The 50,243-nt window shown below is 73.4% G+C and carries 52 protein-coding genes and 1 pseudogene; 24 read left to right on the top strand and 29 right to left on the bottom strand.

Annotated features, from left to right (window positions below; genetic code table 11):
• The first annotated feature begins 209 nt into the window (after positions 1 to 209).
• Together IEZ31_RS17405 and IEZ31_RS17400 are read left to right on the top strand one after the other, a co-directional pair.
• Positions 210 to 1,454 carry an EAL and HDOD domain-containing protein gene (locus IEZ31_RS17405; RefSeq protein WP_190250917.1) on the top strand — a complete coding sequence of 415 codons (1,245 nt, stop codon included), beginning with the start codon at positions 210 to 212 and terminating at the stop codon, positions 1,452 to 1,454.
• 83 nt (positions 1,455 to 1,537) lie between these two features.
• Positions 1,538 to 2,551 (top strand): phosphatase PAP2 family protein, encoded by a 1,014-nt coding sequence (locus tag IEZ31_RS17400; protein ID WP_190250916.1) that lies wholly within the window; start codon positions 1,538 to 1,540, stop codon positions 2,549 to 2,551.
• Here IEZ31_RS17400 and IEZ31_RS17395 read toward each other — a convergent pair.
• From IEZ31_RS17395 to IEZ31_RS17365, 7 genes are read right to left on the bottom strand one after another with little or no spacing between them, the layout of a single operon-like run.
• On the bottom strand, positions 2,544 to 2,744 hold the full coding sequence (locus IEZ31_RS17395) for a virginiamycin B lyase family protein (RefSeq protein ID WP_229835317.1): 201 nt from the start codon (positions 2,742 to 2,744) through the stop codon (positions 2,544 to 2,546). The two genes, IEZ31_RS17400 and IEZ31_RS17395, sit on opposite strands and share 8 nt — an antisense overlap.
• A gap of 30 nt (positions 2,745 to 2,774) precedes the next feature.
• A complete protein-coding gene (locus IEZ31_RS17390; RefSeq protein WP_190250915.1) occupies positions 2,775 to 3,623 on the bottom strand; it encodes a hypothetical protein in 849 nt (282 codons plus the stop codon).
• A gap of 8 nt (positions 3,624 to 3,631) precedes the next feature.
• Positions 3,632 to 3,985, bottom strand: a complete 354-nt coding sequence (locus tag IEZ31_RS17385; RefSeq protein WP_190250914.1) for a DUF1304 domain-containing protein — start codon at positions 3,983 to 3,985, stop codon at positions 3,632 to 3,634.
• Between the two features lie 42 nt (positions 3,986 to 4,027).
• Complete coding sequence (locus IEZ31_RS17380; RefSeq protein ID WP_229835316.1) at positions 4,028 to 4,363, bottom strand: hypothetical protein; 336 nt, start codon at positions 4,361 to 4,363, stop codon at positions 4,028 to 4,030.
• An 11-nt stretch (positions 4,364 to 4,374) separates the two neighbouring features.
• Entirely contained in the window at positions 4,375 to 5,121 is a 747-nt protein-coding gene (locus IEZ31_RS17375) for an alpha/beta fold hydrolase (RefSeq protein WP_190250913.1), read from the bottom strand.
• Positions 5,122 to 5,127: 6 nt separating this feature from the next.
• Positions 5,128 to 5,568 (bottom strand): SRPBCC family protein, encoded by a 441-nt coding sequence (locus tag IEZ31_RS17370; RefSeq protein WP_190250912.1) that lies wholly within the window; start codon positions 5,566 to 5,568, stop codon positions 5,128 to 5,130.
• On the bottom strand, positions 5,565 to 5,903 hold the full coding sequence (locus IEZ31_RS17365) for an ArsR/SmtB family transcription factor (RefSeq protein ID WP_190251034.1): 339 nt from the start codon (positions 5,901 to 5,903) through the stop codon (positions 5,565 to 5,567). The genes IEZ31_RS17370 and IEZ31_RS17365 overlap by 4 nt, the downstream gene beginning before the upstream one ends.
• Before the next feature lie 101 nt (positions 5,904 to 6,004).
• Here IEZ31_RS17365 and IEZ31_RS17360 point away from each other — a divergent pair, with 101 nt between their 5' ends.
• On the top strand, positions 6,005 to 6,436 hold the full coding sequence (locus tag IEZ31_RS17360; RefSeq protein WP_190250911.1) for a helix-turn-helix domain-containing protein: 432 nt from the start codon (positions 6,005 to 6,007) through the stop codon (positions 6,434 to 6,436).
• Complete coding sequence (locus IEZ31_RS17355) at positions 6,429 to 6,824, top strand: DUF4180 domain-containing protein (RefSeq protein ID WP_190250910.1); 396 nt, start codon at positions 6,429 to 6,431, stop codon at positions 6,822 to 6,824. The genes IEZ31_RS17360 and IEZ31_RS17355 overlap by 8 nt, the downstream gene beginning before the upstream one ends.
• Here the strand turns inward: IEZ31_RS17355 and IEZ31_RS17350 are convergent.
• Positions 6,781 to 7,332, bottom strand: a complete 552-nt coding sequence (locus IEZ31_RS17350; protein ID WP_190250909.1) for a P-loop nucleotide/nucleoside kinase family protein — start codon at positions 7,330 to 7,332, stop codon at positions 6,781 to 6,783. The two genes, IEZ31_RS17355 and IEZ31_RS17350, sit on opposite strands and share 44 nt — an antisense overlap.
• A gap of 99 nt (positions 7,333 to 7,431) precedes the next feature.
• Here IEZ31_RS17350 and IEZ31_RS17345 point away from each other — a divergent pair, with 99 nt between their 5' ends.
• Positions 7,432 to 8,646, top strand: a complete 1,215-nt coding sequence (locus IEZ31_RS17345; RefSeq protein ID WP_229835314.1) for a PQQ-dependent sugar dehydrogenase — start codon at positions 7,432 to 7,434, stop codon at positions 8,644 to 8,646.
• 113 nt (positions 8,647 to 8,759) lie between these two features.
• Here the strand turns inward: IEZ31_RS17345 and IEZ31_RS17340 are convergent, their stop codons facing one another.
• Both IEZ31_RS17340 and IEZ31_RS17335 read right to left on the bottom strand, forming a co-directional pair.
• Positions 8,760 to 8,921, bottom strand: a complete 162-nt coding sequence (locus tag IEZ31_RS17340; protein WP_190250907.1) for a hypothetical protein — start codon at positions 8,919 to 8,921, stop codon at positions 8,760 to 8,762.
• Positions 8,922 to 8,985: 64 nt separating this feature from the next.
• The gene (locus IEZ31_RS17335; RefSeq protein WP_190250906.1) at positions 8,986 to 9,615 is read right to left on the bottom strand and encodes a ribonuclease FAU-1 family protein; all 630 of its coding nucleotides are present in this window, start codon (positions 9,613 to 9,615) and stop codon (positions 8,986 to 8,988) included.
• A 17-nt stretch (positions 9,616 to 9,632) separates the two neighbouring features.
• Here IEZ31_RS17335 and IEZ31_RS17330 point away from each other — a divergent pair, with 17 nt between their 5' ends.
• A complete protein-coding gene (locus IEZ31_RS17330) occupies positions 9,633 to 10,577 on the top strand; it encodes a hypothetical protein (RefSeq protein ID WP_190250905.1) in 945 nt (314 codons plus the stop codon).
• Here the strand turns inward: IEZ31_RS17330 and IEZ31_RS17325 are convergent.
• Both IEZ31_RS17325 and IEZ31_RS17320 read right to left on the bottom strand, forming a co-directional pair.
• Positions 10,507 to 11,100 (bottom strand): GNAT family N-acetyltransferase, encoded by a 594-nt coding sequence (locus tag IEZ31_RS17325; protein ID WP_190250904.1) that lies wholly within the window; start codon positions 11,098 to 11,100, stop codon positions 10,507 to 10,509. The two genes, IEZ31_RS17330 and IEZ31_RS17325, sit on opposite strands and share 71 nt — an antisense overlap.
• 10 nt (positions 11,101 to 11,110) lie before the next feature.
• Positions 11,111 to 12,193: an amidohydrolase family protein gene (locus tag IEZ31_RS17320; RefSeq protein WP_190250903.1), complete on the bottom strand. Its 1,083-nt coding sequence runs from the start codon at positions 12,191 to 12,193 to the stop codon at positions 11,111 to 11,113.
• A gap of 64 nt (positions 12,194 to 12,257) precedes the next feature.
• Here IEZ31_RS17320 and IEZ31_RS17315 point away from each other — a divergent pair, with 64 nt between their 5' ends.
• A complete protein-coding gene (locus tag IEZ31_RS17315; protein WP_190250902.1) occupies positions 12,258 to 13,466 on the top strand; it encodes an ROK family transcriptional regulator in 1,209 nt (402 codons plus the stop codon).
• Positions 13,467 to 13,632: 166 nt separating this feature from the next.
• Positions 13,633 to 14,067, top strand: a complete 435-nt coding sequence (locus IEZ31_RS17310; RefSeq protein ID WP_190250901.1) for a hypothetical protein — start codon at positions 13,633 to 13,635, stop codon at positions 14,065 to 14,067.
• On the opposite strand, the gene IEZ31_RS17305 is transcribed toward IEZ31_RS17310, so the two are convergent.
• Positions 14,068 to 15,135 carry a hypothetical protein gene (locus IEZ31_RS17305; protein WP_190250900.1) on the bottom strand — a complete coding sequence of 356 codons (1,068 nt, stop codon included), beginning with the start codon at positions 15,133 to 15,135 and terminating at the stop codon, positions 14,068 to 14,070. It lies immediately after the preceding gene.
• Positions 15,136 to 15,255: 120 nt separating this feature from the next.
• On the opposite strand from IEZ31_RS17305, the gene IEZ31_RS17300 reads away from it, so the two are divergent.
• Entirely contained in the window at positions 15,256 to 18,006 is a 2,751-nt protein-coding gene (locus IEZ31_RS17300; protein ID WP_229835312.1) for a cellulose binding domain-containing protein, read from the top strand.
• A gap of 96 nt (positions 18,007 to 18,102) precedes the next feature.
• Here the strand turns inward: IEZ31_RS17300 and IEZ31_RS17295 are convergent, their stop codons facing one another.
• Genes IEZ31_RS17295 through IEZ31_RS17280 form a run of 4 tightly spaced genes read right to left on the bottom strand, consistent with a single transcriptional unit; the run spans position 18,103 to position 22,142 of the window.
• On the bottom strand, positions 18,103 to 20,382 hold the full coding sequence (locus IEZ31_RS17295) for an FtsX-like permease family protein (protein ID WP_190250898.1): 2,280 nt from the start codon (positions 20,380 to 20,382) through the stop codon (positions 18,103 to 18,105).
• Complete coding sequence (locus tag IEZ31_RS17290; protein WP_229835310.1) at positions 20,379 to 21,056, bottom strand: ABC transporter ATP-binding protein; 678 nt, start codon at positions 21,054 to 21,056, stop codon at positions 20,379 to 20,381. Before IEZ31_RS17290 ends, IEZ31_RS17295 begins: the two co-directional genes overlap by 4 nt.
• Entirely contained in the window at positions 21,053 to 21,577 is a 525-nt protein-coding gene (locus IEZ31_RS17285) for a PadR family transcriptional regulator (protein ID WP_190250897.1), read from the bottom strand. Before IEZ31_RS17285 ends, IEZ31_RS17290 begins: the two co-directional genes overlap by 4 nt.
• A 43-nt stretch (positions 21,578 to 21,620) precedes the next feature.
• Positions 21,621 to 22,142 (bottom strand): SRPBCC family protein, encoded by a 522-nt coding sequence (locus tag IEZ31_RS17280; RefSeq protein WP_190250896.1) that lies wholly within the window; start codon positions 22,140 to 22,142, stop codon positions 21,621 to 21,623.
• 237 nt (positions 22,143 to 22,379) lie between these two features.
• Between IEZ31_RS17280 and IEZ31_RS17275 the strand changes: the two genes are divergently transcribed.
• Complete coding sequence (locus IEZ31_RS17275; RefSeq protein ID WP_308429398.1) at positions 22,380 to 24,233, top strand: glycoside hydrolase family 9 protein; 1,854 nt, start codon at positions 22,380 to 22,382, stop codon at positions 24,231 to 24,233.
• Here the strand turns inward: IEZ31_RS17275 and IEZ31_RS17270 are convergent, their stop codons facing one another.
• On the bottom strand, positions 24,234 to 25,175 hold the full coding sequence (locus IEZ31_RS17270; RefSeq protein WP_190250895.1) for a small ribosomal subunit Rsm22 family protein: 942 nt from the start codon (positions 25,173 to 25,175) through the stop codon (positions 24,234 to 24,236).
• The gene (locus tag IEZ31_RS17265) at positions 25,168 to 26,088 is read right to left on the bottom strand and encodes a DUF389 domain-containing protein (protein ID WP_190250894.1); all 921 of its coding nucleotides are present in this window, start codon (positions 26,086 to 26,088) and stop codon (positions 25,168 to 25,170) included. The genes IEZ31_RS17270 and IEZ31_RS17265 overlap by 8 nt, the downstream gene beginning before the upstream one ends.
• Before the next feature lie 76 nt (positions 26,089 to 26,164).
• On the opposite strand from IEZ31_RS17265, the gene IEZ31_RS17260 reads away from it, so the two are divergent.
• The 4 genes from IEZ31_RS17260 to ctaD all read left to right on the top strand — a co-directional run bounded on the left by IEZ31_RS17260 (position 26,165) and on the right by ctaD (position 31,397).
• Entirely contained in the window at positions 26,165 to 27,586 is a 1,422-nt protein-coding gene (locus tag IEZ31_RS17260; RefSeq protein ID WP_190250893.1) for a WGR domain-containing protein, read from the top strand.
• A gap of 442 nt (positions 27,587 to 28,028) precedes the next feature.
• Positions 28,029 to 28,829 carry an SDR family NAD(P)-dependent oxidoreductase gene (locus IEZ31_RS17255; RefSeq protein ID WP_190250892.1) on the top strand — a complete coding sequence of 267 codons (801 nt, stop codon included), beginning with the start codon at positions 28,029 to 28,031 and terminating at the stop codon, positions 28,827 to 28,829.
• 16 nt (positions 28,830 to 28,845) lie between these two features.
• Positions 28,846 to 29,544 (top strand): hypothetical protein, encoded by a 699-nt coding sequence (locus tag IEZ31_RS17250; protein ID WP_190250891.1) that lies wholly within the window; start codon positions 28,846 to 28,848, stop codon positions 29,542 to 29,544.
• Between the two features lie 86 nt (positions 29,545 to 29,630).
• Positions 29,631 to 31,397, top strand: coding sequence for an aa3-type cytochrome oxidase subunit I (gene ctaD / locus IEZ31_RS17245; protein ID WP_229835308.1), 1,767 nt, complete (start codon positions 29,631 to 29,633; stop codon positions 31,395 to 31,397).
• Between the two features lie 3 nt (positions 31,398 to 31,400).
• Here ctaD and IEZ31_RS17240 read toward each other — a convergent pair whose 3' ends face one another.
• A complete protein-coding gene (locus IEZ31_RS17240; RefSeq protein ID WP_190250890.1) occupies positions 31,401 to 32,309 on the bottom strand; it encodes an alpha/beta hydrolase in 909 nt (302 codons plus the stop codon).
• A 29-nt stretch (positions 32,310 to 32,338) separates the two neighbouring features.
• Between IEZ31_RS17240 and IEZ31_RS17235 the strand changes: the two genes are divergently transcribed.
• The 5 genes from IEZ31_RS17235 to IEZ31_RS17215 all read left to right on the top strand — a co-directional run bounded on the left by IEZ31_RS17235 (position 32,339) and on the right by IEZ31_RS17215 (position 35,003).
• Positions 32,339 to 33,109, top strand: coding sequence for a PIG-L deacetylase family protein (locus tag IEZ31_RS17235; protein ID WP_190250889.1), 771 nt, complete (start codon positions 32,339 to 32,341; stop codon positions 33,107 to 33,109).
• Complete coding sequence (locus IEZ31_RS17230) at positions 33,099 to 33,635, top strand: DUF6886 family protein (protein ID WP_190250888.1); 537 nt, start codon at positions 33,099 to 33,101, stop codon at positions 33,633 to 33,635. Before IEZ31_RS17235 ends, IEZ31_RS17230 begins: the two co-directional genes overlap by 11 nt.
• Positions 33,636 to 33,706: 71 nt before the next feature.
• Positions 33,707 to 33,985 (top strand): GlsB/YeaQ/YmgE family stress response membrane protein, encoded by a 279-nt coding sequence (locus IEZ31_RS17225; RefSeq protein WP_190250887.1) that lies wholly within the window; start codon positions 33,707 to 33,709, stop codon positions 33,983 to 33,985.
• 101 nt (positions 33,986 to 34,086) lie between these two features.
• On the top strand, positions 34,087 to 34,524 hold the full coding sequence (locus IEZ31_RS17220) for a hypothetical protein (RefSeq protein WP_190250886.1): 438 nt from the start codon (positions 34,087 to 34,089) through the stop codon (positions 34,522 to 34,524).
• Between the two features lie 20 nt (positions 34,525 to 34,544).
• On the top strand, positions 34,545 to 35,003 hold the full coding sequence (locus IEZ31_RS17215) for an SRPBCC family protein (protein WP_190250885.1): 459 nt from the start codon (positions 34,545 to 34,547) through the stop codon (positions 35,001 to 35,003).
• Between the two features lie 2 nt (positions 35,004 to 35,005).
• On the opposite strand, the gene IEZ31_RS17210 is transcribed toward IEZ31_RS17215, so the two are convergent.
• Genes IEZ31_RS17210 through IEZ31_RS17200 form a run of 3 tightly spaced genes read right to left on the bottom strand, consistent with a single transcriptional unit; the run spans position 35,006 to position 37,325 of the window.
• Complete coding sequence (locus IEZ31_RS17210) at positions 35,006 to 35,494, bottom strand: DUF742 domain-containing protein (protein ID WP_229835306.1); 489 nt, start codon at positions 35,492 to 35,494, stop codon at positions 35,006 to 35,008.
• A gap of 18 nt (positions 35,495 to 35,512) precedes the next feature.
• Positions 35,513 to 35,992: a roadblock/LC7 domain-containing protein gene (locus IEZ31_RS17205; protein ID WP_190250884.1), complete on the bottom strand. Its 480-nt coding sequence runs from the start codon at positions 35,990 to 35,992 to the stop codon at positions 35,513 to 35,515.
• A 37-nt stretch (positions 35,993 to 36,029) separates the two neighbouring features.
• Complete coding sequence (locus IEZ31_RS17200) at positions 36,030 to 37,325, bottom strand: sensor histidine kinase (protein WP_190250883.1); 1,296 nt, start codon at positions 37,323 to 37,325, stop codon at positions 36,030 to 36,032.
• Between the two features lie 229 nt (positions 37,326 to 37,554).
• On the opposite strand from IEZ31_RS17200, the gene IEZ31_RS17195 reads away from it, so the two are divergent.
• Complete coding sequence (locus IEZ31_RS17195; RefSeq protein ID WP_190250882.1) at positions 37,555 to 40,521, top strand: AfsR/SARP family transcriptional regulator; 2,967 nt, start codon at positions 37,555 to 37,557, stop codon at positions 40,519 to 40,521.
• Here the strand turns inward: IEZ31_RS17195 and IEZ31_RS17190 are convergent.
• Positions 40,467 to 41,213: a Calx-beta domain-containing protein gene (locus IEZ31_RS17190; protein WP_190250881.1), complete on the bottom strand. Its 747-nt coding sequence runs from the start codon at positions 41,211 to 41,213 to the stop codon at positions 40,467 to 40,469. The genes IEZ31_RS17195 and IEZ31_RS17190 overlap by 55 nt on opposite strands.
• Before the next feature lie 139 nt (positions 41,214 to 41,352).
• On the opposite strand from IEZ31_RS17190, the gene IEZ31_RS17185 reads away from it, so the two are divergent.
• Together IEZ31_RS17185 and IEZ31_RS17180 are read left to right on the top strand one after the other, a co-directional pair.
• Positions 41,353 to 41,838: a hypothetical protein gene (locus IEZ31_RS17185; protein WP_190250880.1), complete on the top strand. Its 486-nt coding sequence runs from the start codon at positions 41,353 to 41,355 to the stop codon at positions 41,836 to 41,838.
• Between the two features lie 198 nt (positions 41,839 to 42,036).
• Positions 42,037 to 42,906, top strand: coding sequence for an SGNH/GDSL hydrolase family protein (locus tag IEZ31_RS17180; RefSeq protein WP_190250879.1), 870 nt, complete (start codon positions 42,037 to 42,039; stop codon positions 42,904 to 42,906).
• A gap of 132 nt (positions 42,907 to 43,038) precedes the next feature.
• Here the strand turns inward: IEZ31_RS17180 and IEZ31_RS17175 are convergent, their stop codons facing one another.
• From IEZ31_RS17175 to IEZ31_RS17155, 5 genes are read right to left on the bottom strand one after another with little or no spacing between them, the layout of a single operon-like run.
• On the bottom strand, positions 43,039 to 44,079 hold the full coding sequence (locus IEZ31_RS17175) for a cytochrome P450 (protein ID WP_190250878.1): 1,041 nt from the start codon (positions 44,077 to 44,079) through the stop codon (positions 43,039 to 43,041).
• A gap of 10 nt (positions 44,080 to 44,089) precedes the next feature.
• Complete coding sequence (locus IEZ31_RS17170) at positions 44,090 to 46,006, bottom strand: hybrid sensor histidine kinase/response regulator (protein ID WP_229835303.1); 1,917 nt, start codon at positions 46,004 to 46,006, stop codon at positions 44,090 to 44,092.
• On the bottom strand, positions 46,003 to 46,446 hold the full coding sequence (locus tag IEZ31_RS17165) for a response regulator (RefSeq protein ID WP_190250877.1): 444 nt from the start codon (positions 46,444 to 46,446) through the stop codon (positions 46,003 to 46,005). Before IEZ31_RS17165 ends, IEZ31_RS17170 begins: the two co-directional genes overlap by 4 nt.
• The gene (locus IEZ31_RS17160) at positions 46,443 to 47,585 is read right to left on the bottom strand and encodes a sensor histidine kinase (RefSeq protein ID WP_190250876.1); all 1,143 of its coding nucleotides are present in this window, start codon (positions 47,583 to 47,585) and stop codon (positions 46,443 to 46,445) included. Before IEZ31_RS17160 ends, IEZ31_RS17165 begins: the two co-directional genes overlap by 4 nt.
• Entirely contained in the window at positions 47,582 to 48,958 is a 1,377-nt protein-coding gene (locus IEZ31_RS17155) for a hypothetical protein (protein WP_190250875.1), read from the bottom strand. Before IEZ31_RS17155 ends, IEZ31_RS17160 begins: the two co-directional genes overlap by 4 nt.
• A 128-nt stretch (positions 48,959 to 49,086) precedes the next feature.
• Between IEZ31_RS17155 and IEZ31_RS17150 the strand changes: the two genes are divergently transcribed.
• Complete coding sequence (locus IEZ31_RS17150) at positions 49,087 to 49,974, top strand: ABC transporter ATP-binding protein (protein ID WP_190250874.1); 888 nt, start codon at positions 49,087 to 49,089, stop codon at positions 49,972 to 49,974.
• Positions 49,971 to 50,243: pseudogene (locus IEZ31_RS56640) on the top strand (ABC transporter permease); the annotation flags it as partial. The gene IEZ31_RS17150 and the pseudogene IEZ31_RS56640, both read left to right, overlap by 4 nt.

The raw sequence follows: 50,243 nt of genomic DNA, 5'->3' as shown, positions 1-50,243 counted from the left end.
GACCGTCGCTCCCGCCAGACACCGCTCGTGGCGCCGGTGCATCCGCCCCGGCGCCACGGACGCTGCCATCGCCGTCGTCCCCGGACCAACCGATGACGCGGTAGCGAAACTGGGCCTATAGCGCCAGTTTCGCTACCACGTAACGATTGTCCGCTTGGCGGGACCGGGTTCCTGGCTTCAATCCGGGCCGCGACGGCCGATAACCGGGTGTGGACAGCACGAGACCCGTACACATCGGCCGCCAGGCCCTCTACGACGACCAGGGCCGCGTCGCCGCGTACGAGCTGCTGTTCCGCGACGGGCCCGGGGCGCTGCACGCCACCAGCCGGGACAGCGCCGCGACCAGCCGGGTCATCGTCGAGGCGTTCACGGCGTTCGGGATCGAGGAGCTCGTCGGCGACAAGCTGTGCTTCGTGAACCTGACCCGCGAGTTCATCACCGGCGACCTGCCGCTGCCGTTCCCGCCGGGGCGGGTGGGGCTGGAGATCACCGGCGATGTGGCCGAGGACGACGAGGTCACCGACGGTGTCGCCGCCCTCGCGGAGCAGGGGCACCGGCTGGCGGTGGAGGGGGCGCGGCTGCTGCGGTACGCCCACTTCGTCAAGCTCGACCTGGGCGCCGATCCGCGGTCGGTCAAGGAGGCCGTGCAACGGTGCCGGCGGCATCCGCGGATCCGGCTCGTCGCGCAGCGGGTCGAGACGGTCGAGCAGCTCGACCGGGCCCAGCGGCTCGGGTTCCAGCTCTTCCAGGGGCACGCGCTCAGCCACCCGCACCTCGTCACCACCCGCGCCCTGACCCCGAGCCGGCTCGCCCGGATGCGGCTGCTGACCGAGCTGTCGGCCGACGACGTCCAGCTGGACCGCGCCGTCGAGGCGATCGAGCGTGACCCGGCGCTCGCGGTGCGCATCCTGCGCGGGGTGAACGCCGCGGCCAACGGCCTCAAGCAGCCCGTCTCCTCGATCTTCCAGGCGGTGGTACTGCTGGGCGTCCCCCAGGTGCGCCAGTGGGCGACGCTCATGATGGTGGCCGACTTCGCCGGCGGCGACGAGGCCGCGCTCACCGGCGCCGTGGTACGCGCCAGGATGTGCCAGACCGTCGCCGAGCGCCGCGGCGGCAACGGCCAGGCGGCGTTCACGGCCGGCCTGCTGTCGGCGATCGGCGCCCTCGTCGGCGGCCCGGCGAGCGCGCTCACCGAGCAGCTCCCGCTCACCGGCGACGTGGCGGAGGCGGTCGCCCACGAGCGCGGCGAGCTCGGCGGCGTCCTCGGCGACGTGCGCCGCTACCTCGGCGCCGTCACCGCCAACGACCTCGGCGACGTGCGCCGCTACCTCGGCGCCGTCACCGGCAACGACCTCGGCGACGACCTGCTCGCCGCCCTCCGCTGGACCAACGCGTCCCTGGCCGAGCCCGAGCCGGCTGCCGCCGGTTCGCCGGCCGCGGCTCCCGGCGGCTGACCCCGAGGCACGCAGGGATGCCCGGATCGGTGTGTGAGCATGCCAAGCTGCCCCGCGCGGGGAGTTCCGCTATGTTGCTCGCCATGCGTGGGTGGCCCATCGGGCTGGCGGCGTGGCTGCTGCTGGCGGCGGTCGCGTCGGCGGCCGGCTTCGTCGAGGTGTGGCGGTTCTTCGTCGAGGGCCTGCACGGCCAGCAGCTCGACTACGTCGCGATCAGCGGCAACAGCATCGGGCGCACCCGCATCGAGGGCGTCGTCTCCAACACGCTCAACGGGATCTCGGTCCTGTCGCTGACCGTCGCCACGGGCGTCATCGGGTTCATCGCGCTGGCGCGCCGGCGGGTCGCATTGGCGGTCGGCGCGGTGCTGCTCATCGGCGGCGCCAACCTCACCACGCAGCTGCTCAAGGCGCTCATCTACCGCCCCGACCTGGGCGTCGACCCGGACCGCGTCGCCGCCGGCAACAGCCTGCCCAGCGGCCACACCACGATCGCCGCGTCGGTCGCGGTCGCGTTCGTGCTGGTGCTGCCGGCCCGGGCCCGGCCCGCGGGCGCCCTGGTGGCCGCGGGCTTCGCCGCCCTGGCCGGCGTCGCGACGCTGTCGGCGGGCTGGCACCGCCCGAGCGACGCCGTCGCCGCCCTGCTGATCGTCGGCGCGTGGGCGGCGTTGGCGGGCCTGTTCATCGTGGTCGCCCAGCGCCGCCACGGATCGGTGGAGTACGGCGAGCCCAGCACGTACATGACCATCTTCCTCGCCGTCATCAGCCTGGGCCTGCTGGCGGGCGCGGCCGCCGCCATGTACGTCACGAACGAGGTCCTGGCCGAGGCGGTCGACGACCTGAGCCGCGGCCGGCTGTTCGCGGCCTACGCGGGCGGCGCGCTGGGCATCGCGGGCACGGCGGGCCTGATGGTGGCGTCGGTCCTGGCCACGGCCCACCGCGTCGTCCCGCAGGTCGTCCCGGACGACGATCCGTCCGCACCGCCACCGGAGCGCGAGCCGCCGACGGTGCGGCTCGGCGGCGACGACGACGCCACCACCCACCGGCTGGCCGTGCCGCCCGACGGCACCGACCCCGAGCAGACCATCCGGCTCAACTAGCCAGCCGGACCAGCGAACCGATCTCCAGGGCGGCCCGAACGGCGCCGTCCGGGCCGATCGTCAGCCCGTGCGGCTCGGCGTCCGGCGTCGGCAGCGGATGCGCCGTCACCACACCGCCCGACGTGACGTGGCCGATGCGGTTGCCGGCCCACTCGGTGAACCAGCACCCGCCGGCCCGGAATTGTCGCGACAAGCCCCTCCTCGGCGGCGGCCGACCCTGCGGCTAGCCGAGCCCGAGCCGCCGCAGCGCCAGCATGACGAACCCGCGCGGCGCCCGCTCCCAGCCGGGCACGGCCGCCGGCAGGGCCGCGTCGACCCCCTCGACGAGCACCGCGAGCGCGTCGTCGGGCAGCGCGTCCCCGCGCCGGTAGGCGAGCGCGACGGCCGCCGTGAAGCCGGGCAGCAGCTCCCGGAGCCGCTCGTCGACCGCGGGATCGGCGTCCGTCGAGTGGGCGAGCGCCAGGTCGGCGCTGCGCCGCACGTCCGTGCGAGCCGCCGGGACGTCCACGAGCGCCCGCGTGGCGGCAGGCGTGGGCGGGAACCAGGCGAGCAGCGCGGCGGCCCGGGCGGCGACGGCGTCGTCGGGGTCGGCCACCCACCGCACGACGGCGCCGAGGTGCTCGGCGGCCCGCCGGTAACAGTCGGCCTCCCACCGCACCGCCGCCCGATTCGCGGCCTCGATGTCCTCGTCCGACCACTCCTCAAGCCCGGCGAACCACCGCGCTTCCTCGCCGGTGGCCTCGCCGGCGAAGGCGACGGCGGCGTCGAACGGCAGCTGGTCGTCCCGCCGGTCCCCGATCGCGACGGCGTCCAGCAGCCCGAGCACGCTCCCGCGCTCGGGCGTGCCGGCGTCGTCGACGAGCGCGACCAGCCACGGCACCACGGCCTGGCTGGCCTCCCACCGGGTCCCCTGGTGGTAGACGGTGTGGGCCAGCGCCTGCCGTGCGTCCAGTCGCTCGCCGGCATCGGCGCTCAGCAGCGACCGCAGGCGCCCGGGCACGTCCTGCGCCGTCCCGTAGGCGTGGTGCAGCCGTTGCCACCCGACGCGCTCAACCCCGGAGAGCGGATCCACGCTGTTCGTTATCGCGCCAGCAGTACCGCGGCCAGGGCGAGCGCACCGGGGACGGCCTGGACGAACAGGATGCGCCGGCTCGCGGTCGCGGCGCCGTAGATCCCGGCGACGATCACGCACCCGAGGAAGAACGCCTGGAACGGCACCGACCGGTCGATCAGTCCCCAGATCAGGCCGGCCGCGAGGAAGCCGTTGTAGAGCCCCTGGTTGGCGGCGAGCGTCCGGCTCGCCTCGGCGAACTCCGCGGTGGTGCCGAACGCCGCCCGCGTGCGGGGCGCCGTCCACAGGAACATCTCCAGCACCAGGAAATACAGGTGCAACGCGGCGACGAGCCCGACGAGGACTCCGGCGACAAAGGACACGGCGACAGCCTAACCGGCCGCCGCCGTGTCCACTCTGGACGATCAGCTGGTCTGGATGCGGATCACGACGTTCTTGTCGGTGACTTCCTGGACCGTGATGTTGAAGCCCTGCGCCTCGGTCGAGCCGTCGACCGGGACGCTCACGGTGGTGCCGGCCACATCGAGCTTGACGACGCCGTTGTCCACCCCCACGAGCTTCACGTCGACGCCGAGGACCGACGACTCGGCCTCGACGCCGCGGTCGAAGGTGACCGTGCAGGCGTTCGTCGAGCACTCGACGTTGTCCGTGGAGCAGGCGGTGAGTCCGCCCAGGCCCAGGACGATGGCGGCGGTGACCACGGTGGCTTTGCGGGCGATGCGGCGGGTCAGGGTCGTCATGCCGACCGAGTTTAGCGGTCGCCTGCCAGCAGGAACTCGACCAGCACCGGGGCCAGCGCCGCCGGGTCGACGTCGTGCGTCTGGCCGTCGAGGACCCGCTCCCGCGCGCCCGGCACGGCCCCGGCGGCGATCCTCGCCCCGTCGCGCAGGCCCTGCGGGCTCGCGCCGCCGCTCACCACGAGCGTCCGCACGGCCGCCGGCCGCCAGTGCCGCAGGACGGCGTCGTCGTAGGCGAGCGTGTGCCCGATCGCCTCCAGCGGCGCCCAGCCGGGTGAGGCCCGGAACCCGGCGACGACCTCGGCCGGCATGCCGACCTTCGCCATGAACAACGCCACGGCGTCGCCCTTGCGCCCCTCGTCAAGCAGCTCGGTGAGCTGCTTGGTGTAGTCGTCGTCGTGCGTTGCGTGCAGGGGCGGCTCGTACAGGACGATCGCCCGGGCCCTGCTCGATGCGAGCATGACGAGCGCGGCACCCGAGGAGATGCCGCAGAGGTACGCGTCCCCGCCGGCCGCGTCGACGAGCGCGTGGAGGTCCTCGACCTCGCGCTCCGGCGCGTAGGGCAGGGTGTCGCCGCTCTCGCCCCGTCCCCGCCGGTCGTAGGCGTACACGGTGAAGTGCTCGGTGAGCTGGGCCGCGAGCGGACGCATCGGGCCGCCGGCGCGGTAGCACATCGCGCCGTCGACGAGGACGAGTGCGGGGCCGCTGCCGCCGCGCTCGTACGCGATCCGGGTTCCGTCGGCCGAGGTGACGGTCGGCATGTCTGGTCACGCTCCGTTCGTGAGTCGCTGCAGGTAGACGTCGAAACGGTCGAGGCTGGTCTGGAAGCCCGCGCGGGCCGCGGGGGAGCGATACTGCTCGGGGACGTTGGTCTGGTGCGTGACGACCTCGGTCCGCCCGTCCTCGAGGTCGACGAACGTGATCGTCGTGGTCATCCCGCCCTCGACGTCGGGCTCCACCCACGCGAGCCGGTCGGGCCGGCTGACCTCGGTGTAGACGGCGCGCATGGTGTAGGTGCCGCCGTCGCTGTCGTTCACCATCGTGGTCTCGAACACCCCGCCGGGCCGCAGGTCGACCGTGATGTTCTCGACCGGCGTCGTGGTCCCGGCCGGCCCCCAGAACTGCGCCAGGTGCTCCGGCGTCGTCATGCAGTCGAACAGCAGCTCCGGCGAGGCGCGGTGGACCCGCCGGAAGGTGAGCTCGCTCATGGTGTCCTCCCTGTGCTGCGAAGCCGTTCGATGTGGGCCTCGAGCCGGTCGTGCCGGTCGGCCCAGACCTGGCGGTGCCGCTCGATCCACGAGACGGCCGCGTCCAGGTGCTCGCCGTCGAGCGTGCAGGGCCGGGCCTGCGCGCTCCGCGAGCGCGAGATGAGCCGGGCCCGTTCGAGCACCTTCAGATGCTTGGAGACGGCCTGCTGCGACATCGCGAACGGCTCGGCGAGCTGCTGCACGGTGGCGTCCCCGTCGGCGAGCCGCTCCAGGATGGCCCGCCGCGTGGGGTCGGCGAGCGCGGCAAACACGAGACTCAGTTCATCCTCAGCCACAACCACGCCTGCGACCCTATCCACAACCAATCCGTTGCACAACTATTTGGTTGTAAATGCAACACTCCCTATCCGGTCGACATCAGGTAGGATGGGGAGCGATGAGGGATGACTTGTACTCCGTGGAGCAGGTGGCGGAGCGGCTGAACCTGCACGTGCGCACCGTCCGGGGGTATATCCGCACCGGGCGGCTGAAGGCGGTGCGGATCGGCAAGCAGTACCGGATCAACGGCGCCGACCTCGACGCGCTCACCGGGATCGCCGAGCCGTCGCCGCGCGAGCACGTGCGGCCGCTCGCCGAGGTGTCGAGCATCGTGCAGGTCGACGGCGTCGACCGGCGCACCGCCGACCGGGTCGAGACGCTCGTGATCGCCGGCGCGAACGGTCGCGGGGCCGCGGACGAGCCGCTGCGCGTGCAGGTCGTGCACGACCCCGAGCGGGAGCGGATGAAGATCATCATCATCGGTGGAGCGGGGACGACCGCGGAGATGCTGCGGCTCCTCGACGCGATCCTGGAGGGGAACGATGGCTGACGAGATCCGGCAGCTCGGCGCCACGACCGTGCTCGTCTGCGACCCCGCGGGCCCGCCGGTCGCGACCGAGCAGGACGCCCTCGACCTCATCGGAGCGGCGTTCGCCGGGGCCGAGGTGGTCGCCGTCCCGGCGAACCGCCTCGACGAGCGGTTCTTCCGGCTCGGCACCCGCTTCGCCGGCGAGGTCATGCAGAAGTTCGTCAACTATCACCTGCGCCTCGCCGTCATCGGCGACATCGACGAGCACACCCGGCAGAGCGAGGCGCTCCAGGCGCTCGTGCGCGAGTCGAACGGCGGCAACCACATCTGGTTCCTCAGGGACCTCGACGCGCTCGAGGCCCGGCTCACAGCAGGCCGCGCACCCACGCCGCCAGCGAGCGGGCGGTAGCCTCCGGCGTCGGGCCGTCGGTGCGCAGCACCGGCGACAGCGTCGAGCGCAGGTGCGCGGCGAACGCCAGGTGCGAGTCGACGTCCCGTTCCCGCCACGCCGGGCGCGCCTCGAGCCGCGCCCGGCGCACCTCGTCGGCGCAGTCGAGCACCGCGAAGTGCACCGCCGACTGCCAGCGCAGCGCCGGCAGGTCGGCGAGCTGCGCCGGCACGAAGGGGCCGAGCAGCACCGCCGACCGGCCGCCCTGCGCGGCGCCGTGGGCCACCGCTAGCCACGCGTCGCGGAACGCCGGCCAGTCCACCTCGCCGAACGAGCACGCCCGGCGGAACGGCCCGATCAGCCAGTCGACGTCGAACACCACGCACTCGGGCAGCTCGGCGACGAGGTGCGGCAGGACCGTGGTCTTGCCCGCCGCGGACGCCCCGGTGACCACGAACGCGGGCAGCCGGCGGGCCGGCCGGCGCTCCCCGCACACGGGGCACACCGCCTCGTCACCCTCGGGTGCCATGACGGTCGGGTCAGCGCAGCGCTCGCAATAGTGCACAAACCCGATTATCCGTCGCCGCGGGTGAGGGAGGTCCGCCCGAACGTCGGCAATGGTGTCCCGGTGCGTTCTGCCGCGGCCGGTGTACTGCTGGTGGCCGTCCTACTGACCGGGTGTACCTCGCCGAAGTCCGTAGCCAAGGTCACCAACTCGCCCGTCACCGATCCCACCGACTTCAACCACGGCCCGGCCGACCCGTCCGCCGGCGCGGACGCCCAGGTCGAGGTGAGCGTGCTCGCCCGGCACCTGACCGTGCCGTGGGGCGTCACGTTCCTGCCCGACGGTGCCGGCATCGTCACCGAGCGCGGCACCGGACGCATCCTGCGGATCGGGCCGGACCGCGACGAGAGCGGCGACCTGACGGTCACCCAGGTCGCCCGGATCACCGAGTCGACCGCCGACAACGAGGGCGGCCTGCTGGGCGTCGCCGCGTCGCCGGACTTCAAGCGCGACAACACGCTGTACATCTACTACACCACCGACGACGACAACCGGATCGCGAAGCTGGTCCTGGGCAAGAAGCCGAAGCCGATCGTCACCGGCATCCCGAAGAGCGGCATCCACGACGGCGGCCGGCTCGCGTTCGGCCCCGACGGGTACCTCTACGCCACCACCGGCGAGGCCTCCCACACCGACAGCGCCCAGAACCTGGCCAGCCTCGGCGGCAAGATCCTGCGCATGACGACCGAGGGGAAGCCGGCCCCGGGCAACCCGTTCAAGAACTCGCTCGTGTACTCCTACGGCCACCGCAACCCGGAGGGCCTGGCGTGGGACGCCGACGGCCGGCTGTACTCGTCCGAGATCGGCGAGGCCGTGTGGGACGAGCTGAACCTCATCCAGCCGGGCCGCAACTACGGCTGGCCGATGGTCGAGGGCATTGGCGGCAAGCCGAAGTACACCGACCCGATCGCCGCCTGGCGACCCGAGATCGGCGTCGCCTCCGGCGTGGCGATCCTCGGCGGCACCGCGGTCGTCACCTGCCTGCGCGGCCAGCGCATCTACCTGGTGCCGCTGAACCACACGATCACCGCCGACATCAACAGCCCGGTGGTGGCCGGCGGCCCCGCGGCGACGGCGCAGATCCGCTGGCGCCCGGCGGCCGGCGTCGCGGGCAAGCCCGTCGAGGCGCTGTACACGAAGTACGGCCGCCTCCGCACGGCGATCAACGCGCCCGACGGCAGCCTCTGGATCACCACGTCGAACCGGGACGGGCGCCGGCCGGGCGGCCCGACCGTCGACGACGACCGCATCCTCCGCCTGACCTTCCGGACCCGCTAGGCCGCCGTCGCCTCGCGTCGATCTTGCAGTTGTGGTGCCGGATGAACCGGACATTCAGGGAGTGTCCCGGCACCACAACTGCAAGATCGACAAGGATGGGGGCGGACACCGCGTCAGGTGATCAGCCTGGCGAAGAAGTCGCCGAACCCGCGGGCGAGGGTGGCGATCAGTCCCCCGATCCCGCGGACGACATTGGCCGCGGCGTCCGGGCGGAAGGCTACGAAATAGATGACGAACGCCCATGCGGCGAACGTCAGCGTCTTCTTCAACGTCATCAGGTGCCCCGTGCGTGATCAACCGGTCGTTTGCCGAGCGGCGACCTACCCCTTCGCCACCAACCTAACCCCCACCAGGCGAAACTGAGAGCGATTCGGCGCCCAGCCCCGGCCGCGGCCAGGCGGGGTCGGGCCGGAAGCCGCACAGGGTGCCGTCGAACGGAAACCGCCCGGCCTCCACGGCCGCGACCACCCGCAGCCCCTCGGCCCGGATCACGGCCGCCTCGTCCGCGGTCCAGAAGCCCGGCACGCCGGTGCAGTCGGCGAAGTCCTGCTCGTCCTTCCACTGCCAGCTCCGGTCGGGCGCGACCACGATGTCGAGGTGGTGGTCGACGATGTCGATCCCGCCGTCGCGGCGCACGAGCGGCGTCTCCAGGTTGACGTACCACCCGGTGAACGCGCCCCCGGTGAAGCGCCACCACACCGAGTGGGCGGCGCCCGGCGGGTGCAGCTGGAGCATGCTCGTGTGCCGCCAGGTGCGCAGCGCGAGGCGCGCGGCGCCGTAGGACTCGATCGTCGGGCCGGACCGCAGCGGCTCGCCGTCGGGCTCGACCCGGCAGGCGAAGTCGGCCCCCTCCGGCAGCCACAGCAGCAGCCCGCGCTCGTCGTCGGTGACCACGATCGTGGCCTGGGCCCAGGTGAGGTGCGGGCCACGATGGTACCGCCGCGCGGCGATCTGCCCGGGAGCGAACACAGCGGCATACTACGGTGATGCTGGCGGGGCGGGGGCGGTTGCCGAACGAGCCCGGGGTGTACCGCTTCCGCGACGGCCGCGGGCGGGTGCTCTACGTCGGGCGGGCGACGCAGCTGCGCAGCCGGGTCGGGTCCTACTGGTCGGACCTCGGCGACCGGCGGCATCTCGTGCGCATGGTCGCCGCCGTCGCGGCCGTCGAGGCGCTGGTGTGCGACTCCGTCCACGAGGCCGCCTGGCTCGAGCGCAACGTCCTCGAGCACCGCAAACCCCGCTGGAACCGGGTCCGCGGCGGCATGGAGACGCCGGTGTACCTCGGGCTGACCGACAGCAGCGCCGCGCCCGGGCTGCGCCTGTCCTACGAACCCGACGCCTTCGGGCCCTACCTCGGCAGCCAGCGGGTCCGCCAGGCGCTGTCCGGGCTGCACCGGATCCGGCCCCTGCGGTACACCGGCACCCGGCTCACCGGCGCCGAGCGCGCGATGGCGGAGAAGCGCGGCGTGACGGCCGCCGACCGGACGGTGCTCGCCGCCGAGCTGGCCGCGACCCTCGCCCGCGACCCCGAGGCGGTCGGCCGGGCCCGCGCCGATCTGGCGGCCCTGCGCGACCAGGCGGCGGCGACGCTCGCGTTCGAGGTGGCCGGGCAGATCCAGGAGGAGCTGGCGGCGCTGGACTGGATCACCGCACCGCAGCGGGTGACGAGCCGCGAGCCGGGCGACTTCACCGCCGCCGGATGGTCGGACGGCGTGTTGCTGACGTTGACGGTACGGGCGGGGCGGCTGATCGACTGGGCGCAGCGGCCCTGCGGGGAACGCGCCGCGGCCCCGCACCTGGCGGCGACCCCGGGAGCGTGGGCCGGCTACGCGCAGCGTAACGCCGAGCTGGCGGCGGCCCTCACCACGGCGGGTTCCGGCAGCGCAGCCGCGCCTCGGGGTCGGTCCGCTCCCACGGCCGCGCCTCGATGACCCGCCCGCTCGGCAGGGTGAACGGCACCGGCTCGCCCGCGGCGGCGAACCCGCTCGCGCTGAGGCACCGGGCCGCCGCCTCGTCGCCGGCCGCGCTGCCGGCGCACAGCCGGGCGATGCCCAGGTGCCGGTGCGCGATCGCGCAGACCAGCGCGAGGGACTCGGCGCCGTAGCCGCGGCCGCGCCACGGCTCGGCGACCGTCCCGCTGACGACGTGCTCGCCGGCGTCCCGCCACAGGGTGACGGCCGAGACGACCTGCCCGGTCTCGATGTCGTACCCCAGGAACTCCGCCCGGTCCGCGTGCCACAGCAGCGGGTCCGACCCGTCCGGCTCGGCGGGGTTCTCGGAGAGATCGCCCGGCTGGACGCCGACCCACTGCCGCGACCGCTCGTCCAGGCCATCCCAGTGCGCCACCAGCGCCCGCCGGCGCGCCACGACCAGCCGCAGCCGGCCCGTCTCGATGCTGTGCACCGCCCCCAGCGGGCAGCTCAGCCCGGCCACGCCCGTGCCACCGAAGAACACGGGCGCAACGCTATCCCGCCGCGCGCGCGAGCTCCGCGGGGGTGTGCTCGACGCCGCCACACCACACGCGGGTGACCGCGCGGGTCGAGCCGAGGTCGGCGAGCGGGTCCCCGTCGACGAGTACCAGGTCGGCCCGCAGGCCGGGCCGGATCGCGCCGCGGTCGGTCAGGCCGAACCGCTCGGCCGGGCGCGAGGTCGCCGCCCGCAGCGTCTCGGCGGGGCTCAGCCCGGCCGCGGCGAGCAGCTCCAGCTCGCGGTGGAGGGCCTCGCCGAACGGCGGGTTGGCCCAGACCTCGGGGGCGGAGTTCGCGTCGGTACCGGCGATGATCGGCACCCCGGCGCGGTGCGCGACGGCGACGCTCTCCTCGGCGGCCTCGTACCGGGCCGGGAACCCGGGGCCGGCCGCCACGACGCCCGCCATCATGATGAGCGTCGGCACCATCGCCCGGCCCTCGGCCGCGATGCGGGCGGCGGTGTCCTCGTCGAGCGGCCGGTCGAGCGGCACGTGGGTGAACACGTCGACGCCGGCCTCCAGCGCCATGCGGTACGCCTCCATGGAGATCGCGTGGGCGACGACGAGCTTGCGGTGCCGGTGCGCGGCGGCGGTGATCGCGTCGAGGGTGGCCTGGTCGTGGCTGGGCTCCGGGTTGCCGACGACGATCTTCACGTAGTCGGCGCCCTCGGCCAGCCGCCCCGCCACGAACGCCTCCGCGTCCTGCACGCCGTGCACCAGGTGGTCGCGCAGGAACGGGATGTGGGCGTGCATGCTGCCGGGGGCGGCCGCGATCACGCCGGCGGTGCGCACGTCGGTCAGTCCGCGGGTGTACCGCAGCGCGTCGAACTTGTCCATCGGGCCGTTGCCCATGTCGAGCGCGGTGGTCACCCCCGCCCGCACCAGCCGGTCGAGCGACTCCCGGCCCTCGAGGTGCAGGTGGGCGTCGATCAGGCCGGGCAGCGCGGTCGCGCCGGCGCCGTCGATGACGCGGTCTCCCTCGGTACCGCTGCCGAAACGGTCGCCGTCGACCACGACACTGCCGGGTGGGCGCAGTCCGTGGCCGTCGAAGACCCGGACGTTGGCGATGAGCGTCCTCATCGGGACCAGGTGCCCAGAACTCGCGGGTTCATGGCCCGCTGCCGCGTCTGGGTATCGTTACGCAATGCCAGAGCTGGAGGACATCCGCCGGCGGAACCTGGGCAACCTGCTCCGCCATGTCCACCTCGACGGCGCATTGTCCCGCACCGAGCTGGCCGAGCGCACGGGCCTCAACCGCAGCACGATCATGGGCCTGATCGCCGAGCTGACCGCCGCGGGCCTGGTCCGCGAGGAGCTCCCGGTCGGCACCGGCCGGGCCGGCCGCCCGTCGCTGGTGGTGCGCCCGGAGACCGGCCGGGTGTACGTCCTGGCCTTCGACGTGGCCGTCGACCGCCTGCTGGCCGCCCGGGTCGGCCTCGGCGGCACGGTCCTGGAGCGCCTGGAGGCCGTCCGCCCGCGGGCCGGCGCCGACCTCGACACCGTCGTCGGCGCCCTCGCCGGCTTCGGCAAGCGCCTGCACGCCACGGCCCCGCCGGGCACGGTGTGCGCCGGGATCGGCGCCTCGTACTGCGGGATGATCCGCCCCGGCGACGGCATGGTCCGCTACGGCCCGGACATGGGCTGGGTCGACCAGGCGTTCGGCGCCGAGCTGGGCCGCCGCCTGGGCCTGGGCTTGCCGGTGGCGGTCGGCAACGAGGCCCACCTGGGCGCGCGGGCCGAGCAGCTGCGCGGCGCGGGCATGGGCGCCCAGAACCTGGTATACCTGCACGGCGACGCGGGCGTGGGCGGCGGCATCATCGTGCGGGGCGAGCTGCTGGACGGCGAGGCCGGCTACGGCTGCGAGGTCGGCCACATGGTGGTCAACCCGTACGACGGCCGCCCGTGCATGTGCGGCTCCCGCGGCTGCCTGGAGGCCGAGGTGGGCGAGCGGGCGCTGCTGGACGCGGCCGGCCGCCCGCCGTCGCAGTCCGGCTGGTCCGCGGTCCGCGCGGTGGTGGACGCCGCCGACCGCGGCGAGGAGGCCGCCCAGCACGCCCTGGCCGTGGTCGGCGACTGGCTGGGCATCGGCGTCGCGAACATCATCAACCTCTTCAACCCGGGCGTGGTCATCTTCGGCGGCATGCTGCGGGAGGTGTACCTCGGCTCGGCCGACCACGTCCGCCGCCGCATCGCCGACCACGTGCTGGCGGTGTCCCGGGAGCGTGTCCGCCTGCGCATCTCGGGCCTGGCCGACGACGCGACCCTGATCGGCGCGGCCGAGCTGGCGTTCGCGGAGCTCCTGCGCAACCCCCTGGAGACGCTCCCGGCCCCGACGGCGTCCACCCGCTCCTGACCGCCGCGCCGCGGTCCGTGCGGCCCCCTCCGTGCCGTGCTGTCCGTGCCGCGCTGTCCGTGCTGCCCCCTCCGTGCCGCCCCTCCGGGCGCGATCTTGGAGTTGTGGTCCCGACTTTATCCGCGTATTTCCGACAAATCCGGGACCACAACTCCAAGATCGCGGCGTGGGCGGCGGCGTGGGCGGCGGCGTGGGCGGCGGCGTGGACAAGGCGGCGCGACGGAGCGGCGCGGTGGGTTGCGGGCTCGGTGCCGGGCCGCACCTCCAGGTGGCCGGCCGCCACCGCGCCGCCTCCGCTCGTACGACGCGCGTGCCAGGCCGCGCGTTTGGGGTGATCCCGGTGGGATACCTGGAACGTATGGCGAACATGTCGAAGAGGGACGAACACGGCGTTCCGCGCGTCGACGAGGCCATCGACCTCGCCACGATCCGGGACGAGGCGGAAGACATCGCGGTGCCGGCGTTCGATTACATCAGCGAGCCGATCGACGCGCTCATCGAGGGCGTCCTCGGGCATGGCCACGATCGCGTGCCCGACACCCAGGTGCACCCGGACGAGCGCGCCGCCGACGAGCGGCAGCACCACGAGGTCGGCCCCTGATCAGGGCAGCGTGCGCAGGTCCAGCGCGTTCCACGTCTCGGGGGCGGCGGCGCCCGTCGACCAGAAGACCACTGGGCCGCGGGCGCCGACCACGCCGACGTCCGAGGCCAGGAGCTTCGTCGTGCCGTCCCGCAGGTCGTACGCGAGCACCCGCACCTTCTCGTCGGCCAGCTCGGTGAGCACCTCGTAGCGGTCCATCAGGCCGACGTCCACCGTCACCGCGTTCACCTCGCCGGGGATGCGGCGGCGGTCGCCGCCCTCCGCGGACAGGACCTGGAACAGGTTGCCCGACGCCGTCGCGGCCACCGACCGGCACCACGCCGGCGTGCAGCCGAGCGTCTCGGCCGCGGTCGCGGCGACCGTCCGTCGCTGGCCGGTCGCCCGGTCGACCAGCTCCACCGGGCCGCTCTGCACGTCGGCGCTCTGCATCCAGGGCCAGGTCGTCCAGCGGTACCGCCCGGGCATCGACTCGACCGTGACCTTGCCGCCGCCGAGCGCCACGCTGCGCAGCTCGGTGCGGTCGGAGTCGTCCGGCGGCGCGGCGATCCAGTGCAGCCGGCCCTCGGCCACCACCAGGTCGAACTGCGAGTCGAAGAAGACCGCGGCGCCCGCGTCGGTGGTGAGCGAGACGGGCGCGCCGCCGTCCAGCGACGCCTTCCACATGCGGGTCTCCCACGGCCCGGCGGTCGTGGCGGTGGACTCGGCCCAGTAGAGCACCCCGTCGGCGGCCGCGAACCCGAGGAACTGCGGGTAGCGCTCCGCCGGCACCCGCCGCAGCTCCCGCTCCGCGCCGCCGCGCACCAGCACCAGGCGCTCGGCCGACGCGTCGGGCGAGCGCACGGTCCCGATCGCCGTGGCGGCGTCCGGATAGAACTGCGGCGTGAACGCGGTGCCGTCGGCCAGGCGCGCCGGGGTGGTCGCCGGGCGCTGGGCCACGACCTGCGGCGCGGGAGTCTTCGCAGCCTGAGGTTGCGGCGGGGGTACCGGAGGGTGCGCCGGACGGGCGGCCAGCAGCCACCCGCCGAGCGCCAGCGCGACGGCGAGCGCGATCAGCGGTCGGGCTCTCACCCGCGTCAACCTACCGGGTCGGTCACCGACTGTGAGACTTTCACACTGTCGAAGCGCTTGACCTGCGTGTCGCGGCGGGTTCGTTGACCGGCCCGGTTGCGCGCTCCGAGCATGCGCCGTATGCGAAACAGATCGACGAGAGTCGGCGTCCTCGTCGTCGCTGCCGTGGCGGTCGCCGCGGTCGGCGTCGCCGTGCAGACCGCCGTCCGGCCGGCGGAGGCCGCGGCCGCCGACCCCTACGCGTTCAAGAACGTCCAGATCGAAGGTGGGGGCTTCGTCCCCGGGATCATCTTCAACCAGAGCCAGGCGAACCTCGTCTACGCTCGCACCGACATCGGCGGGGCGTACCGCCTCGACCCCGCCACCAACCGCTGGATCCCGCTGCTCGACTGGGTGGGCCAGGACAACTGGGGCTGGAACGGCGTGGCCAGCCTCGCCACCGACGCCGTCGACCCGAACAAGGTGTACGCCGCCGTGGGCATGTACACCAACAGCTGGGACCCGAACAACGGCGCCATCCTGCGCTCGTCCGACAAGGGCGCGACCTGGCAGTCGACGGCGCTGCCGTTCAAGCTGGGCGGCAACATGCCCGGCCGCGGGATGGGGGAGCGCCTGGCGATCGACCCCAACAAGAACTCGATCCTGTACTTCGGCGCCCCCAGCGGCAACGGCCTCTGGCGCAGCACCGACTCGGGCGTCACCTGGGCGAAGGTCAGCAACTTCCCCAACGTCGGCAACTACGCGCAGGACCCGAGCGACCCCAACCAGTACCTCACCGACAACCAGGGCGTCGTCTGGGTGACGTTCGACAAGCGCACCGGTACCGCCGGAAACACCACCCAGACCATCTACGTCGGCGTCGCCGACAAGCAGAACACGATCTACCGCACCACGAACGGCGGCACGTCGTGGGAGCGCGTCGCCGGCCAGCCGACCGGGTACATCGCGCACAAGGGCGTCCTGGACACCAGCGGCGGCTACCTGTACATCGCCACGTCCGACACCGGCGGCCCGTACGACGGTGGCAAGGGCGACGTGTGGAAGTACGCGACCGCCACCGGCACCTGGACGCAGATCAGCCCGGTCCCGTCGTCCAGCAGCGACGACTACTTCGGCTACAGCGGCCTGACCATCGACCGGCAGAAGCCGAACACCATCATGGTCGCCACCCAGGTGTCCTGGTGGCCGGACGCGATCTTCTGGCGCAGCACCGACGGCGGGGCCACGTGGACCCGGATCTGGGACTGGACCAGCTACCCCAACCGGAGCTTCCGGTACAAGATGGATGTCAGCCGCTCGCCCTGGCTGACGTTCGGCACCAACCCGCAGCCCCCGGAGGTCACCCCGAAGCTGGGGTGGATGAACGAGTCGCTGGAGATCGACCCGTTCAACTCCAACCGGTTCATGTACGGCACCGGCGCCACCATCTACGGCAGCACCGACCTCACCACGTGGGACTCGGGCGGCCAGATCACCATCAAGCCGATGGCCCCGGGCCTCGAGGAGACCGCCGTCCTCGACCTCATCAGCCCGCCCACCGGCGCCCCGCTGGTCTCCGGCCTCGGCGACATCGCCGGCTTCCGCCACACGAACCTGGATGCGGTACCGTCGATGATGTTCACGGCGCCGACGTTCACGTCGACGACGAGCCTGGACTACGCCGAACTCAACCCGAGCGTCATGGTCCGCGCCGGCAACTTCACCGACGCCGACCGCCCCAACGACAGCCACGCCGCGTTCTCCACCGACGGCGGCGCCAACTGGTTCCAGGGCTCGGAGCCGGGCGGCATCAACGAGGGCGGCACGATCTCCGCCGCGGCTGACGGCTCGCGGTTCGTGTGGGCCCCCAAGAACAGCGCGGTCGTGTACTCGGTCGGCTTCGGCAACAGCTGGACGCAGTCCTCCGGCATCCCGCAGAACGCGATCGTCGAGTCGGACCGGGTCAACTCGAGCATCTTCTACGGCTTCTCGGGTGGCACCTTCTACGTCTCGCGCAACGGCGGGGTCTCGTTCACGGCGGCCGCCTCGGGCCTGCCGTCGACGGCGCTGTTCAAGGCCGTCCCGGGCGTGTCGGGCGAGATCTGGCTGTCCGGCAAGACGGGCGGCCTCTACCGTTCGACCGACTTCGGTACCTCGTTCACGAAGGTCTCGACGGTGCAGGCGGCCGACGCGATCGGCTTCGGCAAGGGCGCTCCCGGCCGCCCCAACCTGGCGGTGTTCATGGTGGGCCAGGTGGACGGCAAGAAGGGCGTGTACCGCTCCGACGACAACGCCGCCAGCTGGGTCCGGATCAACGACGACCAGCACCAGTACGGCAACATCGGCGACACGATCACGGGCGACCCGCGCATCTACGGCCGGGTGTACCTCGGGACGAACGGCCGCGGCATCATCTACGGTGACCGCACGGGCGCCCCGCCGTCGTCGTTCTCGGCGTCGCCGTCCCCGTCGGTGTCCCGCTCCTCGGCATCGCCGTCCCCGTCGGTCTCGACCTCCCCGTCGCGCTCCGCGTCGTCGTCTCCGTCGTCGTCGCCGTCCTCGTCGGCCGGCTGCACGGTGACCTACTCGGTGGCGGGCCAGTGGGGCGGCGCCTTCCAGGGCGCGGTGAAGATCACCAACCGCGGTTCGTCCGCGATCAACGGCTGGACCCTGACCTGGACCTACCCCAACGGCCAGGTGATCCAGCAGATCTGGGGCGGCGTGGCCACGAGTCCCGGCCCGAACGCCTCGGTGTCGAACGCCGACTACACCAGAACCATCGCCGCGAACGGCGGCACGGTGGAGTTCGGCTTCATCGCCAGCTGGAACAACTCCACCAACGGCAAGCCGAGCACGTTCACCCTGAACGGCGCGGCCTGCGCAGTAGCGTAACCTCCCTTCCAGCCGGTCCCCGCGTCGCCAACCGCGGGGACCGGCCCTTTTCGCTCACGGCGCCACCGGTCCGCTCCGGCCCCCCGGGGCGGGCGGCTACTCGAAGCGCAGGCCGTCCGGACGCATCAGCCGCCACAGCGCCGGCAGGCTGGCCGTCGTCACCAGCAGGACGACGCCGGCGGAGATGGCCGCGACCGACCCCACGCTCGTCCAGTCGGGCCGCACCGGCACCGCCACGATGCGGAGCAGCACCGTGCCCAGGCTCAGGCCCAGCGCCGTGGCCAGCAACAGGCCGAGTGCCACCGGGACCGCCGTCTGCCACAGGATCGACCAGCCCAGCGTCGTGCGCCGGGTGCCGAAGGCCACCAGCGCGGCCAGGGTGCGGCGGCGCTCGCGGAGCTGCTCCAGGGTGCCGACCAGCAGGCTCAGGCCGACCAGGAGCAGCGTCACGGTGGCCCCCGCGTACAGGCCGCGGCGGATGCCGGCGAACGTCGTGTCCGTCTCCTGCTGGGTCAGGAGGCTGACGTCCATCGTCGGGCTGATGGCCGCGGCCGCGGTGCGGAGGTGCTCCGACGCGTCGGGGTCGGCGGGGTCGAGCCGGGCGAACGACACGTACGTCGCCTCGGGTGGCACCGGCGGGGCCGCCGACGGGGTGAACAGCAGGCCCACGTGGCGGTCGCCCCACGGGTCGGGGCGGGCCGTCACCGCGCGGGTCGACGCCGGGACCAGGAACGGCCGGTCGTTGATCTCCACCGTCTGGCCGGCCAGCCCGGGCGTGAGGGCGAACGTGTCGCCGTCGGCGCAGGAGGGCAGTGTCGCCAGCTCGCGCAGGACCGCGCAGTCGGCCACGAGCGCCTCGACGATGGCCGGGTCGCCGTTGACGTCCTTGGTGGCCGTGGTCGCGACGCCGCGCCGGTAGGTGCTCACGCCGGTGACGCCGCGCGCGGCCCGCAGCCGGGCGTCGACGTCGGCGGCGTCGCGGACCGGGCCCAGCTGCGAGTCGGCGACCACGGTCATCGCCTGGGCGCGGGAGAGGTCCTGGCCGGTCGGCTTCGTGTACTCGGCCTGGGCCGCCGAGAACAGCATCTGCAGCGCGATCGTGCCGGCCGCGGCGACCGCGATGGCATTGACGGCCCGCACCGAGCTGCCGCCGGATAGCTGCAGCCGGCGGACCGCGAGCTGCCAGGCCAGGGTGCCGGCGCCGGCGAGCGGGCCGACCAGCCGGTCGAACATCCACGGCAGCAGGGTCGCGACGCCGAGCAGCAGGAGCACGACGCCGCCGACGGCCTGCCACGGGTTGAACTCCGCGCCCCTGGTGCCGATCAAGGGATACAGCAGGGCGAGCCCGCCGACCGGGAGCAGGACCCGCCACCACAGGCGGGGCTTGGTGCGGGCGGTCGCCCGCCGGACCACGCCGAGCGGCTCGACGACGACCCGGCGCATGGCGAGCAGCGTCATCGCGAGCGCGGCCAGCGGCACGGCGACCACGATGAGCAGCGCGAGGCCCGGCGACGGCCGCACGTCGGTGGCGAACACGCTCAGCCGCGCGACCTCGAACCGCTCGATGAGCTGCCGCCCGAGCAGGAAGAACACGGCGCCGAGCAGGACGCCGCCGGCGGCGCTGACGACCGCCTCCCCGGCCGCGATGCGGCGGGCCATCCCGCTGTCGGCGCCGGCCAGGCGCACCGCGGCCAGCCGCCGGTCGCGCTGCTCGCCGCCGAACCGGGTCGCCGCGGCGACGAACATCGCCACCGGCATGAGCAGCACCACGAAGATGACCACGACGAGCAGGAGCAGGAACGGGTTGAGGCCGTCGGACGGGCTGTGCGACCCGTACGAGCCCAGGCGCAGCACCCGGGACTGCTCCTCGCGCAGGTCGGTGCGCACCTGATACAGCGCGAGCTCGCGCGGCCCGGCCAGCCCCGGCTCGCCGATCGTGCCGGCGATCGGCGCCGGATAGCGCTGGCGCAGCAGCGCGCCGTCGGGCGACTCGAGCAGCCGCTTGAGGGCGGGGGAGACCAGCATCGAGCCGGCCGGCGGGAACGCCTTGACGCCGGGCGGCAGCACCGGGTCGGCGCCTTCCGGCAGCACGTACCGCACGCGCAGGGCCCGCCCGCGGAACGAGTCGTCGGCCGGCAGGGAGAGGACGGTGTGCTCGGTGCGGGCCGGTGCCTCGCTGCCCCAGGGCAGGTCGTCGCGCGCGTCGGTGCGCGCCGCGCGGGCGCCGAGCATCGCCGGCACCGACACCGACAGCAGCAGCACGGCCACGCCGAGCGCCACCCCGACCGCCGTCAGCCCGGTGCGCAGCAGCCCTTCCCGCCCGCCGCCGAGGGCCAGCCGGGCCCCCAGCGCGACATCGGCGAACCACCGGGTCATGCGGCCCGCGCCAGGTCGAGGGCCTTGCCGTCGCGGACGACCACCTCGCGGTCGGAGTAGGCGGCGACCCGTGGCTCGTGCGTCACGAGCACCACGGCAGCGCCGCTGTCCCGGGCCGCGGCCGTGAACAGCTGCATCACCCGCTCGCCGTTGAGCGAGTCGAGCGCCCCCGTCGGCTCGTCGGCGAACACCACCCGCGCCCCGGTGACCAGCGCCCGGGCCACCGCGACCCGCTGCCCCTCGCCGCCGGACACCTCGCCCGGCCGCTTGCCGGCCACGTGGTCGATCTCCAGCCGGGACAGCCAGTCGGCGGCCCGCCGCTGGGCCTCCCGGCGGCGCATCCCGTCGAGCCGCAGCGGCAGCGCCACGTTCTCCAGGCAGGTCAGCTCGGGCACCAGCTGCCCGAACTGGAACACGAACCCGAACTCGCCGCGCCGCAGGGCGCTGCGCCGGGTGTCGGACATGGCCGACAGCTCCCGGTCGCGATACCGCACCACGCCCGAGTCGGGGCGCACGATCCCGGCCAGGCAGTGCAGCAGCGTCGACTTCCCCGAGCCGGACGGCCCCATCACCGCGACGATCTCGCCGGCCGCGACCGACATCGACGCCCCGGACAGCGCCGGCGTGCTGCCGAACGTCTTGGTCAGGTCCTCGGCCGTCAACAGCGCCGTCACGGTCGCACCTGCTTCCCCAGGTCGTCGAGGCGGGCGGCGGTGAGCTCCAGCCAGCGCAGGTCGGCCTCGAGGTGGAACAGGGCGTGGTCGCAGATGAGCTGGTCGCTCAGGTCGCCGTCGGCCTTGCGCCGGGTCAGCTCGCGCATCAGCCGCAGGTGCTCGGCCCGCTGCGTGTCGAGCAGCTCGGCGGCCGGCCGCCCGGTGAGCAGCGCGAGCACCACCTTCGTGTAGAGCACGCTCTGCAGATACGGCTCGGGCTTCTCCGGCTGCCCGAGCCACCGCTCGATGTCGGCCACGCCGGCCGGGGTGATGGCATACCGCTTGCGGTCGGGGCCCTCGCCGGGCTCGACCCCGTCGACCGTGACGAAGCCGTGCTTCAGCAGGCGGGAGAGCGTGGCATAGACCTGGCCGTAGGCGAGCGGCCGGTCGGAACCGAACCGCTCGTCATAGGCCCGCTTCAGGTCGTAACCGTGCCGCGGCTGGGACTCGAGCAGCCCCAGAAACGCTTGACCGATGGACATGCCCGGCACTCTACACGACTTGTATACATGCCGTGTATACACCTCATGTAGAGAGCGCTCGGCGGTACGCCGCCTCCAGTTCGGACCAGCCGTAGTTCAGCGCGTCCGCACCGCGCACCGGCGGGTGCGGGGTGCCGTCGAGCAGCAGCTCCATCACCCGCACGCACTGGTGCCAGCCCGCGGCCACCTTTGCGACGAAGTCCCGGTCGGCGAGGGTGTGCCAGAGCGTGAGCCGCGTTCCGCCGGCCGTCGCGGCCAGCTCCCACCGCAGGAGATCTTCTCCCCAGGTGTACTGCAGGATCCTCGGCGCGTCGACGGACGTGACCTCGGCCGCCAGCGGGACCGCCGTCTCCCCGTCGATCATCGTCAGCGTCGCCGGCCCGAGGGTCCCGAGATCGCGGTCGGCGGTGAACGGGGCCCACTTCGCGAGCAGGTCCGGCTCGGTCAGCGTCCGCCACACGCGCGCGGGCGGGTGGCGCAGATCGCGGACGAAGCGGAGCGTCCACCGGCCGTCGTCGGTGGACCGGTACGCCACCTCGGCGGGTGGCCCAGGGTCGAAGTTCATATGCCCAGCGAAGCATATACACGCGACCTGCGCAAACTTCCCTCCTTCATCTGTACGAGGAAATGTGCCATCCGCCACCGCGGGGAGTGGTCCAGGTCACATTCAAGGAAATATGTCCGATTTGCCGATCTGGGCTCCCGGTAGGTTCGCCCGAACGCAACGGCTATCACCCGATTTATCCCCTGGGTGGGACGCCGGAGCGACCTCCCTCGCAACCGATCCCACCTAGGAGAGCTGGTGCGCCTGCCTGCCCTTTCGCGCAAAGCCCGGATGGCCGCCATCGCGGCGATCGTGGCGGTTCCCGCGGTGGCCCTGCCCATCGCGTTCGCCGGCAACGACGGCGGAATCCCCGGACTCCCCGGTACCGGTGCCAACGACGGCAGTGCCTACGCATTCCCGGCCACCCCTGACTCCATCCCGGACACGCCGGTGCGGGTCAACCAGGTCGGCTACCTTCCGGACGGCCCGAAGCGGGCCACGGTCATCTCGGACTCGTCGCAGCCGCTGCCCTGGCAGCTCAAGGACAACTCGGGCAAGGTCGTCGCCTCCGGCGAGTCACAGCCGCACGGCATGGACGCCAGCTCCGGCCAGAACACCCACGTCGTGGACTTCAGCGAGTACCGCGGCTCGGGCAACACCTACACGCTGGAGGTGGACGGCAAGGCCAGCCTGCCGTTCGACCTCGACCCCAAGGCGTACAAGCAGCTGAGCGTCGACTCGCTGTCCTTCTTCTACACGCAGCGCAGCGGCATCGCGATCGACAACAAGATCGCGCCCGGCTACGGCCGCAAGGCGGGCCACACCGCCGACACTCCCAACGGCGGCGACACCAAGGTCCCGTGCGCCCCGGGCAGCTGCAACTACACGCTCGACGTCACCGGCGGCTGGTACGACGCCGGCGACCACGGCAAGTACGTCGTCAACGGCGGCATCTCGGTCGCGCAGCTGCTCAGCACGTACGAGCGCGCGCCGAAGGCGTCGCAGGACCGCGAGCTGCGCCTGCCCGAGCGTGGCGGCAAGACCCCCGACGTGCTCGACGAGGCGCGCTGGGAGCTCGACTTCCTCATGAAGATGCAGGTGCCGGACGGCGAGAAGCTCGCCGGCATGGCCCACCACAAGATCCACGACGTGGCCTGGACCGGCCTGCCGATGGACCCGGCCGCCGACCCGCAGCAGCGCCAGCTCAGGCCGCCGTCGACCGCGGCGACGCTGAACCTGGCCGCGGCCGCCGCCCAGGGCGCGCGCGTCTTCGCCGACTACGACAAGGGCTACTCGGCCAAGCTGCTCGCTTCGGCGAAGAAGGCGTACGAGGCCGCCAAGGCCAACCCGAGCATCACGGCCCCCGACTCGGACTCGACCGGCGGCGGCGCGTACGGCGACTGGAACGTCGCCGACGAGTTCTACTGGGCCGCCGCGGAGCTGTACCTCACCACCGGTGACAAGCAGTACTCCGCCGACGTGACCGGCTCGCCGCTGCACAAGGCCGACGTCTTCGACCGCGCCTTCGACTGGCAGAACACCGCCGCGCTCGGCCGCCTCGACCTGGCGACCGTCGACAGCAAGCTGGCGGACCGGGACCGGGTCCGCGAGTCCGTCCAGGCCGCCGCCGACCGCTACCTGAAGGTCATCGCGGACCAGGCCTACGGCCAGCCGTACGCGCCGAACGGCGGCTACGACTGGGGCTCGAACGCCCAGATCCTCAACAACCTGGCCGTCGTGGCCACCGCCTTCGACATCACGGGCAAGCAGCAGTACCGTGACGGCGTCCTGTCCGGCATGGACTACCTGCTCGGCCGCAACGCGCTGAACCAGTCCTACGTCACCGGCTACGGCGAGAAGGCGTCGAAGAACCAGCACAGCCGCTGGTACGCGCACCAGCTCGACCCGAACCTGCCGAACCCGCCGCGGGGCACCCTGGCCGGCGGCCCGAACTCGCAGCTGCAGGACGAGGTCGCCTCGGCCGCGCTGAAGGACTGCAAGCCGCAGCTGTGCTACATGGACGACATCAAGTCGTGGTCGACGAACGAGCTCACCATCAACTGGAACTCGGCGCTGGCCTACGTCTCGTCCTTCGTGGCGGACAACTCGTAACTAGCTCTCGTCGGGATGGGGCGGCCACTGGTCGCCCCATTCGGCGTCTCTGGCCGCCTTGTACCGCGCACCCTCCCGCTTCGGCACCAGCACCGGGCCGACCGTGGTGTCCGGCTGGCAGACCTGCAGCGTGACCAGCCCCTTGCGGAACGCCGGGTGCCGCACCACGCGGCCCTCGGCGCCGGGTTGGTTCCTCGTGACGGCGACGAACGAGAACTTCTCGTCCTCGTGGCCCAGCCGCGCCTCCTTGAGCCGCCGGTGCAGCGCCGACCGGTTGACCCGGGCCGAGAAGTGGCACCAGTCCCTGCCCTGCATGCCGCACGCGCCCTGGTGCGGGCAGGGCGCCGCGACGGTCCATCCGGCGGCGATGAGCGCGTCCCTTGCCGTCAGGATTCTCCGGTACCCCTCGGGAGTCCCCGGTTCGACGATGACCAATGCCTGGCGGGCGGCGGCGCCGGCCTCGGCGACCAGGGAACGCTGATCGTCCTCGGTCAGCTCGGTCAGCACGTACGACACGGTGATCAGGTCGGCCTCGGTCAACGGCTCGCCGAGGCGCCACTCCTGCCACCGCGCGGCCAGGCGCCCCTTCGCGATCCGCTCGCCGAGCCGCAGCGCCTCCGGGACCTGGTCGAGCACCGTCGCGTCGAGCGGCCCGTAGGCGTCGACGGCCGCCCACGTCGCCGCGCCCGTGCCGCCGCCGACGTCGAGCAGGCTCCGCGGCTCGATCGGCGGCAGCATCGCGAGGGCCTTCGCGACGGCGGCGTGCGTGGCCGGCATCCGGTACGCCGCGTACGCCGTCGCATCGACCATGGTGCGGATGAGCGGCTCGTCGGCCGGCCGGCCGCTGCGGTAGTCGGCGATGAGCCGCTGCACCGAGTCGGCGAGGCGGGCCGGCGGCACGTCCTCGAGCAGGGCGTCGAGGGCTTCTCTCAGGTCAGACACGACGACGCCACCACCAGCGCTGGACGAGCAGGGTCAGCACCCCGGCGACGACGATCGCGGCGAGGTTGAGGAACAGCTGGACCGTCGAGCCCCACGCCTCGTGCCACACGCCGTAGGCCAGGGCGGCCGCGATGTTCGCCGCGGCCGGCACGGTCGTCACCGAGATCAGCACCCCGATCAGCGGCCCGGCCTTCGAGCTGGTCAGCGAGAGCATACCGGCGATGCCGGCGAAGAAGCCGACGATCCAGGAGAAGGCGTCGGGCTGCCAGATGAAGTCGGTGAGCGGCCGGTCGCGCAGCAGCATGCCCTTGTCGACGAGGCCGAGCAGGTCGAGCAGCCAGGTGTTGACGATCGTGGCCGCGATCGCGATCGGGAACCCGACACCGAGGGCGGTCAGCGCTCGTCGCATCGTGCGTGCGCGTGCCCGGACGATGCCGACGCACAGGGCGGCGAGCGGGCCGAACTCCGGGCCGACGACCATCGCGCCGACGATGAGGATCGGCTGGTCGAGCAGCACGCCGATGCCGGCGATGATGGTCGCGATGCCGAGCATCAGCAGGTACGTGCCGGAGAGGTCGGTCTCCTCGCCGGTCTTCTGCTCGATCTCGTCCCAGACCACGGCGTCGGCGGCCAGCCCGGGCGCGGCGTCGGCGGCCCGCTGGGCGCTTCTGCTGAGGGAGACGTCGACGTTCTCGATCGCGATGGAGCCACGCTCGTGGAGCTTCATCGCGCGCAGCTTGGCCAGCACCGGGTTGCCGGCCTCGCGCACGACGTCGCACATGACGACGTCGCCCGCCGGCTGCCGGGCCGCACCCGGGAACACGACGAGATTCGTCGCGCCGGCCTCCACGGTGAGCAGCTCGACGACCCGGTCGGTGTCGGCGGGCGGACTGATGACCCTCAGATGCAGCACGGATGAGATTTTGTCGTACCCGGTCGCTAGGCTGACGCCGCCCCTTCGATCCCCCTCTAGGAAGGTTTGTCGACCGATGCCCCAGACGACGTATCTCGAACTGTCCGAGGATGCCGGGAGCGCGCACAAGTTCTACGAGGTCACCGTTGACGGCAACGAGATGACGATTCGATACGGGCGGATCGGCGACGGCGGCCAGAGCAAGACGACGTCCTATGCCGACGAGGCGAAGGCGCAGGCCGACGCGCAGAAGAAGATCGGTGAGAAGGTCCGCAAGGGTTATGCGCCGGCCGTGCAGGGGCAGCGGGCGGCGCGGTCGGTGACCCGGCGGCAGATCCAGAGCCAGCGGTCGACGGCGAAGATGGCGCCGGTCCTGTGGAAATACCGGTCGGGCGCCCCCGCGTTCGGCATCTTCATCAACGACGACGTGTGCATGGTCGGCAACGAGAAGGGCACGATCACCGTGCTCAAGCACGACGCGACGGTCGAGCGGCAGTTCCAGCTGCCCGACGGCGTCAAGTGCATCGTCGCCGACGACCAGTGGATCTACGCGGGCTGCGACGACGGCAACGTCTACGACCTGACCGGCAAGGTCCCGCGGCTGGCCTACGCGATCGCCTCCGACATCGACATCTACTGGCTCGACATCCACGACGGCGTGCTGGGCGTCTCCGACGACAAGGGCGGCGTCTGCGCCATCGACCACGAGGACGAGTTCCTCTGGCGCAAGAAGAGCAAGGGCCAGAGCGGCTGGATGGTCCGCTGCGACGCCACGGCCGTCCACCACGGCCACAGCAAGGGCGTGACCAGCTACGACTGGCGCACCGGCGCCGAGCGCTGGCACCAGCCCACCCCGGGCGCCGTGCTCTTCGGCTGGCAGGAGCGCGACATGCTCTATGCGGGCATGTCCTCCAACTCGGTGCTGTCCTTCGGCAAGGACGGCTCGAAGGGCGTCACCTACCGCTGCGACGCCACCATCTTCTCCAACGCCACGTCCCCCGACGGCCGCTACGTCTTCGCCGGCGACTACCACTCCTCGGTCTACTGCTTCGACGCCGCGGGCAACCGCCTCTGGAAGCTGGGCACGGGCTGCGGCAGCGCCTACTCGATGCAGTATCACGACGAGAAGCTCTACATCGTCACCACGGACGGCTCGCTGGCCTGCATCGACGCGAGCGAGGAGGCCGTGCGCGCGGCCGAGCAGGGCGTCGTGCCGGAGTACGTCGACGTGAAGGCCCCGCGCGCGATGGAGTCGGTGGCTCCGTCCGCTGCGGTGGAGGAGATCTCCGACCCGGCCGACGGCGTCGTCCTCGAGTGCGTGGAGCAGGGCGGCCGCCTCCGGATCCGCGTGGTCACGTCCGGCTACCACCAGGACTGGCAGGTCCAGTTCCCGAAGAACGTCCGCGAGCCCGGCGCCCGCTACGTCGTGACGGGCATCCGCGAGTCCGCCCGCGGCGGCTTCTACCGCACGCACGGCGAGATCCGCCGCCTGGTCTGACCGCGGCACGTACAGGTCCGCGCCGCGCGAGCGGCCCGGGCCCGCCCGAGCCCGTGCCGCCGCCAGCGGTCCGAACTCGGCGGGTCCGGGCCGCTCGCCGCGTTGTGGCGCCGGTGGCCCGGCCCGTGCGGGTTCGAGTCGCTGGCTGTTGTGGTGCCGGTGGCCCGGCCCGTGCGGGTCCGGGTCGCTGGCTGTGTCGTGGTGCCGGTGGCGGTTGTTGTTGCCTTGCCTGGGCTGCTGCCGTTCGAACAGGAAGGCGTCGCCGTCTCGCCCGCCGCCAGTAGCGCGGGCCTACGTCTCGCCGCGGTCGGCCGGTCATCCCTTAGACGTTGGTCGATCTACCCTCAGTTGCATGATCGATGGAGACGTCTGGCTGTCATGGCAGCCGGAACTCGCCATCGATCACGGGACGGTGCGGGGTCCGGGGCGTAGCGTGCTGGGCATGACGGGACGTCGCGTGGCGTTGGTTACCGGTGGGAGTCGCGGGGTTGGGCGGGGGATCGCCACGGCGCTCGGGCACGCCGGGTGGGAGGTCTGGATCACCGGGCGGTCGTCCGATGCGGGTGGGACCAGCGGGCATCTGCCCGGGACCGTCGAGGACGTGGCCCGGGCCGTCGATCGGGTCGGGGGAGCCGGGCGCGCGGTCGTCTGCGACCACTGGGACGACGCGCAGGTCGACGAGCTCGTGCGGCGGATCGGGCGGGAGGCCGGCCGGCTGGACCTGCTCGTCAACAACGTCTGGGGTGGGTACGAGCGGCTCAACGCCGGAGGGTGGGAGGAGTGGAACCTGCCGTTCTGGGAGCAGCCCCTCGAACTGTGGGATGCCATGTTCGGGGCCGGCGTGCGGGCGCACTACGTGACCACGGCGAAGTGCGTGCCGCTGCTGCTGCACCGGCCCGGCGGGCTGGTGGTGACCGTGTCGATGGAGGTCGGGGCGGTGCATGACCTGCGGCAGCCCGTGGCGTACAGCGTTGCCAAGACGGCCGATGATCGGCTAGCCCTCGCCGTGGCCGAGGCGCTCAAGCGCCACGGGGTCGCTTCCGTCTCGCTCTATCCCGGGCTGGTGCGGACCGAAGGGGTCATGCAGTTCGCCGAATATCTTGATATGGAAAACTCTCAGTCGCCCGAAGGGGTTGGGCGGGCTGTCGTGGCCGTCGCCGCGGACGCGGACGTGCTGGCCATGAGCGGGCGGGGCTGGCACGTTGCGGATCTTGGTGCCCGATACGGTATCGACGTCTCCTGATGGGCACAATGGACGGGTGCGACTGTCGTTGCCGCTTCCGTCCGAGATCGTCGACCTTGCCTTCTCCACCGCGGGGAGGGCGGTCGGGGTCGCCGCCAGCGTGGCGGCGCTGCCCGGGCGCGTGGTGCGGATCGTCGACGGCGTAGAGGTGCTGCTGGCGCGGGCCACCACCACGCTCGACGCCGCGCAGCAGGCCGTGGAGGACGCCCGGGCCGCGACCGAGCGAGCGACCGCGATCGTCGACCGGGCGGTCGACCTCACCCAGCGCGTCGACGCGATCGTGACGCACTCGGCGCAGACGTCGGCGGAGGCCGCGGCCCTCGTGACGCAGGCGCGGCAGACCGCCGCCGAGGCCGGCGCCGTGGTCACCCAGGCCGGGCAGACGGCGGGCACGGCGGCGCAGCTCATCGTCGCCTATGAGCCGGGGCTGCGGCGGTTCGTCGAGGAGCTGTCGCCCGAGGAGGTCGACGCGGCGATCCACATGATCGACGAGCTGCCGAAGCTCGCGCACCACCTCAACACCGACGTCCTGCCGATCCTCGCCTCGCTCGACCGGGCCGGCCCCGACATCCACGAGCTGCTCGAGGTCACGCGCGACCTGCGCCAGGCGATCATCGGCATCCCCGGCTTCGCCATGCTCCGCCGCCGCGGCGCCGCCGACGAGGCCGAGCGCGAGGTCGAGGTCGTCGCGAAGAAGGCCAGGAAGCGCGTGTAGACCGTCGGCGGAAGCTGACGTTTCACCGCGTCGCATTCGGGTAGGCGGCACGCCGCTACATCACCCGCGTGCGAGGGGAACACCCAGTGACCACGACGAAGCCGCTGCCAGGGCCGGTCCCGACGCGGCCCGGCCCGGTCCGGCGCCCGCTGCCGGGCACCGCGCTGGGCCGGCTGCTCCGCACGACCGACGCGAAGCAGGTCGGCATCCTGTACCTGTTCACGTCCTTCGTCTTCTTCATCGCGGCCGGCGTGATGGCCCTGCTCATGCGGGCCGAGCTGGCCCGGCCCGGCCTGCAGTTCCTGTCGCCGGAGCAGTACAACCAGCTGTTCACCATCCACGGCACGGTCATGCTGCTGCTGTTCGCGACGCCGATCGTGTTCGCGTTCGCCAACTTCATCGTGCCGCTGCAGATCGGCGCGCCCGACGTCGCCTTCCCGCGGCTCAACGCGCTCGCCTACTGGCTGTACCTGCTCGGCGGCGGGCTCGTCGTGGCCGGCTTCATCACCCCGAACGGCGCGGCGGACTTCGGCTGGTTCGCCTACGCACCGCTCAACAGCGTCACGGACTCGCCCGGCGTCGGCGCCGACCTGTGGATCGTCGGCCTGGTGCTGTCCGGCCTCGGCACGATCCTGGGCGCCGTCAACATCACCACCACGATCATCACGCTGCGTGCGCCGGGGATGACCATGTTCCGGCTGCCCATCTTCGTCTGGAACATCCTGATCACCGCCCTGATGGTCCTCATGGTGTTCCCCCTGCTCGCGGCGGCGCTTCTGGTACTGCTGGCCGACCGCAAGCTCGGCGCGCAGGTCTTCGTCCCCGAGACCGGCGGCGCGCTGCTCTGGCAGCACCTGTTCTGGTTCTTCGGCCACCCCGAGGTCTACATCGTGGCGCTGCCGTTCTTCGGCATCATCACCGAGGTCATCCCGGTCTTCAGTCGCAAGCCCGTCTACGGCTACAAGGGCATGGTCGGCGCCACGATCGCGATCGGTGCCCTGTCGATGAGCGTCTGGGCCCACCACATGTTCGGCACCGGCCAGGTGCTGCTGCCGTTCTTCAGCTTCCTCAGCTTCCTCATCGCGATCCCGACGGGCATGAAGTTCTTCAACTGGACCGGCACGATGTGGCGCGGCCAGCTGACGTTCGAGACCCCGATGCTGTTCGCGATCGGCTTCCTGGTGACGTTCCTGCTCGGCGGGCTGTCGGGGGTGTTGCTGGCCAGTCCGCCGATCGACTTCCACGTCACCGACACGTACTTCGTCGTGGCCCACTTCCACTACGTGCTCTTCGGCACGATCGTGTTCGCCGTGTACGCCGGGGTGTACTTCTGGTTCCCGAAGATGTTCGGCCGGATGCTCGACGAGCGCCTGGGCCGGCTGCACTTCTGGCTCACCTTCGTCGGCTTCCACACCACGTTCCTGGTGCAGCACTGGCTGGGCACGCAGGGGATGCCCCGCCGCTACGCCGACTACCTGCCGACCGACGGCTTCACCACGCTGAACACGGTCTCCACGATCGGGTCGTTCATCCTCGGCGCGTCGACGATCCCGTTCCTGTACAACATGTGGATCTCGTACAAGGCCGGCCGCGTCGTGATGGTCGACGACCCGTGGGGGTACGGCAACTCGCTGGAGTGGGCCACGAGCAGCCCGCCGCCGCTGCGCAACTTCGACAGCATGCCGCGCATCCGCTCCGAGCGGCCGGCGTTCGACGCCAAGTTTCCCCACCTGGCGGCCGGCGGCGGGGCTCGCAAGGGCCCGCCGGAGGGCGGCGCCCGCCCGCTGACCGCCGAGTCCGACCAGAAGGCGGTCGACGCGGACCAGGCGGAGCGAGACGAGCGGGAGGACTGACCCTCAGGCCACCGGCACCCAGTGGCGCAGGGCCGCGCCGAGCTGGGCCAGGGCGGCGTGGGCGGCGTCGAACAGGGCCAGCTTGCGCGGGAAGTTGTGGACCATGCCCTGGTAGCAGGCGCTGATCACCGGCACCCCGGCCGCCGACAGGGCCGCGGCGTAGCGCTCGGCCTCGGGCCGCAGGATGTCCAGCTCGGCGGTGACGATCACGGTCGGCGGCAGGCCGGCGAGGTCGGCCAGGTGCGGCGACAGGTCCGGCACCGCGCGGTCCACGCCCGGCGGGGCGTACGCGTCCCAGAAGAAGCGCATCTCGTCGCGGTGCAGGCCGTAGTCGTCCAGGTCGGGATAGTCCTGGGCCGGGTCGACGACGGGGCAGATCAGCAGCTGCGCGGCCAGGGGACGGCCGGCGTCACGGGCCCGCCGGGCCGCCACCGTCGCCAGGTGACCGCCGGCGGAGTCGCCGGCGACGGCCGTCGGGGCGGGGTCCACGCCGTGGGCGGCGCCGTGGTCGCGCAGCCAGGTCAGGGCCGTGTCGAGGTCGTCCGGTGCGGCCGGGAACGGGTGCTCGGGGGCGCGGCGGTAGTGCACCGCCAGGACCGACCAGCCGGTCTCGGCCGCCAGCGCCCGGCAGAGGCCGTCGTGCGTGTCGAGGTCGCCGAGGGCCCATCCGCCGCCGTGGGCATAGAGGATGACGGGGGAGGCTCCGGCGGTACCGTCGCGGAAAAGGCGAGCAGGAACGCCGTTCGCGTCCACGTCGACCACGGTGCCGGGCGCCGGGACGAGCCCGACCTCGTCGGGGACCGCCGCCACCATGCTCTGCCGCACGGCCGCGAGATTGGCGACGGTGAGCGGCTCGCGCGGCTGCGCGCCGAGCGCGGCGCGCGCCTGGGGGTGCAGGCGGGTCGGGTCCATACCGCCCAGTATCGCGTAGCGTGATCGCCATGACCCAACCACTGCCGCCGCTGCCGGAGGACTGGGACCGCTGTCTCGCCGTGGCCGCGCACCCTGACGACATCGAATACGGCACCGCCGCCGCCGTCGCGAAGTGGACCGCGCAGGGCAAGACGGTGACCTACCTGCTGGCGACCCGCGGCGAGGCCGGCATCGACGGGCTGCACCCCGACCAGGCCGCACCGCTGCGCGAGCAGGAGGAGCGCGCCGGCGCCCGTGAGGTCGGCGTCGACGTCGTGGAGTTCCTCGACCACCGCGACGGCGTCGTGGAGTACGGCAACGACCTTCGCCGCGACATTGTGCGCGCGATCCGCAGGCACCGGCCGGAGATCATGGTGAGCGGCTCGTTCGAGCTCCGCTTCGCCGGCGGGATGACCAACCAGGCCGACCACCGCGCCGTCGGGCTGGCCGCGCTCGACGCCGCGCGCGACGCCGGCAACCGCTGGATCTTCCCCGAGCTGGCCGACGAGGGCCTGGAGCCGTGGGGCGGCGTGCGGCTGGTCGCGTTCGCCGGCGCGAACGTGCCCACGCACGGCGTCGATGTGACCGGCGAGCCGCTGCTGGCGGGGATCCGCTCGCTGGAGGCGCACGCGGAGTACACCAAGGGCCTCGGTGGCGGCGGCCCCGAGCCCGGCCCGTTCCTGACCTGGATGGCCCGGCAGGCCGGCCCGGCGCTGGGCGTCGAGGCGGCCGTGCTGTTCGACGTGCACATGCTGGCCTTCACCGGCCCGCCGCCGTGGGTGACGGACGGTGCTGCCTGAGCCCGGCGAGGTCCTGCACTTCTCCGAGGACCCGACGATCACGCGCTTCGCGCCGCACGTCGCCGCGACGGCGCAGCAGCCGGAGGCGTACGTCTGGGCGGTCGACGCCGCCCGCGCGCCCGACTACTGGTTCCCACGCCAGTGCCCGCGCGGCCTGGCGTGGGCCGGTCCGGGCACGACCCCTGCGGACCGCGACCGGATCATCGGCGCCGGCTGCGGCGACCGCGTGCACGTGATCGAGTACGGCTGGCTGGAGGCGATGCGCACGGTGCGGCTCTACGCGTACCGCTTCCCGGCCGCCGTCTTCGCCCCGTTCCCCGGCCCCGACCCGCACGCCCACGTCGCGACCGAGCCGGTGACCCCGCTCGGCCCGGCGGAGCCGGTCGGCGACCTGTTCGCGTGCCACGCCGCGGCCGGCATCCAGCTGCGCGTGCTGCCCAACCTGTGGCCATGGTGGGACATGGTGGTGGCGAGCACCGTCGAGTTCAGCGGCATCCGCCTCCGCAACGCGCTTCCCCGGCCGTAGCGTGTTTCGATCCGAGCCACCACGGGAACCATCGAATCGACGGACATTCCGGTAGGGCTCGAGGAGGAACAGTGACTGTCACCGGAATCATCACGGCGCTGATCGTCGGTATCATCGTCGGTGCGCTCGGTCGGCTGGTGGTTCCCGGCCGGCAGCACATGTCGATCCTGCTGACCATGGTCGTGGGCATCATCGCGGCGCTGCTGGGCACGGTCCTGGCCAACGCCATCGGCATCTCGACGGACACTCCGGGCGTCGACTGGGGTGAGCTGCTGGTCCAGGTGCTCCTCGCCGCTGTCGGCGTGGCCCTGGTGGCCGGCTTCTCCGGCCGCGGCCGGCGCGCACTCTAACGGCATCGACGACGACCCCCGGCCCCACCGGCCGGGGGTTCGTCGCATCCGCACCCCCTTCGATACCTGGGCGGTGCGGGTTCCAGGTACGGTACGACGCTATGTCGGTCACTGCGTCCTTCGGCGTCCTCAACACCAAGTTGCTCCCCGACTTCGTGCGCGAGCCGGCCCGCGTGCTCGCCGAGCACGGCCAGGAGGTGGCCTCGGGCTACGGCTGGTCGGGCTTCGTCGTCCTCGTCGTGCTCGACGTGCTGGAGGACCAGGGCATCTCGCTGTCGGGCAACGGCCACGACGAGCCGATCGGCGGTCCTGACGACGACACCTTCTACACCGTCGTGACCACCGAGCACCGGCGCTACCTGCCGCGGCTCGACCCGGATGCCTTCCCCGGCGCGCTCTTCCACTCGGCGTTCGTCGAGGCCGGGCTGCGGACCGACGAGCGGGACTCCGCCGCGGCGGCCTGGGACACGATCGCCATCCTGCGTGACCGCATCGCCGCGCTGGGCGACGACGAGGCGCTCGTCATCGTCGTCGGCTGAGGCTGGACTAGGATCGCCGTATGTACTCGACGACGGTGTCGCGGCACGTCAATGCCCCGCGGGAGGCGGTCTACCGGGCGCTGCTCGACCCGGACGCGATCGCGCGGTGGCGGGTGCCCACGAACATGACCAGCGAGGTCCACGAGTTCGAGGCGCGCGAGGGCGGCCGCTTCCGCGTGTCGCTCACCTACACCGCCGGTGACGAGACCGGGAAGTCGGGGGCGCACACCGACACCTACCACGGTCACTTCGTCCGCCTGGTGCCCGGCGAGCAGGTCGTCGAGGTGTTCGAGTTCGAGGCGGCCGACCCGGCGCTGGGCGGGGCGATGACGCTGACCACCTCGCTGCGCGACTCCGGCGGGGGCACCGAGGTGACGATGCACCACGAGAACCTCCCCGACGCCGTGCCGGCCGCCGACAACGAGCTCGGCACCCGCATGGCGCTCGACAACCTGGCGGCGCTGGTCGAGGCCGGCTGACCTCAGAGGTCCAGCAGCCCGCTCAGGACCTTGCCGAGCAGTTGCTCCGACGGCTCGTCCGCGGCGTCGCTGTCCGCTCCGGCCAGCCCCGCACCGGCCAGCCCCGCACCGGCCAGCCCTGCTCCGGCCAGCCCTGCTCCGGCCAGCCCCGCACTGACGTGTCCGGCCCTGACGTGTCCGGCCCTGACCAGGCCGTGCTCGCGCAGGTCGGCGAGCAGCACCCGGGCCGCGCCGAGCGGCACCCCGAGGTGCGCGGCGACCTCGGCGACCGAGACCGGCCGGACGCAGAGCCGCAGGATCTCCCGCTGCTCCGGCGAGACGCCGGTCTCGCTCGCGGCCGGCGCCGGGCTGGTGGTGACCAGCGCGGCGACGTCGAGACCCTCGGTCGCCGGGGCGACCCGGCCGCGGGTCAGCGCGTAGAGCCGGACGAGGGGCCCGGCGTCCACGTCGGTCCAGACCTCGTCGGCCAGGTCGTGCGGCATCGTGGTCATCCCGCGCCCATCATGTCGTCATCCCGTGGCGAACGCGTCGTCGTCGGCCCGCGCGTGCCGGCCCGCGCGGTGCTTGGTGCCCGGTGCGGCGGGGTCCGCGGCGTCGGGGGCGTTGGCGCGACGGGCGGCGTGGACGGCGGCGAGGGCCTTGGCGGCTTGGCTGGCGGCGGCCGTGACCGGCCCGTTGACCGAGGCCGGGTCGGGGGCGCCGCTGAAGGCGACCGCGAGGACCGCGCTGTCGCCGGCCGGCTCGATCGCCAGCAGGACGTGTTCCATCTCGACGATGGTGCGCAGCGTGGTGCCGCCGTGGATGCTGGATCCCGCCACGACCGCAAGCGCGTGCAGGCCCGCGGCGGCCGCCGCGACGAGCTCGCCGGCGTCGCGGTTCACCTCCCGCGACGCGGCCAGCGGCAGCCCGTCGGTCGACAGCAGGACCGCCACCTCGGTGCCCGGCACCTCACTCACGAGGTCGTCGAGCAGCCGGTGCAGGTCAGCCATGGCCGGCGCCGATGCCGGTCGCGTCATCATCGTCCTCCTACGCGTGCGCGTCGTCCCCACCCGAGCCCGCGGTGCCGTCTTCCGCGGTGCCCACGACCGAGCCCACTGCGGGGTCCACAGTGGACAACCGGCCGAGCGGCCCGGCGGAGGAGGCCGCGCCGCGCTTGGCGAGGCGCTCCCGGAACCGGGCCGTGCGGTCGACCGCGCCGCTGCCCGCCCCGTCCTTGATCCCGTCCTGCTGCCGGCGCACCAGCCCGGCCGTCGCCGACGACACCCCGCGCGGAGTCCGCACGGGCAGCGCCCCGGCCGCCTCGTCGGCCCGCCCCGGACCGTCGGTGGCGCCGGGCGCCTCGGGAAGGTCCGGCCCGTAGTAGGAGCCCGGCCCTTCCAGCACGCCCAGCAGCCGTGGAACGCCCAGACCCGGCGGAGAGCCCGGCCCCTCCGCCGCGACCGGCGGCCCCGGGGTGCCCGGGGCCGCCGAGGAGTCCGGACGCCGTGTGGCGCCCGGCTCGTTCGGAGCGCCCGGGCCCGCCAGGGAGCCTGGGTCCCGCAGAGCGTCCGGCCCCGCCGAAGGGCCTGCCCCCGCCCGGGCGCCCGGCCCCCGCAGGGCGTCCGTGGACGGAGGTGATGCATCGTCAGTGGTGAGGATCAAGGTCAGGGGGATGCGGACCTGCGCGATCGTCCCGCCCCGCGAAGATTCTTCCAGGTCGATCTCGACGCCGTGCGGGCGGGCCAGCCGTCCCGCCAGCCGCAGGCCGGCGCGGTCCGGATCGAACCGGCGGAAGGGGTGGGCGAGCGCGTCGCGGGCGGCCGCCAGGTCCTTCGGCGTCATCCCGTTGCCCTGGTCGCGGACGGTCAGCCGATACCGGTCGGGGCCCTGCGCCCCGGTCACCCAGACCGTGCCGTCCTCGGGGCCGGCCCGGGTCGCGTTCTCGATCAGCTCGGTCAGCAGGTGCAGCACGTCGGCGACGGCCGGGCCGGCGAGCCGGGCGCCGTCCGGCACGGTCACCAGCACGACGGCCATGCGCTCGACCGACGCGGTGGCCGACCGGGCCACGTCGACCAGCGGCACCGGACGCGACCACCGCCGGCCGGGACGCTCGCCGGCCAGCAGGATCGCCCGCTCGGCGTTGCGGCGCACCTGCGCGGCCAGGTGGTCGGCGCGGAACAGGTCGCCGAGATCGCCCGCGTCGTCCACGCGCCGTTCGAGCCCGTCGAGCACGGCCAGCTGCCGGTGCAGCAGCGCCTGGTTGCGGCGGTGCAGGCGGAGCAGGAGCTCGGCCGTGCCGTCGCCGCCCCGGCGCCGGACGAGGAGCCAGCGGCGGAGGTTCACGGGGCGGCCTCGATCGTCGGCATGCCGCCAACCTACCGGGGCTGGATCGGCCCATCCAGCCCCGTTTATGCGGTGTCCGGCGCCGCTGCGCTGGGTGCTGGACACCGGAACTGTTCGTAGCGGGGCGGCCCGGCGGAACCCGCGGGACGGTACCGAAGCGGCGGCAACCGCACTGATCAACCGCTGAAATCAGACACCGGCGGCGCCGGGCGGCGGCCTAGGGTGTCCCATGGCATCGAGGAGCGTGGTCGGCATCCTGGGCGCCGTCGAGGTCGTCGGGCCGCACGGGCGGGCCGAGCTGACCGGCGGGCGGCACCGGGCGCTGGTCGGCGCGCTCGCCCTGCAACCCGGCGCGGTGGTGCCGACCTGGCGGCTCGTCGAGGCGCTGTGGGGCGAGGAGCCGCCGCGCACCGCGCTCCGATCGTTGCACAGCCACGTCGCGCGGCTGCGGCAGGCGCTGAGCCGGTGCGGGCTCGACGGCGTGGTGCAGACGCGCGAGCCAGGGTACGCACTGTGCGTCGACCCGGCCGATGTCGACGCGGCCCGGTTCGAGCGGGCCGTCGAGACGGTCCACAGCGGTGCTCAAGATCCGGCGGCGGTGCTGCGCGAGGCCCTCGACCTGTGGCGCGGGCCGGCGCTCGCCGACGCCGACCCGGCGGGGTGGGTCGCCGCCGAGGCCGAGCGCCTCGAACGGCTGCGGCGGGCTGCGCTCGCCGACCGGTGCGAGGCGCTGCTGGCCGCCGGGCGGTCCGCGGAGGCGCTCACCGAGGCGGAGCGGCTGGTCGCCGCCGAGCCGCTGCAGGAGCGCGTGGCCGGGCTGCACATGCTCGCGCTGGCCCGGTGCGGCCGGACGGCCGAGGCCCTCGAGGCGTACCGCCGGCTGCGCGAGGCCCTCGCCGAGGAGCTCGGCGTCGACCCCTCGCCGGAGCTGAGCGAGCTGCACACCGCGCTGCTGCGCGGCGAGCGGCAGCACCGGGACCTCCTGCAGCTGCCGGCCGTGACCCGGCCGGCCCAGCTGCCGCCGCCGGTCGGCTGGTTCACCGGCCGGGCCGCCGAGCTGCGGGCGCTCGACGAGGCCGCCGCCGAGACGGGCGTCGTGCTCGTCCGCGGCCACGGCGGGATCGGCAAGACGGCCCTGGCCGTGCAGTGGGCGCACCGGGTCGCGGAGCGGTTCGGCGACGGCCAGCTCTTCGTCGACCTCCGGGGCCACGACCCGGCGACCGCGCTGTCCCCGGCGGAGGTGGCGGCGGTCCTGCTGCGCTGCCTCGGCGTGCCCGACGACCGGATGCCGCACGACCTCAGCGAGCGGATCGCGACGTACCGCACGCTGCTCGCCGGTCGCCGCATGCTCGTCGTCCTCGACGACGCCGGCCGCACCGACCAGGTGACGCCGGCGCTGCCCGGCGCCGGGGCGAGCCTGCTGCTCGTCACCAGCCGCCACCAGCTCCCGGCGCTGGTCACCCACGCCGAGGTCCGCGCGGTCGCGCTGGACGTGCTCGGCCGGGAGGACGCCGCGCGCCTGCTGACCCGGGTGGTCGGCGCCGACCGGGTGGCCCGCGAGGCGGCGGCCGCCGAGCGGCTGGTGTCGCTGTGCGGCCGGATGCCGCTCGCCCTGCGCATCGCGGCCGCGAAGCTCGTCACCGAGCCCGGCCGAAGCATCGCCGCGTCGGCCGGCGAGCTGGAGCGGGACCGGCTGGCCCACCTCGGCGTCGAGGACGACGCGCGCAGCGTGGCCGCGGTGTTCGACAGCGCGTACCGCACGCTGTCCCCGCCGGCCCGCCAGCTGTTCCGCCGGCTCAGCCTGCACCCCGGCCCGCACGTGGCCGCCGCGCTGTGCTCGGCGCTGGCCCCGGCCGCGGGCCTGGCCGAGCTGACGGCCGCGCACCTGGTGATGCAGCCGGCGCCGGGGCGGTGCCGCATGCACGACCTGATCCGCGCCTACGGCCGCGGCCGCACGGACGAGCGGGAGCGGGCCACGACGGCCGAGCTGATCATGGATTGGTACCTCGTGTCCGCCCACGCGGCGAACCAGGTGCTGGACAGCAGCCAGGATCGCATCGCGCCGGTCCTGCGGCACCCGGCGCCGCCCGTGCCGTTCGGCCCCACCCGGGCGGCGGCCCTGGCGTTCCTGGAGGCGGAGCTGCCGAACCTGCCGGTGCTGGTCCGCCACGCGGCGCAGACCGGCCAGGAGGCGGCGGCCTGCCAGCTCACCTACCTGCTGAGCGGCTTCTTCGGCGCCCGGGGCAACTGGTCGGAGCGCGTCGACATGTGCCGGCCCGCGATCGCCGCCGCCCGCCGGCTCGGCGACCGGGCGGTCGAGGCCGAGATGCACCGCGCGCTCGGGGTGGCGTACCGCGCGACCTACCGCCTGGAGCCGGCCCTCGCCAGCCACCTGCGTGCCCTGGCCCTGCTGCGCGAGCTCGGCGACGAGCGGGGCCTCGCCTACGTGTACAACAACATCGGCGGCGCCAACGCCGAGCTGCGCCGCTTTCCGGCCGCGATCGCCGCCTACCGGCTGTCACTGCGGCTGCACACGGCGACCGGCAACCGGCACGGCGCCGTCGCGGCCCGGCGCAACCTCGGCTACACGTACATCCGCATGGACCGGGTCGAGCGCAGCTTCGAGCACCTGGAGGCGGCGCTGGCCGCGAGCCGGGAGATCGGCTACCGGCGGCTGGAGGCGGGCGCGTTGGACAGCCTCGGCGAGGCCCACCTGCGCCAGGGGTCGTTCGGCGCGGCGCGGGCCTGCTTCGACGGGGCGTTGACCGTGAGCCGGGCGATCGGCGACCTGCGGTACGAGATGGATGCCCTGGTCAACCTGGGACTCACGGCCCTGGCGATGGACGCTGCGGCCGAGGCCGTCGAGCGGTTCACCGCGGCGCTCGCGGTCAGCCGGCGGCTCGGCCACCGGCACGCCGAGGCGCGCATCCTCAACCGGCTCGGCGAGGCGCGGCTGCGCCTGGGCGACGTCGCGGCGGCCGGCGAGCTGCTCCGCGCGAGCGGGGACCTGCGCGCCGGCGTGCCCGACCCCTATGAGGAGGCGTGCCTGCACGGCAACCTCGCCGCGCTCGCCGAGCGGACCGGCCGGGCCGCGGCGGCGGACCGCCACCGCACGCTCGCGGCCGGCCTGGTCGCGCGGCTTCAGGTCGACGGGATGGTCACCGTCGCCTCGGCGCCGCCGGTGATCCGCACGTAGAAGTACCCGGCCGCGCCCGGCAACAGGTGCACGGTGAGCTTGGCCTTGTTCGACCCGGCGGGGATCACGACGGTGCCCCCGGGCACGGGCACGAAGTCGTCGCCCCCGGTCGCGGTGCCGTTGACGGTCATCCAGGAGACGTTCGTGGCGACCGGGACCTTCTGCGAGGAGAGCACCCACAGGTCGCACGTCCAGTCGATCCGGTCGCAGTCGGGCTCGCTGTCCGGGTGGAGGATGGTGAAGCCGAGGTCGTCGTCGAGGATCGTGCCGGTCGCGGTGCCGTCGACGATCGTCGGCCCGACCGGGTTGAGCAGCTCCAGCGTGAGCCGCTCGTCGGGCTCCTTCTGGAAGTCGCCGATCACCTCGACGGCCACCTGCCGGTCCGGCGGGTCACCGGGCGCCCAGAACAGTGTCCCGGTCGCGGCGGTGTAGTCGACGCCCGCGGTGGCCGGCGGTGTCCCGGCGCTCGTGGTCCGCCAGTCGATGCTGCCGGCCGCGCACCCGAGGGCCGAGACGGTGAAGACCAGCGACGGCCGGGCCGGCGGGTTGAACTCCCGCACCTCCGCGTCGACGACCACGACCGAGCGGGCCGAGCAGCCGGACGGGGGCGCGGGCGGCACCGCCGTCGCTGGTGCCGCCGCCCCGGCCACCAACGCGAGCCCCAGCACGACCGCCGCGGCGTATCTGATCACGGGAACCTCCTTCTCGCACGTCTGTGTCCGCCCGGTTGTAGCGCCGCCCTGTTGCGGCGCGGTTGTGGCGATCACAACGGCCCGGCAACCGCGGTGCCGTTCCCTGGCCGCACCAACGTCACACCGAAGGAGGACCAGGATGTCCACCAGATCGAAAGGCCTGCGCGCGGCACTCGCGACGATGTCGCTCGCCGGCACGATGATCGTGGTGCAGGCCGGTTTCGCCGGCACCGCACACGCCCGCTGCATCGCGGAGAACCGCCCGGAGACCGGCCGGCTCACGATCGCGGGCGTCACGTACGCGACCGCGACGCCCCGGACGAACACCTGCAACAACAACAACACCGAGACGACCGACTACCAGGCGAACCGGATCGGCTGGCGGGCGAGCTACCACTGGCAGAACAACGGCCTGTGGTCGAGCTCGTACGGCGACTACGACACGAGCACCAACACCGCGGTCTTCACGGACACCAACTCCCACTCCCTGGTGCTGCTGTGCGCCGACAACGAGGGCTCGATCCCGGCCGGCGCCACCCCCACCTGGTATTGCGGCTGGAACGGCAACGTCGCCGTCTCCACGGGCGTGAACCGCACGTTCGCGGTGCTCAGCGAGGGCTTCTGAGCCCGGCCCACCGGTGATCACGCTCGGCGCGGCCCCTCCCCGGCCCGCGCCGAGCGGCACGGGCACCGAGTCCCGCCGTCCCGTGACGGCGGGACTGTCCGCATGCTGCCGCCCGGGTACGACAGAAACCGGAACCCATTGACGAGCTTCGCTCGATGGCGCACAATCGCATCCCCGCACCCAGGCGAAAGGGGCCCCATGAACCCTCTTCGTGTCCACGTCGCCGTCGTTGTCGTCGCCGTCGCGGCCGTTGGAGCCGCCGCCTCGCCCGCGGCGGCGGCCGCGCCGTCCGGGCGGTACGTGGCGCTGGGCGACTCGTACACCTCCGGGCCGCTCATCTCCGACCAGATCGACCTCAACTGCGTCCGCTCCAGCCGCAACTACCCGCACCTCGTCGCCGGCGCCGTCACCTCGCTCAGCCTCGTCGACGTGAGCTGCGGCGGGGCCACCACCGGCGACATCCTCAACGCCGGCTCGGGAACGCTCGGGCTGCCCGTCCCGGCCCAGATCGCCGCGGTCACCGCCGGCACCGCGCTCGTCACCGTCGGGATCGGCGGGAACGACATCGGATTCTCGTCGATCGTCACGACCTGCGCGCAGGACGGGATCGGCAACCCGTTCGGGTCGCCCTGCAAGAACCGCTACACGGCCGGCGGGGCCGACCAGCTGCAGGCGCGCATCGCCGCGACCGCGCCCAAGGTGGCGGCGGTGATCCAGGCGGTCCGGGCGAAGGCCCCGAACGCGAGGATCGTCGTCGTCGGCTACCCGGCCATCATCCCCGACTCCGGCAACGGATGCTGGCCGGTCGTGCCGTTCGCCTTCGGTGACGTGCCGTACCTGCGCGGCACCGCCAAGGCCCTCAACAGCATGCTCGCCCAGGCCGCCGCCGCCAACGGCGCCCGCTATGCCGACACCTACGCGCCGTCGGTCGGGCACGACGTCTGCAAGGGCAAGAGCACGCGCTGGGTCGAGGGGCTCGTCCCGGAGAACGCCGCCGCGCCGTTCCACCCCAACGCCGCGGGCGAGCAGGGCATGGCCGGCCCGGTCACCGCGCAAGCAACGGCCTGACGAAAACCTGGCGAAAACCAGTCTGGCACTTCCGGCGCCAAGGCCTTACAGTGATCAGTGAGACCGGCATCTTCCCCCGTGGATGCCGGTCTCCATAATTTCAGGGCCCCGTAGTTTCAGGGCTCCGGAGGATCAGGGCTCGACGAGCAGCGACTCGATCGACCGGGTCCGAAACGACGGGCGCCACTGCGAGGACCGCAGCGTCAGGCCGGGGTGCCGGGCCAGCAGCGAGCCGACCGCCTCCGTCGCCGTCACCACCGCCAGCGCCGCACCCAGGCAGTGGTGCGGCCCGTGCCCCAGCGCCAGGTGCGGCGCGCTCGGCCGGCGCAGCCGGAACTCGTCGGGATCCTCGACCACCGCCGGATCCCGGTTCGCGGCCGCGATCCCCAGCAGCACCGTCGCGCCCTTCGGCACCGTCACGTCGCCGAAGACCAGGTCCGTCGTGGCGAACCGCCGGATCGACACCGGCGCCGGCGGCTCGAAGCGCAGCGTCTCGTCCACCGCGGCCCGCAGCAGCTCCTCGTCGGCCCGGGCCTCGGCGAGCAGCGCCGGGCGCTGCAGCAACAGCAGCAGGCAGTTCGCGATCAGGTTGATCGAGTTCTCGTACCCCGCGAAGATCGTCAGGAACGCGAGCGAGGTCAGCTCGTCGGAGGACAGCGGCGCCGCGATCATCGCCGAGAGCAGGTCGTCGCCCGGAGCGCCCCGGCGACGCGCGATCAGCTCGACGAGGAACCCCTCGATCGCCGCCGCCGCGTCCGGCGCCCCGGCCATCAGCGCCGTGGTCGAGCCGCGCAGCCGCTCCACGTCGGCGCCGGCGACCCCCAGCAGCTCGCCGATGACGGCGATCGACAGCGGCGTCGCGTAGTCGGCGACCACGTCGAAGGGGCCGTCGAAGGTGAAGGAGCCGGCGAGGGACGCCAGCGCCGGCCGCAGCGCCAGCACCCGGCGCGGGCTGAACGCCGGTGCCACCACGCGGCGGATCCGGGCGTGGTCGGGGTCGTCCATGTTCAGCAGGTTGGCGTCCAGCCGGGGCGGCAGCGAGAACCCCGACCAGCCGCCGCCGGAGTGGCGCTTGTCGAGCGAGAGCCGAGGGTCGGCGAGCCCGGCGCGGACGTCCTCGTAGCGGGTCACGAGCCAGGCCGGCGACCCGTCCGGCAGCGCGATGCGATGCATTCACCGGAGTCTACGCACGCGACGGATCCCGGGCCCGGCTCAGCAGGTCGGCCACCGCGTGCCGCAGCTGGTCCGCGGTGAACGGCTTGGACAGCAGCGGCGTGTCGTCGGCGAGCCGGTGCCCGCCGGGCAGGTTTCCCGCCGTGTACCCCGAGATGAACAGCACCGGCAGCTCCGGCCGGACGGCGTGGATCGCCTCGGCGAGCCGCGGCCCGGTGATCTCCGGCATGATCACGTCGGTGATCACCCCGTCGACGGTCGAGCCGGGGGCCGTGCAGATCTCCAGCGCGGCGGCCGACGACGACGGCGCCGTGACGACGTACCCGGCCCGGGACAGGATCCGCACCACGATGTCGCGCACGTCCGCGTCGTCCTCGACGACGACCACGTGCCGCGCCCCGGCCGCCGCCGACGCGGAGCCGGGCGCGTCCAGCGCGGACACCACCGCCGGCCGGCCCGCCTCGGGCAGGGTCACGGTCATCGTCGTGCCCCGGCCGGGCACCGTGTCGATGCCGATGTCCCCGCCCGCCTCGGTCACCACGCCGTAGGCGGTCGCCAGCCCGAGCCCGGTGCCGTCCGCCGGCCCCTTGGTGGTGAAGAACGGCTCGAAGGCGCGGCTCGCCACCTCCGGCGTCATCCCGACACCGGTGTCGCTGACGATGAGCTCGACCCGGCCGTTCCCGGACGAGCGGGTGGTGATCGTGAGCCGGCCGCCGGACGGCATCGCGGCCCGGGCGTTCACCACCAGGTTCACCACGATCTGCTCGAACTTGCTGCGGTCGATGACCACCGGCGGCAGCCCGGCCGCCAGCTCGCTGGAGAACGTGATGTCCTCGCCGATCGTGCGGTGCAGCAGGTGCTCGGTGTCGGCGACCACCTGGTTCACGTCGAGCACCTCGGGCCGCGAGGGCTCCAGCCGGCTGAAGATGAGCAGCTGGCGGGTCAGCGCCGCGGCCCGCTCGGCGGCGCGGGTGATCCGCTCCACGTCCGGCTGGCACGGGTGCTCCGGCCCCAGGTCGGCCCCGACGTCGGCGGCGTAGGCGATGATCACCGCGAGCAGGTTGTTGAAGTCGTGCGCGACCCCGCCGGCCAGCCGGCCGAGCGAGTCCAGCCGCTCGGTCTGGCGCAGCTGGTGGTCGAGCCGCTGCCGCTCCAGCTCGGCGGCCCGCTGCTCGGTCACGTCCCGCAGCACGCCCTCGACCGCCACCGTGGCGCCGGAGGGGTCGCGCACGAGCCGGGTCCGCAGCTCGATCCACAGCTGGTGGCCGTCGCGGTGCCGGCCGCGCAGGATGACCGGGTTCGACTGCGGCTCGGTGAAGGCCGCCTCCAGCGCCGGCCGGTCCTCCGGGGCGACCGTGGCGGCCAGCAGCGTCGGGTCGGCGTAGAGCTCCGACGGCCGGTAGCCGGCGATCGCCGTGACGGCCGGGCTCACGTACTCCAGCGCGCGGTCCGGGCGCAGGCGGTACCGGAAGATCCCGTCGATCGAGTGCTCGGCCAGCAGGCGGAAGCGCTCCTCGCTGGCCCGCAGCGCCGCCTCGGCGGACCGCAGCGCGCGGCGCTCCTCGGCGTCGCGCAGCTCCCGCTGTACCGCCGGAACCAACCGCCCCATGCGATCCTTGAGGATGAAGTCGGACGCGCCCGCCTTCATGAGCGCCGTCGCGCGCTCCTCGCCGACCTGCCCCGACACCAGCAGGAACGGGGCGTCGCAGCGCGCGTCCCGCAGGATCCGCAGCGCCTCCTCCGCGCTGAACGCCGGCAGGTTGTAGTCGGAGATCACTACGTCGGGCCGGGCCGCGGCGAGCGACGCGCGCAGCTGGCCGGCGCTGAGCACCGTGTCGACGTCGACGTCGATCCCGCCGCGGCGCAGCCGGGTGACGATGAGCCGGGCGTCCTCGTCGTCGTCCTCGACGAGCAGCAGGCGGATCACGGGTGGCGCCCGGGCCGGGCCGGCACCGGCTCGTTGACCGCGAGCCAGTAGCGGCTGAGCACGTCGGTCGCCGCCACGAACTCGGCGAAGGCGACGGGCTTGCGCACGTAGCTGTTCGCGCCGAGCCGGTAGCTCTCCACGATGTCACGCTCCTCGCTCGACGTGGTGAGGACGACCACCGGCAGGGCCTGCGTCGCCGGGTCGGCGCGCAGCCGCTGCAGTACCTCACGCCCGTCGTACTTCGGCAGCTTCATGTCCAGCAGCACCAGCGCCGGCTGCAGCGGCGCGGCGCCGTCCGGCGGCAGCAGCAGGTCGAGCGCCTCGGCGCCGTCGTGCGCGACCACCACCCGGTTGGTGACCTGGTTCTTGGTGAGGGCCCGGCGGGTGAAGGCGACGTCGTCCGGGTTGTCGTCGACGATCAGGATGACGCCCTCGTTCACGACGCCTCCAGCGTGAAGCGGAACACCGCGCCCTCGCCGACCGTGCCCTCCGCCCAGATCCGGCCGCCGTGCCGGCTCACGATGCGGTGCACGATCGCGAGCCCGATGCCGGTGCCCTCGAACTCGCTCGCCGAGTGCAGCCGCTGGAACGGCTCGAACAGCTTCCCGGCGAACCGCATGTCGAAGCCGGCGCCGTTGTCGCGCACGACGGTGACGCCCGGCTCCTCGCGGTACACCTCGATGACGGCATCCGGACGGTGGGAGGTGAACTTCCAGGCGTTGCCGACCAGGTTCTGCAGCACCAGCCGGACCAGGTCCGGGTCGCCGGCCGCGGTGAGCCCGGGCGCGATCCGCACGTGCACCTCGCGCGCGGGTTCGACGTCGCGCAGCTCCTCGGTCACCTGCTCGGCCAGGCCGGTCAGGTCGACCCGGCTGCGGCGCAGCTCGGTGCGGGTCGCGCGGGACAGGTCGAGCAGGTCGTCGATCATCTGGCCCATGCGGGCGACGTTGGCCTGCAGGCGGGCGAGGTACTCGCGGCCGTCCTCGTCGAGCCGGTCGGCGTAGTCCTCCACGAGCAGCTGCGCGTAGCCGTCGAGCGAGCGCAGCGGGGCCCGCAGGTCGTGCGACACCGAGTAGGCGAACGCGTCCAGCTCCCGCGTCGAGGCCTCCAGCTCGGCGGTGCGCTGCCGGACCCGGTCCTCCAGCTCGGCGTTGAGCTGGCGGACCCGCTCCTCGGCCCGGATCCGGTCGGTGATGTCGGTCGAGATGCCGCAGACGGCGTACGCCCGGCCGTGCGCGTCGATGAGCGGGAACTTCACGGTGATGTAGGTGTGCGGGCCGTCGTCGCCGGGCGCGGTCTCCTCCATCGACACCGGCCGCCCCCGCTCGGCCGCCTGCAGGTCGTTGGCCCGGAACGCGGCCGCGATCGGGGCCGGGAAGAGGTCGTGGTCGGTGAGGCCGACGATGGTGTCCCGGGAGACGTTGAACAGCCGCTCGTACTCCCGGTTGACCAGCATGTACCTGCCGTCGAGGTCGCGCATGTAGATGACGGCGGAGGTGTTGTCGATGAGCGCGAGGAGCTGGTCCGGCCCGACCCGCGGGTCGTGGCCGGGCGGCTGGCGCGCCGTGCGGGCGCTCACGGTGTCCGCCGCCTCGACGACGCTGCGGGACCGCTGAAGGCCGCCACCGCCGACAGGTCCTCGGGCGCGTCCGCGCGCAGGGCGGCGACGCCGGCCAGTACCTCCAGGTCCACCGTCGGCAGCCCGCGCAGCGCGGCCAAGGCGTGGCGCTGCCGGGCCCGCGTCAGCCGCTCCAGCGCCGTCTCGTCCATCCCGGTCGTGCCCCGGCGGTTCGACACCACGCCCGGGTCGCCGTGCCCGGTGTGGTCGCGCTCCCGCTGGGGGTTGAAGAGGTACTTCTTGCTCAGCATCAGGTGCACCCCGGACATCCGCGCGTGCGCCTGCAGCACCAGGTGCAGCGCGGCCAGCACCGGGAACCGCCCGAGGAGCGCCCGCAGCCGCTCCGGGGACGCCTCGCCGAGCCCATCGGGCACCCCGCACCGCGCCAGCAACAGGTCGGGCAGCGACGGCCACTGCGCGACCAGCGCCAGCCGCTGCCGCTCGTGCTCCAGCAGCCCCGGGCCGAGCCGCAGCAGGTGCTTGCGGTAGTCGTCGTCGGCGGTGCCGAGCAGCAGGTCGCGCTCCAGCGACTCCGGGTCGAACGCGCCGCTCGGCGGCAGATCGCCGGGCCGCCAGTGCACCGCGAACTGCCGGAAGACGTCCATGAAGTGCCCGGGCGTGAGCCCCTCGGCCGGCGGCAGCTTGGCGAAGCCGGAGTTCAGCCGCCGCATCCCCTCCAGCAGCAGCGTGGCGACGCCCAGCCGGTGCAGCGCGTCGGCGCCGAACGGGTCGACCCCGCCGCCGGCGATCGGCGCGAGGGCCAGGTTCACCGCCCGCTCGATCGACTCGGAGAGCTTGATCAGCTCGAAGAAGCGGACCTCGTCGACGGCCCCGGTGTACGTGCGCAGCAGCCCGTCGTCGAACACGCTCGGTAGCCCGGTCAGCGGGGCGCCGGCCCACCGCACCTCGGTCGGCGGGAGGTTCCACCGGGTCAGCGAGGCGTACGCGTCGCGCGGCGGGTGGCCGGTGCCGCTGTGCTCGGCGAGGCGGGTGAAGTACTCCAGGAACGGGATCGGGCCGGGCCCGAGGCCGAGCGCGAAGGCCCGCTCGGGCTCGTCGCGGTGCGCCGGGCCGGACTCCTGGAAGTGCCGCCCGAGGCCGGCCCCCACCAGTCCCAGCAGCACCAACAGCCGCCGGGCGTCGCCCTCGTCGTACCGCTCGGGCACGTCGAGCTCGGGTGCGAGCACGCGGGCCACGGCCGCGGGGAACGCGCCGGCGGGGGTGCGGCCCGCGAGGATGTCCCGGTTCAGCGCGGTCATCGGCCCGGCGACCCACCGGTCCACGGCAGCGGTGCGTCCCACGTCGGCGCCGAGCTCGTGTCGCGCCGTGTCCATGATCCGAAACTAACACGTTCCGTAGTGGTCGCGGGTGACATCTGTCATCGTCCGGGCGTGACGGGGCCATCGAAACCGGTGCGCGGCGGCACTGCTGGCGCGCTCCCGGCGTGACCAGACTGCTTCGCATGGCTGTCATCGAGGTGTACGGGCTGAGCCGGCGCTACGGCGACTTCAGCGCCGTGCGGGACGTGTCGTTCAGCGTCGAGCGGGGCGAGCTGTTCGCCCTCCTGGGCACCAACGGCGCCGGGAAGACCTCCACGCTGGAGCTCGTCGAGGGGCTGGCCCGGCCCAGCGGCGGCACCGTGCGGATCCTCGGCCACGACCCGGTCGCCCGGCGCTCGCGGGTGCGCCCGCGGACCGGGGTCATGCTGCAGGACGCCGGCTTCCCCGGCGACCTCACCGTGGTCGAGGTGGCCCGGATGTGGGCCGGCACGCTCACCGCGCCGCGGCCGGTGCCCGAGGCGCTCACGCTCGCCGGGCTCGACCACCGGGCCGGCGTGCGCGTCCGGCAGCTCTCCGGCGGCGAGCGGCGCCGGCTCGACCTGGCCCTGGCCATCCTCGGCCGGCCCGAGGTCCTCGTCCTCGACGAGCCGACGACGGGCCTCGACCCGCAGAGCCGCCGCGACGCCTGGAACCTGCTGCGCGGGCTGGTCCGCGACGGGGTCACCGTGCTGCTGAGCACCCACTACCTGGAGGAGGCGGAGGAGTTGGCCGATCGGCTGGCCATCATGCACCGCGGCACGGTCGTCGCCGCCGGGACGGTCCGGGAGGTGGTCGCCGCGCATCCGTCCCGCATCACGTTCGGCCTGCCGGCCGGTGTCGAGCCGCCGACGCTCCCGGGCGCTGCGGTCCGTGAGCGTGGCCGGGTCGTGGTGCAGACCGATACGCTGCAACCGGCGTTGCTGACGCTGCTGACCTGGGCCGACCACGGCGGCGTCGAGCTGGCCGGGCTCGACGCCCGCTCGGCGTCGCTGGAAGAGGTCTTCCTGTCGATCGCGGGTGAGCCCCGATGAGGCGGCTCGTCGCGCTCGGCCGGGCCGAGCTGCTGCTCCTGCTGCGCAACCGGATGGCGCTGTTCAACGCGGCCGTGCTGCCCGTCCCGCTCGTCGCGGTCACCGCCGGCGCCGTCCGCGACGCAGACCCGGACTTCAACGCGCGGCTCGTCTCCGGGATGCTCGCCCTGGTGCTCGTCGCGGTCCTGTACTACAACCTGGTGACCACGTACGTCGCCCGCCGCGAGGAACTGGTCCTCAAGCGGCTGCGCACCGGCGAGCTCACCGAC

It is taken from the genome of Dactylosporangium sucinum, from assembly GCF_014647515.1.
Classification (GTDB): domain Bacteria; phylum Actinomycetota; class Actinomycetes; order Mycobacteriales; family Micromonosporaceae; genus Dactylosporangium; species Dactylosporangium sucinum.
This window is presented reverse-complemented; position numbering and strand designations above follow the sequence as displayed.

Coding starts and splice junctions, on each gene's coding strand:
- IEZ31_RS17400 (WP_190250916.1), top strand. CDS start 1,538: ATGCGTGGGTGGCCCATCGGGCTGGCGGCGTGGCTGCTGCTGGCGGCG.
- IEZ31_RS17380 (WP_229835316.1), bottom strand. CDS start 4,363: ATGACGACCCTGACCCGCCGCATCGCCCGCAAAGCCACCGTGGTCACC.
- IEZ31_RS17375 (WP_190250913.1), bottom strand. CDS start 5,121: ATGCCGACCGTCACCTCGGCCGACGGAACCCGGATCGCGTACGAGCGC.
- IEZ31_RS17370 (WP_190250912.1), bottom strand. CDS start 5,568: ATGAGCGAGCTCACCTTCCGGCGGGTCCACCGCGCCTCGCCGGAGCTG.
- IEZ31_RS17360 (WP_190250911.1), top strand. CDS start 6,005: ATGAGGGATGACTTGTACTCCGTGGAGCAGGTGGCGGAGCGGCTGAAC.
- IEZ31_RS17355 (WP_190250910.1), top strand. CDS start 6,429: ATGGCTGACGAGATCCGGCAGCTCGGCGCCACGACCGTGCTCGTCTGC.
- IEZ31_RS17350 (WP_190250909.1), bottom strand. CDS start 7,332: ATGGCACCCGAGGGTGACGAGGCGGTGTGCCCCGTGTGCGGGGAGCGC.
- IEZ31_RS17340 (WP_190250907.1), bottom strand. CDS start 8,921: ATGACGTTGAAGAAGACGCTGACGTTCGCCGCATGGGCGTTCGTCATC.
- IEZ31_RS17330 (WP_190250905.1), top strand. CDS start 9,633: ATGCTGGCGGGGCGGGGGCGGTTGCCGAACGAGCCCGGGGTGTACCGC.
- IEZ31_RS17320 (WP_190250903.1), bottom strand. CDS start 12,193: ATGAGGACGCTCATCGCCAACGTCCGGGTCTTCGACGGCCACGGACTG.
- IEZ31_RS17315 (WP_190250902.1), top strand. CDS start 12,258: ATGCCAGAGCTGGAGGACATCCGCCGGCGGAACCTGGGCAACCTGCTC.
- IEZ31_RS17300 (WP_229835312.1), top strand. CDS start 15,256: ATGCGAAACAGATCGACGAGAGTCGGCGTCCTCGTCGTCGCTGCCGTG.
- IEZ31_RS17295 (WP_190250898.1), bottom strand. CDS start 20,382: ATGACCCGGTGGTTCGCCGATGTCGCGCTGGGGGCCCGGCTGGCCCTC.
- IEZ31_RS17285 (WP_190250897.1), bottom strand. CDS start 21,577: ATGTCCATCGGTCAAGCGTTTCTGGGGCTGCTCGAGTCCCAGCCGCGG.
- IEZ31_RS17280 (WP_190250896.1), bottom strand. CDS start 22,142: ATGAACTTCGACCCTGGGCCACCCGCCGAGGTGGCGTACCGGTCCACC.
- IEZ31_RS17260 (WP_190250893.1), top strand. CDS start 26,165: ATGCCCCAGACGACGTATCTCGAACTGTCCGAGGATGCCGGGAGCGCG.
- IEZ31_RS17255 (WP_190250892.1), top strand. CDS start 28,029: ATGACGGGACGTCGCGTGGCGTTGGTTACCGGTGGGAGTCGCGGGGTT.
- IEZ31_RS17240 (WP_190250890.1), bottom strand. CDS start 32,309: ATGGACCCGACCCGCCTGCACCCCCAGGCGCGCGCCGCGCTCGGCGCG.
- IEZ31_RS17235 (WP_190250889.1), top strand. CDS start 32,339: ATGACCCAACCACTGCCGCCGCTGCCGGAGGACTGGGACCGCTGTCTC.
- IEZ31_RS17220 (WP_190250886.1), top strand. CDS start 34,087: ATGTCGGTCACTGCGTCCTTCGGCGTCCTCAACACCAAGTTGCTCCCC.
- IEZ31_RS17215 (WP_190250885.1), top strand. CDS start 34,545: ATGTACTCGACGACGGTGTCGCGGCACGTCAATGCCCCGCGGGAGGCG.
- IEZ31_RS17210 (WP_229835306.1), bottom strand. CDS start 35,494: ATGACCACGATGCCGCACGACCTGGCCGACGAGGTCTGGACCGACGTG.
- IEZ31_RS17205 (WP_190250884.1), bottom strand. CDS start 35,992: ATGGCTGACCTGCACCGGCTGCTCGACGACCTCGTGAGTGAGGTGCCG.
- IEZ31_RS17195 (WP_190250882.1), top strand. CDS start 37,555: ATGGCATCGAGGAGCGTGGTCGGCATCCTGGGCGCCGTCGAGGTCGTC.
- IEZ31_RS17185 (WP_190250880.1), top strand. CDS start 41,353: ATGTCCACCAGATCGAAAGGCCTGCGCGCGGCACTCGCGACGATGTCG.
- IEZ31_RS17180 (WP_190250879.1), top strand. CDS start 42,037: ATGAACCCTCTTCGTGTCCACGTCGCCGTCGTTGTCGTCGCCGTCGCG.
- IEZ31_RS17175 (WP_190250878.1), bottom strand. CDS start 44,079: ATGCATCGCATCGCGCTGCCGGACGGGTCGCCGGCCTGGCTCGTGACC.
- IEZ31_RS17155 (WP_190250875.1), bottom strand. CDS start 48,958: ATGGACACGGCGCGACACGAGCTCGGCGCCGACGTGGGACGCACCGCT.
- IEZ31_RS17150 (WP_190250874.1), top strand. CDS start 49,087: ATGGCTGTCATCGAGGTGTACGGGCTGAGCCGGCGCTACGGCGACTTC.